Raw genomic sequence first — 54,625 nt, 5'->3', positions numbered from 1 at the left:
CATCACCTGCAGATCGGGCAGGCGGTCTACAACCGTGCTCAGCTGAACTCCTGGCGCCGGCTGCTCGCCGGCACCTCCGGCCATGCCGAGGGATGGGCACTGTACGCCGAGCGGCTCATGGAGCAGCTCGGGTACCTGGACGACCCGGCCGACCGCCTGGGCATGCTGGATGGCCAGCGGATGCGCGCTGCGCGCGTGGTGCTCGACATCGGCGTCCACCTGGGCAAGCCGCGACCGGACGGCAACGGGACGTGGGACGCCGACTACGCGCTCGAGTTCATGCGGGCGAACGTGAACATGTCCGACGAGTTCGTGCGGTTCGAGGTGAACCGCTACCTCGGGTGGCCCGGGCAGGCCCCTGCCTACAAGGTGGGCCAGCGCCTGTGGGAGCAGGCTCGGGATTCGTACCGCGCCGCACGCGGTGACGCGTTCTCGATGAAGGAGTTCCACAAGCGCGCGCTCGACCTCGGCGGCGTGGGACTCGACACGCTGCGCGCGGCGCTCCTGGGCTGAGGGGCGGCCGCGGCATCCCGGCGTCGACGCGACCGGGGAATACGCGCCCGCCCTCGTCGTTCTATGCAGATGCATAGAGAGGATGCGCATGGACATCGAACTCGGACTGGACACCTTCGGCGACGTGACGCGGGGCGTCGACGGGCATCCCGTGAGCGACGCCCAGACGATCCGCAACGTCGTGGCGCAGGCGAGACTGGCAGACGAGGTGGGGCTGTCGTTCTTCGGAGTCGGCGAGCATCACCGCCACGAGTTCGCGGTCTCGAGCCCCGAGATCGTGCTCGCCGCGATCGCGTCGGCGACCGAGCGCATCCGGCTGGGCACCGCGGTGACCGTGCTCTCGAGCGACGACCCCGTGCGGGTGTACGAGCGGTTCGCCACGCTCGATGCCGTGTCCAACGGCCGTGCCGAGGTCATCCTGGGGCGCGGCTCGTTCGTCGAGTCGTTCCCGTTGTTCGGCTACGACCTCCGCGACTATGAGGCGCTGTTCGAGGAGAAGCTGGAGCTGTTCGCGGCGCTCCTGACCGAGCGTCCCGTGACCTGGCAGGGCACGATGCGCCCGGCGCTCGACCATGCCGACGTGTTCCCCAAGACGGCGAGCGGCCTGACGGCGTGGGTGGGCGTCGGTGGCTCGCCCGAGTCCGTGGTCCGCACCGCGCGCCACGGGCTCGGCCTCATGCTGGCGATCATCGGCGGCGCGCCCGCCCGGTTCCGCCCATACGTCGACCTCTTCCACCGCTCGCTGGCCTCGTTCGAACGACCCTCGGCGCCCGTCGGCGTGCACTCGCCCGGGCACATCGCCGAGACCGACGAGCAGGCCTGGGACGAGCTGTACCCGGAGATGGCAGCGATGCGCGAGAAGATCGGTCGGGAGCGCGGCTGGTCGGGCGGCTACAACCGGCTGCAGTTCCAGAACGAGGTCGGCCCGGAGGGCGCGGGCTTCGCGGGATCGCCCGAACGCGTCGCCCGGAAGATCGCAGCCACCGTGCGGACCCTCGGCCTGACCAGGTTCGACCTCAAGTTCGCGAACGGCGGGCTCGAGCACGACAAGCTGCTGCGCAGCATCGAGCTGTACGGCACGCGGGTCGCGCCGATGGTGCGGCAGCTGCTCGCCGACGAGGAGCCGCCCCCGTCCGCCTAAAAGGTCTATTTGACCATTAGGCTGTGGGCATGACGTCACCGTCCGCTCGCCTCGACACGCTGCCCTTCACCCGCAAGCACCTCCGCCTGCTCACCGGCTCCGGCATCGGGTGGGCGCTCGATGCCATGGACGTGGGGTTGATCTCGTTCATCATCGCTGCGCTCAGCGTGCAGTGGCAGCTCACGACGACGGAGACCGGCTGGATCGCGTCGGTCGGCTTCATCGGCATGGCGATCGGGGCCAGCGTCGGCGGACTGCTCGCCGACCGGCTGGGACGACGATCGGTGTTCGCGCTCACTCTCCTGATCTACGGCATCGCCACCGGGGCGAGCGCGCTCGTCGGGGGAGTGGCGGCCCTGCTGGTGCTGCGCTTCCTCGTGGGCCTCGGGCTCGGCTCCGAGCTGCCGGTCGCGTCGACCTATGTCAGCGAGTTCGCCCCCGTCCGCATCCGCGGACGCCTCGTCGTGATCCTCGAGGCGTTCTGGGCGGTCGGCTGGACCGCATCGGCAGTGATCGGGTACTTCGTCGTCCCGCTCGAGGACGGCTGGCGGTGGGCCTTCGCGATCGGCGCGATCCCGGCGGCATACGCGCTCGTCGTCCGCTGGGCGCTCCCGGAGTCGCCGCGATTCCTCGAGAGCCGTGGACGGGTGGCGGAGGCCGAGCGCATCGTGCGGGACTTCGAGACCGCCGCCGGCCGCGCTCCCGTGGAGTCTCCCGCCGCCTCCGAGCCGATGTCTGCCGCTCAGCCGCAGCCTATGGCTCGGCCCGAGCCCGCCGCTCGCGCACCCCGCGGCCTCGCGGCGGTCGCGGCGCTGTGGGCTCCCGCTCTGCGCGCCCGCACCGGCGCGCTGTGGCTCGTCTGGTTCTGCGTGAACTTCTCCTACTACGGCGCGTTCATCTGGATCCCCTCGATCCTGTTCGCCCAGGGGTTCGACCTCGTCCGATCGTTCGGCTTCACGCTGATCATCACGCTCGCGCAGCTGCCGGGCTACGCGGCGGCGGCCTGGCTGATCGAGGTGTGGGGGCGACGTGCGACACTCGCGACGTTCCTCGTCGGGTCGGCCGTCGCCGCGCTGCTGTTCGGCGGATCGACCGAGGTCTGGCAGATCATCGCGTCGGGCATGGCGCTGTCGTTCTTCAACCTGGGCGCCTGGGGCGCGCTCTACGCCGTCAGCCCGGAACTGTACCCGACGTCGATGCGCGCGACCGGAGCCGGGTGGGCGGCCGCCGTCGGCCGCCTGGCCTCCATCGTCGCGCCGCTCTTCGTGCCCTGGGCCCTGGGCATCGGCGGGGCGGGGCTCCTGTTCGTGGTCTTCTCGATCTTCTTCGCGATCGCGGCGATCGGCGTGATCCCCCTGGCGGATCGCAAGGGCGTGCCGCTGGACGAGCGTCTGCCGACCGTGTGAGGGCCCCGACGCCCACATGCCCGTGGCGGCATAGACTGACGCCGTGACTGACGTGCGCTACGTCGCGATCGGCGACTCCTTCACCGAGGGCGTCGGCGATGAGCTGACCGATGACACCGGCGTGACCATCACGCGCGGGTGGGCCGACCTCCTGGCCCAGGGGTGGGCCGACGCGGCGGGAGCGCCCATCCGCTACGCGAACCTCGCGATCCGCGGCAAGCTCGCCTGGCCGATCGTCGACGAGCAGCTCGAGGCGGCCCTGGCCCTGCGCCCCACGCATCTGTCCTTCAACGGCGGAGGCAACGACATGCTGCGCCCGCGCACCGCCATCTCGCACATCGCCGACGCGTTCTCGCGGGTGCTGCGCCGGTGCGACGAGGAGGGTGTCCAGCTCATCCTGTTGTCGGGCGCGGATCCCTCTCGCGGCCTGCCGCTGGGAGGTCTCGTGCGCCGACGCGGCGACGCGCTGTCGGCCGCGGTCGTCGGACGCATCGCCGACCGCCCCGACGTCATCCGCGCCCTGAACTGGCCGGATCAGCAGCTGGCGGGACCGTCGTTCTGGTCCGAGGATCGCCTCCACATGAACGCACGCGGCCACCATCGTGTCGCCGCTCGGGTGCTCTCGGCCCTCGACCTCGAGCCCGAGCCGACCTGGTGGGATCTGCCGCACGAGTCCGGCACGCGCCTTCGTGGCGCCGCGTACTACCGGGCCCACGTCGGCCCGTGGGTGCGGCGCCGCCTCACGGGCACGTCGTCCGGCGATCACCGGTCGGCGAAGTACCCGACCTGGCTCGACGTAGCGCCCGGCACCGCCTGAGAAGAGCCGCGCCAGCCGCCACGACGTGCTGCGCATCCCGGGCCATGGCGCTCCCGTGCGTCCGCCTCCCGGTACCTAGGCTGGAGGCGTGCCGGGCTTCCTCACCATCGTCTTCCTCCTCCTCGGCGTCGCGCTCGCGCGGCACGACCCGCGACGGCTGCTGCCGGGCGTGCTGCTCACGCTCGGAGCCGCATCGTTGGTCGCATCGCTGGTGGGCCTGGTGCTGGAGCTCGGCGCCGCGCTCGCGCGACTCGACGATGACGCGCGGAACCTGGTGGGCGGGCTCATGCTGCTCCTCGTCCCGCTCGTCTCCGGGCTCGCGCTCGGCGGCGCCCTCGTGGCCAACGGCGTGACGATGCTGCGCCGCGAGCGCGTGTCGCCGGCTCACGCCCTGTCCCTGCTCGCAGGTATCGCTGTGCTGGGCGTCCTCGCGCTGGCGGTGGTGGCGTTCGTCGCGAGCTGGCTGCATCTCGCCGTGGCACTGCTGCTCCTGATCGCCCCGATCGGCTACGTCGGCACCGCCTTCGTCGCCTTCCTCGGCTGGTCGCGGGTGTACGCGCTCCTCGCCCGTCGCGCCCCGTCGCCGAGCGCGGTCATCGTGCTCGGCGCGGGCCTCGCGAACGGCAAGGTGACCCCGCTTCTCGCTCAGCGCGTGGCACTCGGCGTCGAGACGCAGCGCGCACACCCCGCGTCGGTCCTGGTGCTGTCCGGCGGACAGGGTGCCGACGAGCCCCGCAGCGAAGCCGACGCGATGGCGGAGTACGCGCGCGAGATCGGTGCCCCCGGCGACCGGATCCTGATCGAGCGCCAGTCCACCAACACCGAGGAGAACCTCACGCTGTCGCAGACGCTGCTGGCAGAGCGCGATGTCCGTGGCCCTGTGCTGGCTGTGACGAGCGACTATCATGCGTTCCGCGCGGCGAACCTGCTGCGACGGCTCGGGATCGCCGGTCAGGCGATCGGTGCCCGCACCGCCCGCTACTACGTTCCGAGTGCGCTGCTGCGGGAGTTCGCGGCGCTGCTGCGCGATCACCTCCTGCTCAACGCGGTCGCGCTCGGCGCCCTGATGCTGCCGGTGGTCGCGTTCGTCGTCGTCTCGCTGCTCGGCATGGTCTCCACGTCCTGAGGGAGAGCGGACACCGACCCTCTTCTGCATTCGCCGGAATGGATTCGGGCGGCGCCGGGTTGCAGCGAAGGTGAAGAAGATCGGTTTCCTCTCGTTCGGGCACTGGACCCCTCATCCCGAGTCGGGCACACGCAGCGGCGGCGACATGCTGCACCAGGCCATCGACCTCTCGCAGGCCGTCGAGGACGTCGGGGGTGACGGCGCGTACTTCCGCGTGCACCACTTCGCCCGACAGATGGGGTCGCCGTTCCCGCTTCTCGCCGCGATCGGCGCCAAGACGTCGCGCATCGAGATCGGCACCGGCGTGATCGACATGCGCTACGAGAATCCGATGTACATGGTCGAGGACGCCGGATCGGCCGACCTGATCTCCGACGGCCGGCTGCAGCTGGGCATCTCGCGCGGGTCACCCGAGCAGGTCGTCGACGGCTGGAAGTACTTCGGCTACTCGAGTGCGGACGACGACCCGACCGGCGCGGAGATGGCGCGCCGCAAGACGGAGCTGCTTCTGCAGCTGCTCGAGGGCCAGGGCTTCGCGGAGCCGAACCCGCGGCCGATGTTCCCGAACCCGCCCGGGCTCCTGCGGCTCGAACCGCACGCCGAGGGGCTCCGCGAGCGCATCTGGTGGGGAGCAGGATCGAACGCCACCGCGAAGTGGGCGGCCCAGCAGGGCATGAACCTCATGAGCTCGACGCTCAAGGACGACGAGGACGGTCAGGCGTTCCACGTGCAGCAGGCGGAGCAGATCCGGCTGTTCCGCGAGGAGTGGGCGCAGCACGAGTGGGACTTCGAGCCCCGCGTGTCGGTCTCGCGATCGATCGTGGCGATCACCGACGAGCGCGACCGCCGCTACTTCGTCGGCGGGGGAGAGCACGAGGACCAGATCGGGTACATCGACCAGCACACGCGGGCGATCTTCGGGCGCTCGTACGCGGACGTGCCGGAGCGCCTCGTGGAGGACCTGCGCCGGGACGAGGCGATCGCCGAGGCCGACACCCTCCTCATCACGATCCCGAGCCAGTTGGGCGTCGACTACAACACCCACCTCATCGAGTCCATCCTGACGGAGGTGGCGCCCGCCCTCGGCTGGCGTTGACCGGCGAGGTCGCCGGGTCGCGCACCGAGTCGAGCGCGTCGAGCCTGCCGGAAAGGCGCCCATCAGTGACCGAACGTCACGGTCTCCACACACCGATCTCGCTGAACAGTCTTCCCAGTCGCTGAACGCCCAGGACGTAGTCGGTCGCGGCATCTGTCCAGCTGAACGGACCGGAGAAGACGGACTCGTCACCCGCGGAGCGGTTCCTGATCCGTCCCGCATGACGACGGCCACGGGCCTCGACAAGCCGCCCCCGCGAGGAACGCCGCATGGTGATGTCGAGGGATCTCAGCAAGCGCTCGCTCGGTGCCGGGGAGAGCAGACCGCGAATCGGGCTCAGATAGCTGACGTGCCTTCCGTCGACGCAGACCTGGAAGACCCCGAAACGCCTCTTGACGGTCACCATCGCCAGCGGGGCACCGAAGACCGGGTCGAACTCGTTGTCTACGCACGTGATGGACCTGCCGTCATACGTCAACGCACCCGGACGGGCGATGGCGAGAACAGGCCTCTTGTACCAGTACACCAGGGCCCTCTGCGGGAAGTCCGGCCCATCGAGCGGTGCGTGCGTCACCGCATCAGCGTAACGATCGTGGGGCGGCGGCGTGTTCGACGGTCCGTGATGCCGCGGTACGCCAGCACCCAGCTCGGCTCTCTGCCGAACGTCAGCGGATCGCTCGCGGGACCAGCCTGACCAGCACCACCATCGCCACCAGCTCGACGAGGGTCTGCGTCACGACCACCAACGGCGCGGGGTCGAAGCGGTCGGGCAGCGCGAGCACCAGGGGCAGCACCACCAGCGAGTTGCGGGTGACGCCGCTGAACGCCACCGCGCGACGCGCCGGCACCTCGAGACGTGCCAGCCGTCCCGCGACCGCGCCCAGCGGCAGGGCGATCAGGACGAACATCACGAAGACGGGGACCGCGGCGAGCACGGTCATGGCGGCCGCTCCGATGCCCGCGATCTGCGAGGCGACCACGATGGCCAGCGTCGCCATCATGAGCGGCACCATGCTCGTGGAGACCGCGCCGGGGAGCGCCCTCGCGGCCGGGACGCGGGCGGCCAGCACCTGCGTCGCCGCCGCGGCGACGAGCGGCGTCACGATGAGCAGGACGAACGCCTCGACGAACGGCGCTAGGTCGACCGCGCCGACGAGCTCGGGCCCGGCCATCCACCACAGGTAGAGCGGCAGCAGCAGCATCTGGCCGAGCATGAGCAGCGGGGTCGCCGCGAGCAGGCGGTCCTTCGCGCCGCCGGCGAGACCGGCGAAGACGATCACGTAGTCGACGCAGGGCGTCAGCAGCACGAACAGCACGCCCACCAGCAGCGCCTCGTCGGCGGCGACCAACCTCGAGAGCAGGAACACCAGCACGGGGATCGCCACGAAGTCGACGAGCGCCAGCGTCGCCAGGAACCGCACGTCCCGCAATGCGCTCGACAGCCCCGTGAGCGGCACCCCGACGAATGTCGTGTACAGCAGGAGACCGAGCACCGGAGTGATCGCCGCTTCCAGGGGCGCGGCGACCGCCGGCACGAGCAGCCCGACCGCCGCGCCGAGCGCCAGCGCCACGACATACAGGGCGACCTGGTGTCGCTCCATCCGCTCCGCCACACCGCTCATCGGCATCAGTCTGACAGGACGCTCGGCGATCCCGGCCGGCCGGACCGCGGTGCCCTCGCGATGGCTCTCGTCACACCCCGTCGCCGTCGCGCAGAAGGGTGCCCTGGTGATGGACGAGGCGCCACCGGCCATCCTCATCCAGGCGCCAGAGCGAGCTGCGCAGTGCCCGACGTTCGCCGCGGACGGAGATCCAGGTCGCGAGCACGACCCCGTCGGCGACGACCCTGCCGGCCAGGTCGTGCACCTGGATCGGCCCGGAACCCGTCTCCTCCGCCAGCGAGGCGATGATCTCCCCGCGATCCCACGTCCGGCCGGAGGCGCCGATCTCATGGAAGTCGGCGGCCAAGAGCATGTCCACACGCGCCGGATCACGACGCGTCGACATCGTCTGCAGCTCGCGCTCGAGCGCCAGCACATCGTCCACCGGCCCGGGGCTCATCCGCCCACCATAGGTCCCGCCGTCGTGCAATAGCGTGAGTGTCGTGGAAGGACCGCGATGAGGGCGCGTGCGACGACGCGCACCGCCGTCGTCGGCCGGGGAGACGACACCTGGCGACAGGCGGCGGAGGACGTGCTCGCATGGCGGGTGAAGACCCGCAGCGGCTTCGCGGTAGAGGCCCCGGGGCCTCCCGTCCCCGGGCAACGGCTCGTCCTCGTCGCCGGAGCCCTCGGCATCCGGACCCGGGAGCCGATCGAGGTGACCGAGGTCGTGAGGCAGGCAGACCGAGTGGTGCTCGGGTATCGCACGCTGCCCGGACACCCGGTCCACGGCGCGGAGTCGTTCGTCCTGACGCGCGAAGGTCAGGCGGTCCGCCTCACGATCGACTCGCGGACCTCGCCGGCAGAGTCGGGCGCGTGGCGCGCCCTCTTCCCGTTGCTGCTCGTGGCGCAGCGGGTCGTCCAGTGGCGGTACCTCCGGGCGCTGCGGCAGCACTGACGCCGCGCGCCGCCCTCACCGCTGTGCGAGCACGGCCGCCGTGGTGGTGACCGTCGCGAATCCGCCGCCGTGCAGGTTCGCCGCGGTCACGGCCATCAGGTCTGCCGCGGAGACCACGTGGCCGTCCGGGCCCGTGAGGTCGAAGGTCCGCGTCGCGTCCAGCGGCACCACCAGCTCGTATCCGAGGTTCCCGCCCATGCGCGCGGTCGTCTCGACGCACATGTTCGTCTGGATCCCGCACAGCACCAGCCGGCCGATCCCCGCCTCCCTCAGCCACGCGTCGAGGCTCGGCTCGCCGTAGAACGCCGAGTTCACCGACTTGCTCACGAACAGCGCGGGGTGAACGGCCGCGACCTCGTCGATCAGCGCGTTTCCCGGAGAGTCCGGATGAAGCGGCGAGGCAGGGTCCCGGCTGTCGTGACGGACGACCACGATCGGCGCGCCTTCGGATCTCCACGCGCCGATCAGCTGGGCGACGTTCGCCTCGCACTCCGGTCGATTGGCGGTCGGGCCCCAGTGCGGATCGAGGAAGCCCTGCTGCATGTCGATCACGATGAGCGCGCTTGTCATGCCTCCATTCCACCCGAGGCGGCAGCCTCACCGCGATGGGCGTGGCGGTCATGTCGCGGTGGATTCCTGCCTCGGCGAGGAGAGGATGGAGTCATGGACGACATCGCGCTCGCGCGCATCCCCGCCGGCGTGCTCCGCCTGACGCACGAGCGCCGCCGCGAGCAGCGCGTCCTCGAGGTCTCGTCCTTCGAGATCGGCGTGTATCCGGTGACGCAGGAGCAGATGGCCGAGCTGCTCGGCGGCGCGTGGTCTGCCGAGCCGGGGGAGGAGCACCCCCACCCGCGGCGACCGGTCGTCGACGTCAGCTGGCAGCGCGCCATCCGCTTCTGCAACGCGGCCTCGGAGTGGGAGGGGCTCGACCCCATGTACACGTTCGACGGCGAGGACGTCACCTGGCATGTCGACGCCGACGGATACCGTCTGCCGCGCGAGGTCGAATGGGAGTACGCGTGCCGCGCGGGGTCGGTCGGGCCGCACTACGGACCGCTGCGCGAGGTCGCGTGGACGGCGGCCGACGGTGCGGGCAGCCCTCGCGAGGTCGGCGGGAAGCTGCCGAACCTGAACGGGCTGTTCGACACGCTCGGCAACGTCTGGGAATGGTGCTGGGACCTCTACGACGCGGATCGCGGGGATCATCGCGTCATCCGCGGCGGCGGCTTCGCCGATGACGCCTCCGCCGTGCGCGCCGACGCACGGCGGGGCGACCGTCCCCGCACCGGCCAGGCCGACCTGGGCTTTCGCGTGGCGAGAGGCGCGACCACGGCCTGAGCCCGCCGCCGGACCACGAGGCGTGCGACCCCGCCGATCGATGGTCTGCGCCCCTGGTCCGCCCCCGTCGGCGCCGCATATGGTGGCCGCATGCTCATCGTCGGCTCCATCGTGATCCGCGTCGCGGACATCGCCGCTCAGACCCGCTTCTGGACGGCGGCGCTCGGCTACCGCGTACGGGAGCCCGTCGAAGACGACTTCGTCGTCCTGACGCCGCGTGACGGCGTCGGACCGAACGTGTCGCTCGACGTCCGGCGCTCCGAGCGTGCGCTGCCGCCCCGCATCCACCTGGACCTGTACGCGCAGGACCAGCAGGCCGAGGTCCGGCGTCTTGTCGGCCTCGGCGCGACAGAGGTGCACTGGGACGCCCGACCAGACGACGCCGACTACGTCATCCTCGAGGACCCCGAGGGGAACCGCTTCTGCATCATCGACTCCGCGATCTGGGACGGGTGGTCGCGACGCCTGCCCGCCGATACCCTGACGACATGACGCAAGCACTGGTACGCCCGACCTCGGACCGCGCGATCGCGGGGGTCTGCTCCGCCATCGCGCGCCGCTTCGACCTGAGCACGAACCTCGTGCGCGTGCTCGCCGTGCTGGGGGTGCTGTTCTTCGGCTGGACCATCCCTGTGTACGTCGCGTTCTGGATCGTGATCCCCTCGGAGTGAGCGGGAACCGAGCGTCCGGCGCTGCCGCCCGCATCTCGCGGCGCGGCGACCCGCGCCTACGATGACCGGATGAGCTTCACGATCCACCGCCCGGTCGCGGACGACTGGGAGGCGTTCCGGGACCTCCGTCTGCGTATGCTCCGCGACACGCCGATCGCCTATGGAGAGACGCTGAAGCAGGCGCTCCGGCTCGACGACGACGAGTGGCGCTCTCGCGCTCTGCGCGCTGTGCAGTCGGGAAACACGGCCGCCGTCGCCGTCGCGCAGGACGGCGCCTGGGTCGGCATCATGCGCGGATACGTCTCACAGCGGCGTGGCCCCATGCTCGTCGGCGTCTTCGTCGACCCCGGAGCGCGCGGCGCGGGAGCGGGCGTCGCGGACGCTCTGCTCGACGTCGTCGTCGAGTGGGCCAGGGGAGAGGGGAACGCCCTGCGACTGGACGTCCACGCCGACAACCCACGCGCGATCGCGTTCTATCGTCGCCGCGGCTTCGAGGACACCGGGCGCAGGATCCCCTACGAGCTCCCGCCATTCGGAGAGGAGCTCGAGATGGAGCTGCGCCTGTGAGGACGTGGCGCCGGCGACTGCTCGCCCTCGGCCTGGCGATCGTCCTCGAGCTCGGCGTGCTGGCGGCGCTCGTCTTCTCGGGCGCCATCTGGCCGGGACGCGTCTTCGCGTCCGGCTACGACGTCCGTGGTGTAGACGTGTCGTCGTATCAGGGCGAGATCGACTGGCCGGAGCTGGAGGCGCAGGGGTTGGACTTCGCCTACATCAAGTCGACGGAGGGATCGTCCTTCGTCGACACGCGATTCGAGGCGAACTGGAGCGGCGCGCTCGACACCGAGCTTCTGGTCGGCGCGTATCACTTCATGAGCTTCGAGACTCCTGGCGAGCGGCAGGCGGAGCATGTCATCGAGACCGTCCCCGACGACAGCACGATGCCGGTCGCCGTGGACGTCGAGTTCTACGGCGACTACTTCGAGCATCCGCCCTCCCGTGCAGAGGTCGACGCGATCCTCGTCCCTCTGCTCGAACGTCTCGAGAGCCACTACGGCGTGCCCGCGGTGATCTACGCCACACCGGAGGCGTACGACCGATACATCGTCGGCGCTTACGCGGACAACCCCATCTGGATCCGTTCGGTGGTGCTGCCCCCGCGCCTCGCCGATGGCCGCGACTGGACGATCTGGCAGTACTCCCACCGTGATCGCCTTGAGGGATACGACGGCGACGAGGACTTCATCGACATGAACGTCGTCACGGGAGACGTCCGTCGGCTCGCAGCCCTCACCGCGGACGGCTGAACCCGCTACCTCCGCGCCCGTTCCTGGCAACAGCCTGGACGCGATTGTTACTTCATCGTGATCTTCACGTATGGTGGCACGTCGAACCGCGAAGGACCGCCGTCCATCCGCCCCGAGAGTCCTTCGCGCCTGGAATCGAGAAGACCCATTCCGGCCGGGCGGACGCGCAGAGGACCCAGGTCGCCTGCCGAGACGGGACCGTGGAGTTCCGAGTGATCCTGAAGACGAACACCCGACGTGAGACCACTTCGCCGCGCACCAGCCGTGCGGCTCGGACCGGCCTCGTCGCCGCAGGACTCGCCGCCGTCGCGGCGGGCGCATTCATCCCCACGGCCGCCAACGCGGCCGACGACGCCACCTGGGACGCGCTCGCGCAGTGCGAGTCGGGCGGCAACTGGGCCATCGACACCGGCAACGGCTACTACGGCGGCCTGCAGTTCTCTCAGCCCACCTGGGAGGCCAACGGCGGTACCGGCAACCCCGCGGCCGCGTCGCGGGAGGAGCAGATCCGCGTGGCCGAGAACGTGCTGGCCTCGCAGGGCTGGGGCGCGTGGCCGACATGCTCCGCCCAGATCGGCGCCAGCGGCTCCGCCGACACCAGCGCTCCCGCGCCGGCAGAGGCTCCGGCCGAAGAGGCTCCCGCAGCGGAGGCCCCCGCCCCTGCCGAGGCCGCTCCCGCTGAGCAGGCACCGGCAGAGCAGACGCCGGCGCCGGCCGAGGCGCCCGCGCCGGCCGCGGCGCCGGTCGAGGAGACGTACGAGCTGCCTGACGTCGAGGCATCGGACGAGACCTACAAGGTCGAGTCGGGCGACACCCTGTTCGACATCGCCGAGTCTGTCGATGTCGAGAGCGGCTGGCTCGGCATCTACGCCGTGAACCAGGACCTGCTGTCCAACCCGGACCTCATCGAGGTCGGGCAGGAGCTCGTGCTTCCCGCCGAGTAGAGCGAGGCACTCGAGTAGGCGCGTCCCCCCGGGGGCGCGCCTACTCGCATGTCACCATCCGCCTGATCCGTATCCGTCGCCCGGGGGAGGCGCCGCCCTCCCCGCGCCCGTAGCGTCTTACCCATGGACATGTCATCGATGATCATGGGCGCCTCGATCGCCTCGGTCGCATGGATCGCCTTCGTGCCGTGGTCCAGGCTCCGCCGCCTGCGCGAGCTCGACGAGTCGCAAGATCATCGCTGAGGCCGATGAAAACAGCCATGGCCGTATAATTCTTGCGACGCGACAGGACGGGGAACCATGACGGATCCGACATCGACGACGACGATCGGCGCGGCCTCTCACCCGCCTCGCGCTTCCATCGCCTGGAGGCCCGTCGTCGTGTTCGTCGCGGTGGCGGCAGGGCTGGCGTGGGCGGTCGCACTGCCTCTCTGGGCGGGGGACGGCCTGCAGTCGCCGCTCTTCCGCGTGTTCGCCGTCGCGATGATGTTCACACCGACCATCGCGGCGCTGGTCGTCGTCTTCTTCGTCGAGAAGCCGCGGCACAAGGCACGCGCGCTCGGGCTCGTTCCGCTCCGCCCCGTCGGGCGGCTGATCGGCTACCTCGCGCTCGGCTTCGTGATCCCCGTGGTGATCTGCTTCGCCGCACTGCCCCTGGGGGCGTTCATCGGGGTCTTCCCGGCTGACTTCGCCGGTCTCAGCGGCTTCCGACAGATCACGGAGTGGCAGCTGGCTCAGGCGGGGATCGATGAGCTCCCGATGCCGATCGAGGCCCTCGCGGCGCTGCAGATCGTCAACTTGGTCATCGGCGCGTTCTTCCTCAACCTCGTTCCGGCCCTGGGAGAGGAGATCGGCTGGCGCGGCTGGCTGCTCCCGAAGCTGCTTCCGCTGGGGCCGTGGGCGGCCATCGGCCTTTCGGGCGTGATCTGGGGTCTGTGGCACGCGCCCCTGATCCTGCTCGGCTACAACTATCCGGGCACCCCCGGCTGGCTTGCGATCCTCGCGATGATCGCGCTGTCGACGGTGATCGGCGGGGTCTTCGGCTGGCTGCGGCTGCGCGGCGGATCGGTCTGGCCCGCGGCGCTGGCGCACAGCACCTTCAACGCGGCCGCCACGCTCTACGTGCTGTTCGTCGCGGAGAACTCCGTGCTCGACCCCCTTCACGCCACGGTGACCGGCTGGACCGGCTGGATCGTCCCGGCGGTGCTCGTGGTCTTCCTCGTCCTCCTCGGGCGATTCCGCCCCGTGACGGCGCCGCCTTCGTCCGTCGGTCTCGACGGCAGTCCGACGCGGACCGTTGCCTAAGCAGGAACGCGGGATCGCGACACGTGAGGCGATCCTTCAGGCGGGAGCCCGCGTGTTCGGGCGCATGCACTACGAGCGCGCACGCGTCGCTGACATCCTCGCGGAGGCCGGGATCACGCAGGGGGGCTTCTATTTCCACTTTCCGGGCGGGAAGAAGCAGGTCGCGGAGGAGCTGATCCTCCGGCAGGACGCCGCCTTCGCAGAGCTGCGCGACGCCGCGGCGGCCGAGGGGGAGGGGATCTCGGCACTCGTCGCGATCGGGCGAGCACTCGGCCGGCATCTGCAGGCGGACGCGGTCGCCCGGGCCGGCGTCCGCCTCGTCACGCAGGCCCCGGAGGAGTTCCCCGGGGTCGCGCAGCTCGTGAACCCCTCGTGGCTCCAGGCCTTGGAGAGCACGCTCGAGCGCGCCCGGGCCGACGGCTCGCTCCACCGCGGGGTGGACATCCCTCGGGCCGCGCGATCACTCGTGTACCTCTTCAACGGCACGCACGCGAGCTCCTACGTCAGCGACGGCTGGGAGGCCCTGCCGGACGCCGTCGAGACGGCCATCGAGTTCGCGGTGCAGGCCCTCGCCGCCCCTGACGCTTCTCGGTGCGCGCAGGGGAGCGGCGACCCGGACGCCCGCCGCTAACATCGGGAACATGCTCCTCGCCTGTGATTGATCGGCCCGATGCGCCGCTGCGCGCGCCGACCCCGATCCTGATCCCTCTCGCGCCGTATCACGGCGCCCCGCCTGGAGCTCCGCCATGCCGTCCCCACGCACCCCGCGCTATCTCGACGTGCTCGCGATCCCGCACGTCCCGCTCACCTTCGGCACAGCGCTGCTCGGCCGCGCCGCCTACGCCCTCGTCATCCTCCCGCTGCTCTATGCGGTGCAGGAGACGAGCGGGTCCATCGCCCTCGCCGGCGTCGCCATCGCGCTCTACGGCGCCGGAGCCAGCCTGCTCGCGCCGGTCCGTGCCTGGCTGATCGACAGGCACGGGGCCACGCGAGTTCTGGTTCCCCTCGTCCTGGCCTTCGGCGGCACCTTGACCGCCGCAGGCGCCTGGTCGCTCGCAGGCGGGCACGAGTGGTTCCTCCTCATCGCCGCCGGGCTGGCGGGCGTCGTCGCGCCACCGCTCGGACCGACCATGCGTGTGGCCTGGGGGAGTCTCGCTCCGGGGCCCTCGGCCTTGCGGAAGGCGCTCAGCCTCGACGCGGTGATGGAAGAACTCCTCTACCTCGCCGGTCCGGCAGCCGCGGGCGTGGCGCTCGCGTTCCTCCCGCCGGGCGCCGTGCTGCTCGCTCCGGCGGCGCTCGTGCTCGTCGGAGGCCTGGGCTTCGTCTGCACCTCCGCCGTGCGGGCGATGGTCCCGGCGCCCGACGCGGGGGACGCCGCCTTCGCGGTTCCCTCACTGCTCGGCGACCGGGCGTTCGTCGCCGTCCTCGTGCCCGCGCTCGTGGCGGGCGGAGTATCCGGTGCGCTGAGCGTCGCGGTGCCCGTCGTGCTGCAGGGCGACGGGGGTCCGGCCGCCGCCGGCATCGCGCTCGGTCTGTTCGCGGGCGGCAGCGCCGTCGGCGGCCTGCTGTTCGGCGCGCTGCGGGTTCCCGGGGGAGCGGTGCGTCAGCTCGTGCTCCTCTCCGGAGCCCTGCTGGGGACGACGAGCCTGCTCTCGCTGGTCAGCGGCGCCGTCACCGTCAGCGTCGTCCTGGCGGGCGCCGGGCTGTTCTTCTCGCCCGTGATGATCGTCGCCTACGTCGCGGCGCAGCTCGCCGGTGGCGAGCACCGGCAGAACGCCGCCACGACGTGGGTGAACACGAGTCACAACCTCGGGTCCAGCGCGGGCAGCGCGCTTGCGGGGGTGTTGATCCAGGCGACGACCGTGCCGCTCACGATGGCCGCCTTCGCGCTCTGCGGCTGTGCACTGCTGGTGCTGAGCGGCGTCCTCGCCCGGGCGCAGCGCTGATCTGCGGCGTCGGTCGGGGGAGAGGGCGACGTCAGAGCGCTGGTTCGCCGGCCCGCTCGGCGATCTCGGCCTGACACGCCGACACCGCACGCCCGAGCTCACCCTGGTTCCTGCTGTCCATCCGCAGCTCGATCGCGCTGTGAGTGGATGGGCTCGCATCGGGCCAGCCGGCGAGGACCTCGGCGGCCGTGACGCCGGTGAGGATCACCGTCTCGACTCCAGCCTCTTCGTTGCACGCGACCAGTTCGTCGACGAACTCGGTCCGCATGACGCCCTGCATGTCGACGATCGTCGGATGGAATGCCGTCGCGACACCAGCACCGGCCACACCGGCGCCGGTGAACGCCAGGGCCGCGACGATCGCCGCGACGATGCGGATGCGATGCCGGGAGCGTCCCACTCGCGCCATGACGTCGATGCGGATGCGATCGGACCGACGCGCGATCTCGTCGGGCCCCGGCAGACGGTATCGAAGACTGAGTCGACCATGCGCGTCTTCGACGAGGAGAAGACGCGCATGCCCACACACCGGGGGACGGACGAACCGAGGCCTGGTCGGAGGGCGCGCCTCTTCGTCGACAGTCAATCTGACATAATGTGTATTATCGGCTATTTGCCGTGCGCCCACTCCCGCAACGAGGGACAGGCGATCACGGCACGCTGCACGGCGTGCACGCCGCACTCGCCGGCCATTGGTCCGCGCGTTCGCCCGCCGACCTGACACCCGTCCATACCGGTCGCGAGCTCGGAACTCGTTCGACACGACGACGCCCGGGACGACGCGCGGGCTCCACTACAGGCCAACCGGCTCTGACTCGGACCAGGACGGCGCCCGGCCCGCTGCGCTCCCCTCGACCGCACGCCGTAGGATCGATACTGACATAACGTGTTGCGCCTCAGCGCACCATCCGTGCTTCCTCGATCGAGGGCGTGCCCGGGTCGGCCCGCTCCTCGCCGTCGAAGGTGAAGCCGTTGCGCATGTAGAACGCGATCGCACGAGGGTTCTGCTTCGCCACCCACAGCAGCGCCGCGTCGTCGCCGAGCACAGCGTCGAGCAGTGCGCGGCCGATCCCCGCGCCGTGGCGCGAGACGTCGACATACAGCGAGAAGAGCTGACGCGCGCGCGGCGGATCGTCGCCATCCGAGCTGGCCGCAGGCCCCGACGTCGCGAATCCGACCAACGAGTCGTCGGCCTCCACCACACGCACCGTCCACTCGTCGTGGGGATCACGAAGCACCCGCGTCCACATGTCCTGCCGCATCCGCGCGTGGGCAGGGCCGAAGAAGTCCGTCGGCAGCAGATGCGCATACGTCTGTCGCCACGTCTCCACGTGCAGGCGAGCGATCTGCTCCGCATCGGCGAACACCGCCGGCCGTACGACGAGGCTCACGTCGCGTCCCTCTGGTCGTGCGCCGGCTGAGCGTCGATCCAGCGCTCGAGGTCACGTGGTCGGCGGAAGAGCAGCACCGGGGGCCCGGTGGCATCGGCGGCCCACGCGCGCATGGCTCGGCGCTTGCGCCTCCACGAACGGAAGTGCCAGACCACGATGGAGTCACGCGAGAGCAGCTGTCGCCACGTCTCACGGTTGCCGGCGAACAGCTCCTCGCGCGTGATCACCCGGCGCACCGCCCGGCGGGTGACTCGCAGCAGCGAGAGCCATCGCGGGAAGTCGAGGCCGATGATCAGGTCGGCCCGCGGCCGGACGCGCTCGCGCCACGACGAATAGGCGCTGTCGAAGACCCAGGCGTCCCGGGCCACGGCATCGTCGACGAGCGCGATCTGCTCGTCGACCGGCCGCGACACCCACTGCGGCAACCAGCCGATCTCATCGGCGAGGACCACCGGCAGGCCCAGCTTCTCCCCCAGTCGCACCGCGGCCGTGGTCTTCCCCGCACCCGTCGCGCCGTACAGGAGAATGCGGGACGGCACGACATCGGCGGCGTGCGTGGCCTTCGTCGTGCTCATGCGCCCTCCCCCGACCGCCCTCTCGAGATGTCTACCAGGCGCCGACCGATTCGCGCGGTGCCGTGCTCACGCTCCCACATAGGTCGCGAGGTGCTCGCCCGTGAGCGTCGACCGGGCCGCGACGAGCTCGGCGGGCGTGCCCTCGAAGACCACGCGTCCGCCGTCGTGGCCGGCGCCCGGACCGAGGTCGATGATCCAGTCGGCGTGCGCCATGACGGCCTGGTGGTGCTCGATGACGATGACCGACTTGCCGGCGTCCACGAGGCGGTCGAGCAGTCCGAGCAGGTTCGCCACGTCAGCGAGATGAAGGCCCGTCGTCGGCTCGTCCAGCACGTAGACGTCGCCCTTCTCGCCCATCTGGTTCGCGAGCTTGATGCGCTGGCGCTCACCGCCCGAAAGGGTCGACAGAGGCTGCCCGAGGGTCAGATACCCCAGGCCGACGTCCTCCAGGCGACCGAGGATCGTCGCTGCGGCCGGCAGCCGCGCATCACCGTCCGAGAAGAACGCCCGTGCCTCCGCGACCGGCAGATCGAGCACCTCGGTGATGTCCTTCCCACCCAGGCGGTACTCCAGCACGGTCGCCTGGAACCGCTTGCCGCCGCAGTCCTCGCAGGGCGTCTCGACGGTGTCCATGAAGCCCAGCTCCGTGACGATCAACCCCGCGCCCTTGCACGTGGGGCACGCTCCCTCGGAGTTCGCGCTGAACAACGCGGGCTTCACGCCGTTCGCCTTCGCGAAGGCCTTGCGGATCGGCTCCAGCAGACCCGTGTAGGTCGCCGGGTTGCTGCGTCGAGAGCCCTTGATCGCCCCCTGGTCGATCGACACGACGCCGTCCCGCTTCGCGACCGAACCGTGGATCAGCGAGCTCTTGCCGGAGCCCGCCACGCCGGTCACGACCGTCAGCACGCCGGTCGGGATGTCGACGGAGACGTCCTGCAGGTTGTGCGACGTGGCACCGCGGACCTCGATGACGCCCGTCGGCGCACGCAGGTCGGGCTTCACCTGCACCCGGAAGTCGAGATGCTCGCCCGTCAGCGTGCCGCTCCCCCTCAGCCCCTGGACCGAGCCCTCGAAGCAGATCTCCCCGCCCTGGCCGCCCGCTCGGGGGCCGAGGTCGATCGCGTGGTCCGCGATCGCGATCGTCTCCGGCTTGTGCTCCACGACCAGCACCGTGTTGCCCTTGTCGCGCAGCTGCAGCAGAAGACCGTTCATCCGCTCGATGTCGTGCGGGTGGAGACCGATCGTCGGCTCGTCGAACACATACGTGACGTCCGTCAGGGACGACCCGAGATGGCGCAGCATCTTGATGCGCTGTGCCTCACCCCCGCTGAGGGTGACCGACGGACGCTCCAGGCTCAGATATCCCAGCCCGAGCGTGACGAACGCCGCCAGGTTCGCCCGCAGCGCGTCGAGCAGCGGACCGGCACCGGGCTTGTCGAGGCCGCCCACCCAATCCGCCAGGTCGGTCACCTGCATGCGACACGCGTCCGCGATGCTGACGCCGTCGATCTTCGACGATCGCGCGCCCTCGGTGAGCCGCGTGCCATCGCACTCGGGGCAGCGCGCGAACGTCGCCACGCGCTCCACGAACGCGCGGATGTGCGGCTGCAGCGCGTCGAGGTCCTTCGACAGCATCGACTTGGTGATCTTCGGGATCAGGCCCTCGTAGGTCATGTTGATGCCCGAGATCTTCACCTTCGTGACCTCGCCGTAGAGGAACAGGTTCCGCTGCTTCTCGCTGAAAGACGACACCGGCTTGTCAGCGGGATAGAAGCCCGACTCCGAGAACCCCTTCACCATCCAGCCGTCGGCGGTGTACCCCGGCACCATGATCGCGCCCTCGTTCAGCGACTTCGACTCGTCGACCACCTGCGCGAGGTCGAGGTCCGACACCGCTCCCCTGCCCTCGCAGCGCGGACACATGCCGCCCAGGTAGATGGCGTCCTTGACGATCTTCTTCTCGCCTTTCGGCCCCGTCATCACCCCGCTGGCCTTCTGCGTCGGGATGTTGAACGAGAACGCGGTCGGCCCACCGATGTACGGCTCGCCCAGTTTGCTGAACAGGATCCGCAGCATCGCGCTCGCGTCCGTCACCGTGCCGACCGTCGACCGCGGGTTCGCGCCGAGCCGATCCTGGTCGACGATGATCGCGGTGGTCAGCCCCTCCAGCACGTCCACGTCCGGGCGGGGCACCGACGGCATGAAGCCCTGGACGAACGCGCTGTACGTCTCGTCGATCATGCGTCGCGACTCGGCCGCGATCGTGTCGAAGACGAGCGAGCTCTTGCCCGAGCCCGAGACTCCCGTGAAGACCGTCAGCCGACGCTTGGGGATGTCGACGCTGACGTCCTTCAGATTGTTCTCGCGAGCGCCCTGAACGCGGATGCGATCGTGGTTGTCAGCGGCGTGCACCGGGGCTCCTTCGGTCGGCGACATCGGACGGATCATCCCATGGTGACGCAGCCCGCCGACACCGCGCGCCGCAGCCGGCGGGTCTCAGCGCGCGTCGTCGAGGAACGGGCGGATGCCCGACGCCGCTGCGCCCTCCGCGGGGGCGCCCGAGCCGCCCCACTTCCCTTCCGCGGGGGCGCCCGAGCCGCCCCACTTCCCTTCCGCGGGGGCGCCCGAGCCGCCCCACTTCGGCGCCGGTGCCGTCCACTCCTCGAGCTTCCGGATCAGCTCGCGCGGCGTCGTCGCGACCAGCAGCGAGTCGCGGAACGCCTCGGCCACGAAGCCCTCCTCGACCATGCGGTCGACCATCGTCAGCATCGGTCGCCAGAATCCCCGCACGTCGTAGACGGCGACCGGCTTGCGGTGGATGCCGAGCTGCAGCCAGGTCCACACCTCGAAGAACTCCTCGAGCGTGCCGATGCCGCCCGGCAGCGCCACGAACGCGTCGCCGAGCTCGGCCATCCGCATCTTCCGGGCGTGCATGTCCGGAACCACCTCGAAGGTCGTCAGGTTCGGGTGGGCGATCTCCTTGTCCACGAGCGCCTGGGGCATCACGCCGTGCACCTCTGCCCCCGCCTCACGCGCAGCGGTCGACACCGTGCCTATGAGACCGACGTTGCCGCCGCCGTAGACGATGCCGATGCCGCGCGCCGCCAGCGCCTGCCCCACGTCCACGGCCGCCCTCGTGTATGCGTCGTCGCGGCCGGAGGCGGATCCGGTGAAGACCGTGATGCGGTGAAGGGTGGCGCTCATGCTCCCACCCTACGGAGGTCGATAGGTTGGACAGGTGACCCCGCCGCCTGACTCGCCTGACCACTCGGAGCGACGATGACGGGTGCGCTCTCGTGATCGGGGTCCTCACCGGCTTCGCCGTCGTCGGCCTCGCCATCGTCACCGGGTATGTCGTGGCGCGGATCGATCTCCTCGGCGAGCACGCGCGTTACGTGCTGAGCCGCCTGACGTTCTTCGTGCTCAACCCGTTCCTGCTCTTCTCCGTGCTGGCGGACGCCGACCTCAACCTGCTCTTCTCGGCGCTCCTGCCGGTGTCCGTGCTCGCCGCCGCGTCGATGTTCCTCGTCTACGGCCTCATCGCCCGGCTCGTCTGGAAGCGCTCCGCCGGAGCGACCGTGCTCGGCGCGCTCGGCGCCGGATACGTCAACGCCAACAACATCGGCATCCCGATCTCCACGTACCTCCTCGGCAACGGCGCGTACTCGGCGCCCGTCATCCTCGTGCAGCTGCTCGTCATCACGCCCGTCGTGCTGGCCGTCCTGGACGCGGTCTCGAGCGGCGGCGCGGCCGGATGGCGCGAGCTCGGACGCGCGCTCCGCCGCACGCTGCGCAACCCGATGATCATCGGCGCGGCGCTCGGAGTGCTGGTCGCCGTGCTCGACATCGACCTGCCGCCCCTCGTCTCCGAGCCGATCGACCTGCTCGCCGGCGCGGCGGTGCCCGTGCTGCTGCTGAGCTTCGGCATGTCGCTCTACGGCCAGCGGGTGCTCACGACCCGCGCCTCCCGTCCCGACGTCCTGCTCGCCACGGGCCTGAAGCTGCTGGCGATGCCGGTGGCCGCCTGGGCGATCGGCCTGCTGTTCCAGCTCGACGCGCACGCCATGCTCGTGGTCGTGGTGCTGGCGAGCCTCCCGAGCGCGCAGAACGTGTTCAACTACGCCCAGCGCTACGGCGTCGGCGAGGTGCTCGCGCGGGACGTCGTGTTCCTCACGACGTTCGGCTGCGTGCCCGTGGTCTTCGGAGCCGCCCTGCTGTTCGGCGCCTGATCAGGGCCGGACGCGCAGGGCGCCGGCGCGGTCAATCGCGCAGCGCGCGCAGCAGCCGCTCGGCCTTCCAGCGCGACTCGGCGTACTCGTCGTCCGCCTGCGACTGCACGGTGATGCCGCCGCCGGTCCCCAGCAGGTACTCCCCGTCGCCGGCCGTCATCAGGCTCCGGATGACCACGCCCAGATCGGCCCGCCCGTCCGCGCCGATCCACCCCAGGGCGCCCGCGTAGACCCCGCGCGGCGTCTCCTCGACGTCCTCGATGATCTGCATCGTCCGCAGCTTCGGCGCGCCCGTCATCGACCCGGCGGGGAACAGCGCCCGCAGGGCCGCCACCGTCCCGACGTCGTCGCGCAGCGCACCCCGCACCGTGGACACCAGCTGATGCACCGACGCGTACGACTCCACGGCCATCAGCGTCGGCACCTCGACGGTGCCGACCTCGCACACCTGCGACAGATCGTGGCGCAGCAGGTCGACGATCATGAGGTTCTCGGAGCGGAACCGCGGGTCCGTCGCGAGCAGCTCCGACGCCGCGGCGTCCGCCTCCGCCGTCGCACCCCGGGGCGTCGTGCCCTTGATGGGCTTCGCCTCCAGCGTCCGCACGCCGCCGGCCGCCTCGACGCGTGCGTACCGCTCGGGAGACGAGCTCGCGACGAACGCGCGGGCGCCCGGCACGTCGTGATGCACGTACGCGGCGTACGGCGCCGGGTTCAGGGCGCTCAGCCGGAGGAACGCGTCGAGCGGGTCGCGACCGCTGCGCACGGCAGCGCGGTACGTCAGGTTCACCTCGTACGAGTTGCCGGCGTGCAGCTGCTCCTGGACCTCGGAGAACGCGACCGCGTACCAGTCGGGAGTCGCCGCATGCTCGGGCGCCGAGATCTCACCGGGGGCAGGCGCGGGCGCGGGCTGCCGGCGGAGGTGCGACGGCCGCATCCACACCGCGTCCGGCAGGCGACCGTCCGGGCGAGCCGGCAGGTCCGGTCGCGCAGCGTAGCCGAGATAGCCGTACCAGCGGTCCTCCGGACGTCCTGCGGCGAGCTCCTCCCCCAGCGCCGCGAAGACGTCGTCGCCGACGACCTCCGATCGTCCATCGGCATGCCGGGTCACCCGGCGCGACGCGGCGTCGTAGCTCAGCGAGACGTCCATCGGGTCGAGCCGTACCAGCTCGGGCCCGCCGTCGCCGGCCTGCAGCCACGCCCACCTCTCCCCCGTCGGGGCGCCGGGCCAGCCCTCGCCGTCCCCGTCGCTCATGCCGCGCCCAGGAAGTTGCGCACCAGCAGCTCGCCGTGCTCCGTCAGCACCGACTCGGGATGGAACTGCACTCCGACGACCGGCAGCGTCCGGTGCGCGACGCCCATCACGAGTCCCGTGCGCTCGTCGGTCGCCGTGACCCGCACCTCGTCGGACAGCCGCAGGGCGGCGAGCGAGTGGTAGCGGATCGCCCGGAACCCGTCCGGGACACCGGCGAACAGTGCCTCGCCGTCGTGCCGGACCGTGGCGTCGACGCCGTGCCCGGGATCGACCCGTTCGACGACGCCGCCGAAGGCCGTGACGATGCCCTGCATCCCGAGGCACACGCCCAGCACCGGTCGCTCGCCGGCGCGCAGCACCTCACGCCCGACCGCGAAGTCGTGCGGATCACCCGGGTGTCCCGGTCCGGGCGACAGCACCACGTAGTCGTGTCGGAGCACGTCGGACGCCGTGCACTCGTCGTGCTCCACGACGCGCGGCAGCCCTCCGGTCACCCTCGCGATCAGGTGCACGAGGTTGCCCGTGTAGCTGTCGTGGTGGTCGACGACGACCACATCGTGCGAGGGCATGGCTCTATTGTGCGGGCGTCACTCCGCGGCGAAGGCGCTGACGTCGCCGACGAGGCGCGTGTTGTCGGCCGGCACCGGGTCGACGGCGGCCTGGGCGACCTCCGCGGCGAACTCGGACACGTTGTAGAGCTTTCCGGCCGACTCGCGGCGCTCCGCGATCGCGCCGGGGTTGGCGCGCTCGAGCAGCGTGGCGGTGATGGTGCCCTCGATCATGTCGCCGGAGACCACCGTGAAGCCGATGCCCTTGGCCTCCAGCGAGGGGATGAGCTCACGCAGGGCGTCCTCGCCGGCGCGCTTCGACAGCGCCACGGGCTCGTACTCGGGCATCGTCGGAGTGGTGCGGATGAAGTGCGCCTGGTGGCTCGTCACGAACACCACCCGGGCGCCTCCCTCGGCGGTGGAGGCCTCGAGCAGCGGCAGGGCCGCCTGCAGGGCGCCGACCTGCGCGTCGCGGTTCAGCCGCAGCGCGTAGTCCTCGGCCATGCCCGACTCCATACCGCCCGACGCGTTCAGCACGAGCACGTCGAGACGGCCGAACTCCTCCTTCACAGCCTCGAACATGGCGTCGATGGTCGGCTGCTCGGTGAGGTCCGCGCCGACGACGAGCGCACGGACGCCGAGCTCTCGTACCTCGGCCGCGAGCTTCTCCGCCCGCGGCGCCTTGTTGCGGAAGTTGATCACGACGTCCGCGCCGGCCTGCGCGAGGTAGCGCACGGTGTCGGCGCCGATGCCTCGCGACGAGCCGGTCACGAGCGCGACCGTGCCGCTCAGCGTTCCGGGGGCGATGGGCTGCGAGGGGGCGTCGGTCACGTGGGGCTCCTGACGGCGGGACGGTTTCGGCACGGACCCGCCATGGACTGCCGACGGGATCCGTTCGACACTAGCAATCCGCGGCGCCGTGCCCCTGTCGTGAGCCTCCAATGTCGCGCCCGTGCCCTTGTGCGGGACGGGTGCCTGCCGCCCCGCGGCGTCATTGCCCGCTGATAGGGTGCGGGGCAAGGAGGCCGCATGGACGTCATCGTGGAGTTCGCCTGGGTCGGCTGGCTCGTGCTCATCGCCCTTTTCCTCGCGATCGAGATCGTTTCGGGAGAGCTCACCTTCCTGATGCTCGCCTTCGGCTCGGTCGCGGGCATCGTGTCGGCGTTCGCGGATGCGCCGATCTGGTTGCAGATCATCATCGCCGCCGTCGCGGCCGTGGCCTTCCTCGCCCTGCTTCGCCCGCCTCTGCTGCGGCGTCTGCGACGCGGCGCCGATCCTCAGAAGTTCAACGTCGAGGCGTTGGTGGGGCTCCGAGGCGTCGTGACCGAGACCGTCACCGCTCTTGCCGGCCGCGTGAAGCTCGTCAACGGCGACTCCTGGTCGGCCCGTGTGCAGCACGGCTCGGACCTGCCGCCGCAGACCCCGGTCGTGGTCGAGTCCATCCAGGGCGCCACCGCCATCGTGTCCCCGGCTCCCGCCGGGTTCCCCACCCCCACCGGCCCTCAGGAGGCCTGAGTCATGGACATCGTCGGAACGGTCTTGCTGTGGATCCTGGCGGCCGCGATCGTGATCGTGGTCATCACGGTGCTGGTCCAGGCGATCCGCATCGTCCCCCAGAGCGAGGCCTTCATCATCGAGCGCCTCGGCCGTTACCACCGGACGCTCTACGGCGGCCCGCACCTGCTGTTCCCGATCATCGACCGTCCGCGCTCGCGGGTCGACCTGCGCGAGCAGGTGGTGTCGTTTCCCCCGCAGCAGGTCATCACGGAGGACAACCTCTCCGTGGCCGTCGACGTCGTCGTGTACTTCCGGGTCACCGACCCGCGCGCCGCGACGTACGAGATCGCGAACTACCTCGGCGCCGTCGAGCAGCTGTCGATCACGACGCTGCGCAACGTGGTGGGTGGTCTCAACCTCGAGGAGGCCCTGGTCAGCCGCGACGTGATCAACGGCAAGCTCAATGCCACCCTCGACGAGGCCACCGGCCACTGGGGCATCAAGGTCAGCCGCGTCGAGCTGAAGGCGATCGACCCGCCCGTGACGCTGCAGGACGCGATGGAGAAGCAGATGCGCGCCGAGCGAGACCGTCGTGCGGCGATCCTCACCGCCGAGGGGCACAAGCAGTCGCAGATCCTCGTCGCGGAGGGCGCTCGGCAGGCCGAGATCCTGAAGGCCGAGGGCGACAAGCAGGCGCAGGTGCTGCGCGCGCAGGGCGAGTCGGAGGCCATCCAGAACGTCTTCAACGCGATCCACGCCGGCCAGCCCGACGACAAGCTCCTCGCCTACCAGTACCTGCAGACGCTGCCGAAGATCGCCGAGGGCGAGAGCAGCAAGATGTGGATCATCCCCAGCGAGCTGACGGAGGCGCTCAAGGGCATCACGGGCGGCTTCGCGCGGGGCGGGGCACCCGCGGACCGGGCGTGACCCACCCGTACCTGCGCGGCACGGCCCATCCGCGCGTCCTCGCCCATCGCGGCCTGGCCGTGCCTGAGGACGACGTCGCCGAGAACTCGTTCGGCGCCATCGCCGCGGCCCACGCCGCCGGCGCGGCATACGTGGAGTCCGACTGCCATCTCACGTCGGACGGCCATGTGGTCCTCTTCCACGACGACACCCTGGATCGCGTCACCGGCGACCCCCGCCCTATCGCGGAGGTCACGCTGCGTGAGCTCGAACGGCTGATGGAAGAGCGCGGCGGTCTCGCGACGCTCGACCAGGCGCTGGAGGCCTTCCCGAGGACACGCTTCAACCTGGACGTGAAGGTGCCGACGGCAGCCGGCCGGGTGGGCCGCGCAGTCGCCGCCCACGCCGACCGCGTGCTCATCACGAGCTTTTCGGACGAGCGGCGTCTGGCCGCGCTCCATGCGGCGGGCCCGTCGCGGCCGGCGACCTCGCCCGGATCGCGTACGATCGCTCGCCTCGTCGCCGCCGTGGCGATGCGGCTGAGGCCCGCCGGCATGAGGCTGCTGCGCGGTCTCGACGCCCTCCAGATCCCCGAACGGCACGGTGCCATCCGCGTGCTGACGCCACGCCTCATCGACTGGGCGCACGCGTCCGACGTGGAGGTGCACGTCTGGACGGTCAACGACCCGAAGCGGATGCTGGAGCTCGTCGAGCTCGGCGTCGACGGAGTGGTGACCGACCGTGCCGACGTCGCCATCGAGACGCTCACGCGCTGACTCGTCCTCGACCGTCGCTCACAACTGGGATTCCGCTGGGAAAGGCGCTCCGCGGCCACCCCTTCGGATGATGCGCACAGCCGGGAACGTTATACCTGACACCTGACGAGAGGACCACACAATGGCAGATCGCAGCCTTCGCGGAATCCGACTCGGCGCCCAGAGCCTCCAGAGCGAAGAGGGCGTCGTGTTCATGGAGCGAACCCAGCACACGTATCACTGTGCCGCCTGCGACCGCGACACGACGCTGACGTTCGCAGCTGACGCTGAGGCCCCCGAGACCTGGGAGTGCCGCGGCTGCGGTGGCGAGGCGCTGCTGAAGGTCGAGGGCGGCACCGTCGAGGTCGACCACAGCGGCGACAAGGCCCCGCGCACCCACTGGGACATGCTGCTCGAGCGGCGCACGCTTCCGGAGCTCGAGGAGATCCTCGCGGAGCGCCTGGAGTTCGTCCGTGCCCGACGCGGCGCCGGCGAGGACCCGACCCGCGCCAAGACCGCGTAACGCGCACACCACGACGCCGGCTCTTCGGGGCCGGCGTCTTCGTGTTCGCGTGGCCGCCTCGCGTCATCGACGGGGCTCCCGCTCGCTTAGGCTGAGAGCATGGCGAACAGCGTGGATCGGGCCGTCGGCATCGACATCGGCGGCACCGGCATGAAGGCCGGGATCGTGGACCTCGCGAATGGCGAACTGGTCAGCGACCGGGTCCGTATTCCCACCCCCGCGGGCGCGAAGCCCAAGGACGTCCTGTCGACGGTGAGAGAGCTCCTCGGACTGCTCGGCCACGACGCGGACGAGCTGCAGGTCGGCATCTGCTTCCCGACCATCGTGAAGAACGGCCGGACGCTGTCGGCGGCGAACGTGTCGCACAAGTGGCAGGACTTCGAGGCCGAGAAGTTCTTCGAAGAGGGCCTGGGACACGCGATCCACTTCGTCAACGACGCCGACGCGGCAGGCCTGGCCGAGCTCCGCTACGGCGGGGCGACGGACCAGCCGGGGCTCACGGTCCTCACCACCCTGGGCACCGGGATCGGCTCGGCGTTCCTGTTCGACGGGGCGCTCGTCCCGAACACCGAGCTCGGCCACCTGCAGTGGAACGGCGACTCCATCGAGAAGTACGCCGCTCCGACAGCGCGCGAGCGCGACGACCTCTCGTGGAAGGACTGGGCGGCGCGCCTGCAGGAGTTCTACGATCACCTCGAGTTCCTCTTCTCCCCCGACCTGATCCTCGTCGGCGGCGGCGTCTCGAAGAACCCCGAGAAGTTCATGCCCCTCATCAGCACTCGCGCTGAGATGCGCATCGCCACCCACGCGAACAACGCGGGCATCATCGGCGCGGCCTCCCTCGCTCTCTGACGCCGACGTCGCTTCGCGGGTGCCATGATGGCCTGGTGGCGGCAGGCGGACCCGGTGATCATTGGCTCACCGACATCCTGAACTGGGATCTCGATCCCGTCACCCACCGCGTGTCCGTGCTGGTCCGCGAGATCGTCGCGTACGGCGGGCGGAGGGAGCTCGACGACGGGACGCCGCTCGCACGTTCGTTCGCGCGGCTGGGCCTCACCTGGCGCAGCCGGCCTGACGGAGAGGCACAAGCCGCCGAGCTGGAGCGGGCGCTGCAGGCTCGCCGGGACGCGCTTCGCGCCGAGGCCGTCGCGAACGGCTGGGACGTCTGACCGCCGCCGATGCGCGGCGAGACGGCGGCGCCGACGGCACTGCCCCGCCCCCCCCTTCGCGCCTCGGCGAGAAGCGGTCGACACGAAAACGCCCCTCCGCCGAGCATGCTCGGCAGAGGGGCACTCCCCAGCCCGCGGCGCTGTGGGGCGATGCGGGATGTGCGCCGCGCACTGGGGCGAGACGTTACCAAAACGCTACACACCCGGCGCCCGTGGCGCATCCGCGCCCACGTCTGTCCCCGGGGCGATGACGAGCGACCCGGCACGATCCCCACGCGAAGCCGAGGCCGGGAGCACGCCGTCCGCGCCCCCTTCGACTCTCGGCAAGAGGCCGATGAAGGGCTGAATCCGCTCGACGAGGGGCCTGGAGCAGCGTTGGAGGTCAGGCCGGCGGCCTGGCGAACGGAGTCAGCCCAACGCCGACTCGACGACCGACACGGTCGCGTAAGTGATCGACGGCGCCCCGCCCGAACTGTCCGGGTGGACGTCCACGTCGCTGATCGAGCCGTTGCCGGCGCTACCGCGGACGTCGGACAGGTCGGCTGCCGCGGCTCGATGGTTGACGGCGTTGATCAGCCCGCCATGGGTGACGACGATGATGTTGCGTCCGGCGTAGGCGCGCGCGATACGGTCCATGGCTCGTTCTGCGCGCTCGACCAACTGCCCGGTTCGTTCGCGACCTTTGATCTGACCGTCCGGGAACGCATCGTCGAGGTCGCTCCACTCGACCCCCTCGGCCGCGCCCCACGCCTGCTCCATGAGATCCTCATCGAGCTCGACCGCGTCGATGAGCAGTTCGTCCGCAATGATTCGAGCGGTCTCCGAGGCTCGCACGAGAGGGCTGGCAACCACCGCGGCGTACTCCAGCCCGGCGAGCTTCGCGGCGGCGTCCGCGGCCTGCACACGACCCTGGTCGTTGAGGGGGATGTCACGCCGCCCCTGAATGAGGCCCATGGTGTTCCATTCCGTCTCGCCATGACGGACCAAGCGCAGCAGCGTCAAGCGTTCCCACCTCTCAAGCCAGAGTCTCGACGGCCGCGACCCGTGCGGACGCCGGGGTCCATGCTCCCACGAGGCGGGACGGACGATCACCAGCGCACGCGGCTCAGCGCGTCGCCGGTGGCGTTCCATGCAGAAGGAGACGCCTGATCAGAAGTCATGAAGCGAATGGGCCGGCCTGTACGCCGGGTTCTGTTCGGGGGCTCGCGCCCCGTCGACGGCCATCTCTCTCGGCGACACGTTGCCGTGCCGCTCTAGCGACCTACCCGAGGACTCGGCGGGCCGCGTCAACATCCTCTGTCTGGTCTTGCTCCGGGCGAGGTTTACCGAGCGGATCGCGTCGCCGCGACCCCTGGTGGTCTCTTACACCACCGTTTCACCCTTACCGGGGGCGAGCCCCCGGCGGTCTGCTTTCTGTGGCACTGTCTCGCGGATCACTCCGGGTGGGTGTTACCCACCGCCCTGCCCTGCGGAGCCCGGACGTTCCTCGGCGCGCGACGGCAAGCCGTCCGCGACGCGGCCGTCCGGCCGACCCATTCGCGCCGTCCAGTCTACGCGGCGCCGCGTCAGTCCTTCGCCGCGCTGTCGGAGATGCGCAGGTCCAGGGGGAAGTCGATCGGGAAGGCCCCGAACAGCAGTCGGCCGGCAGCCTCCGCGGCCTCCCGCAACGCCTCCGCGGCCGCGTCGGCATGCTCGGCGGGCGCGTGCACGATGACCTCGTCGTGCAGGAAGAAGGCGAGATGCGCGCGACGGGCGAACGCAGGACCGGAGCGTGGCGCGCCCTCTCCCGAGTCCACGGGGGCCAGCCTCGTCAGTCGCAGTCGGACGTCCGCCAGCCAGGCGAGCGCCCATTCCGCGGCCGTGCCCTGGACCACGTAGTTGCGGGTGAACCGTCCACGGTCGCGCCCGATGCGCAGAGCCCGCGTCTCGTCGGCCGGGGACGCCCCCGAACGGGAGGCCCGCGCCTGCGCGGCGCGCCAGGCGTCATCGGGCGGCGGCGACGTGCGTCCGAGCCAGGTGGTGACCACCCCGCCCTCCTCACCCGTGCGCGCCGCCGCATCGACCAGCGCCATCGCATCGGGGAACACCCTCCGCAACCGCGGCACGAGGCGGCCGGAGTCGCCCGTCGTCGCCCCGTACATGGCTCCGAGGACCGCGATCTTGGCCTCGGCACGTGTGCGCACCGCGCCGGCCGCGACGATGCCCTCGTACAGGTCACGCCCGCGCGCCGCCTCCGCCATCCGCTCGTCGCGCGCCATCGCGGCGAGCACGCGCGGTTCGAGCTGCGCCACGTCGGCGGCGACGATGCGCCAGCCCGGATCGGCCCTCAGCGCGCCGCGCAGCTGTCGGGGCAGCTGCAGCGCTCCACCGCCGGACGAGGCCCATCGGCCGGTGACGACCCCGCCCGGGATGTAGACGGGGCGGAAGCGGCCGTCGCGAACCCACTCGTCGAGCCAGGCCCAGCCGTTCGCGGTCAGCAGCCGAGCGAGCCGCTTGTACTCCAGCAACGGCGCGATCGCCGGGTGCTCGATCTCGCCCAGCTCCCATTTGCTGGTCGACTCGACACGGATGCCCGCACGCTGCAGCGCGCGCAGCAGGCGCGGCGGCGAGTCGATGCTCAGTGCGGGGTCGCCGAGCGCCTCGCGCACCTCGGCGGCCAGCCGCGTCATGCGAGCGGGGGCGCCGCCGGCACGGCGATCGCCGAGGGCGTCGCGAAGGATGCGATCGTGGTGCTCCGCGTCCCAGGGCACGCCCGCGGCGCGCATCTCGGCCGCCGCCAGAGCACCCGCCGACTCTGCGGCGAGCAGCAGCCGCATCCGCCCCGGGTGGGCGGCCTGCGCGACGGCGGCGTCCTGGCGCAGGAGCTCTGCGACGGTCTCCGCCACGCCGTCCCGGCCGGGTCGACGCGATCCCGCGGCTCCGTTCCCGGAGAGGTCGTCGAGCTCGAAGAGCGCGCCGGCCGACGGCCCCGCCTCCGCCGGTGCGCCGTCCCACGCCGTAGCCTCGCGCAATGCCGAGGCCGAGGGGACGGCGTCGCGCAGCACGGCGTGACACAGCCGCAGGTCATGCGCCCTCGACACGCGGACGCCGGCACCGAGCAGGGCCGAGTACCACGCGGCGGTGCTCGACCACACCCAGCGGATGCCCCGGCCCGTGGCGGCGCCCTCCGCCTCGCGCGCTGACACCCAGACCGGCAGCTCGGTGCTGCTCAGCGGCCGGCGGCCGTGCTCGCCCCCGCGGTCGAGGGCGACGGCGACGGCACCGCCGCGGGCGTCACGACCGAGCACGATCCTCTCGGCGTCGGCCCACGGCGATGGCGCCGAGGCGTCAGAAGAGGGCGTCTCCACCGACCGCTTCCGGTGTCGGCTCCGTCGTCGCCGAGCTCAGATCCCTCCGGAAGCTCGCACGGGAGTCCATCGACTCGTTGGCCGCGGCGTCAGCCAGCGCGTTCTCGGCGCGCGGCACCCATCCGAAGGTGACGGCGCGCTCGCCGATGAGCTCGTGGGCGCGCCGTGCGAGGGTCTGCATGTCGGGGTGCTTGATCTTCCATCGCCCCGTCATCTGCTCCACGACGAGCTTCGAGTCCATGCGCACGTGGACGACTGCCGGATCGCGTTCGAGCGCGACCTGCAGGCCGGCGATCATGCCGCGGTACTCCGCGACGTTGTTCGTCGCGACGCCGATGTAGACGCCCACCTCGACGATCACGGTGCCGGTCGTCTGGTCGATCACCACCGCTCCCCCGGCCGCCACGCCCGGATTGCCGCGAGAGCCGCCGTCGGCCTCGACGATCAGCGAGGGGCCGGTCACAGCCCCGACTCGGCGGTGCGCACCATGATGCCGCCACACTCCGGGCACAGGGCGACCTCGTCGTCGGGCGTGCCGCGGAGCACCTGCAGGTCGCTCGGCGACAGCGTCATGTTGCAGGCGCCGCACATCCCGCGGGTGAACGCGGCGGTTCCGGTGCCTCGTGCGGCGAGCCGCTCATAGAGCCCCAGCAGATCCGCCGGAAGACGGTCGGCGATCGCGGAACGGTCGCGCGTCAGCGCCTCGGCATCGGACGCTGCCCGGGAGACCAGCTCCTTGGCCTCGCCGCTGAGGCGCTGCCCCTCGGCCGTCGTGGCGTCGAGCAGCGCCTGCTGCTCGGTCACCGCCGAATCGGCGGCCTCGAGCCTCTCCATGATCTCGAGCTCCGCGTCCTCGAGGTCGCTGCGCCGCTTGTCGAGGGTCGCGATCTCCCGCTCGAGCCCCTGTGCGTCCTTCGGACTCGCCGTCGTCGCGAGCCGTTCGGCGTCGCGAGCCCGCCGAGCCGCGACCACCTCGACGTCGGACTCGATGCGCTTGAGCTCGGTCCGCAGATCGTCGCGCGCTCCGGCCCGCTCCGCGAGCTCACGGCCGAGCGCCGTGCGCTGGGCGATCAGCTCCTGCACCCTCGCCGCCTGCGGGGGGTTGCGTCGCGTCGACTCCGCCGAGGCGAGACGTCGGTCGATGTCGGCGACGTCGAGCAGGAGCAGCTGGTCGGCAGGGCTTGCTTTCACCCTTCCAACCTACCGTCCGGCCTCCGCCCGCGGTGCGGGCGTCCGCACTGCCTCACCGACGCCGTCGCCGCAAGCCCCGTGCGCCGCCGGCCGCGCCGACGTAGCGTCACGGTGCCAGTGACAATGACGAAGGGACCCTCGATGACCCGATTCGGCTACACCCTGATGACCGAGCAGAGCGGACCGCGCGAGCTCGTGCGCTACGCCCAGCAGGCCGAGGAGGTCGGCTTCGACTTCGAGGTCTCCAGCGACCACTACTCCCCCTGGCTCGTGAGCCAGGGACACGCGCCGTACGCCTGGACCGTGCTCGGGGCCGTCGCGCAGGCGACGTCACGCGTGGAGCTGATGACCTACGTCACGTGCCCCACGATCCGCTACCACCCCGCGGTCGTCGCTCAGAAGGCCGCGACCCTGCAGCTCCTCTCGGACGGACGCTTCACGCTCGGGCTCGGGAGCGGCGAGAGCCTGAACGAGCACGTGGTCGGCGAGGGCTGGCCGGGCATCGTCTCGAGGCAGGAGATGCTCGTCGAAGCGATCGAGATCATCCGCGAGCTGCACTCCGGGGAGCTCGCGACCTATGACGGCGAGTACTTCCGCGTCGACTCCGCCCGAATCTGGGACGCGCCGGACGACGGCGTGCCGATCGGCGTGGCGGTCTCGGGGGACGCATCGATCTCGCGGTTCGCGCCGCTGGCCGACCACCTGATCGCTGTGCAGCCGGAGGCGGACCTCGTGCAGGGCTGGGACGAGCACCACCCGTCGCCGTCGAGGAAGATCGGCCAGGTGCCGATCTCCTGGGATCCGGATAAGGACGCGGCCATCGCGCGGGCGCATGATCAGTTCCGCTGGTTCGGCGGCGGCTGGGCCGTGAACGCCGACCTTCCGACACCCGCGGGCTTCGAGGCCGCGTCGCAGTTCGTCCGTCCCGAGGATGTCGCCTCCGCGATCCCGTGCGGGCCGGACCTCGACGAGCTCGCCGAGGGCGTGCGACCGTTCCTCGAGGCGGGCTTCACCGACGTGGCGATCGTGCAGATCGGCGACGAGCAGCAGCAGCGCTTCCTCGACGAGGTGGCGGGCCCCCTTCTCGAGCGGCTGCGCGCACTCTGATCCGACGAGGCCGTCTCTGACGTTCTGGCTTTGGCCGGCACCGCACGGTGCCGGCCAAAGGCCGTCGATGCGCCCGAGCCCGCCGATCCGGGCGGGACAGCGCGGTCAGACCAGCGCGATGCGGACCCCCGGCACCCGCCGCAGATCGTCGAGCGAGAGGACGTCTGCCGCGGTGACCACGCCTGTCCGGCCGCCCGCCGCGGCGGCCGCGGCCATGCGCGAGGTGAGGATCCCGGTGCTCAGGGACTGCCCGTCGCCGTGAGCGATCAGTCCTCTTCCGGTCCGCCGGTCGACGGCGGAGATCGACCACCCGCTGCCCCCGACGTGCGGGGCGTACGCGACCGCTCGGCGCAGGGCGGGCAGGAAGCCGACGGCCGCGAGGGCCGCCGTGGTGAGACGGCTGTCCGTGCCGAGGTAGCTGCGCACAGCGAACCCGCCGCCTCGACCCAGCAGCAGATGATCCGGGAAGTCGGCACGAAGGAGGCGACGCCGGCCTGCCGTCGTCGGGAGCTCCCGGCTCTCGCGGAAGTTGAGCACGCGGCGCCCTTCCGGCGGGTCGTGGAGCGCGCGACCGGCGAGCCCGGCGGTCCACGCGACCGCGGCCGCGCCGTGATCCTCGCCGCCGCCGAGGACGACTCCGAGGTCGAGCTCGTCGCCCGCCCCGGCGTCGAGCGCGGCGAGGATGATCGTGCTCAGCCCCGGCACGAGACCCGCCCCGAGCACCATGCGGCTGCCCGCCGGTGCCGCGCGGGCCAGCGCATCGAGATAGCCCGCAGTGGCCGAGATCTCGACCAGCGTCGCTCCGCCGAGCGCCGCCGCGATCCTTGGGTCCTCGACACCGCTGGCGTTCACGACGACGTCGTGACCGACCGCTGCGGCTCTCAGCGCGTCGCCGCCGTCACTTGCGGTCAGGTCGATCCGCACCGAGCCTGTGGACGGCGTGCGCCCCGCCGGGGTGACGGAGTGGCCGCCGGCACGCAGGTCGGAGACGACGACCCGACCGACCGCGCCGCGCGCGCCGAGCACCAGTGCCCTCACTTCGCCCCTCCCTTCCCCACCGAGGCGCGGGTGAGCCGAACGTATCCGCGGGTGAGCAGCGGCACCGCCCAGAGCACGGCGACGGGCACGACCACCGCCATCACGATCGCCGTCTGGGCGAGGTCCGGCCACCCCGGCAGGAGCGGCGTCACGAGCAGACGGCACACGACGACGAGCGGGAAGATCGCCAGCCAGGTGATGACGATGCGAGGAAGAACCGGGACCATGACCACTTCAATCTCCAAACGTTTGTTTGGCACACCACAAGCAGGTTTCGCACGGATCTCCAACCTGATGGTTGGAGATCCGCTAGGCTCGCCCCATGGCGTGGGACACGGAGGGCACACGACGGAAGCTGCTCGCAGCGGGGGCCCAGCAGTTCGCGGCCCACGGCTTCGCGGGTGCGCGGATGGACGTGATCGGGCGTGAGGCGGGAGTCAACAAGGAGCGCGTCTACCAGTACTTCGGCAACAAGCACGCGTTCTACCTCGCGGTGCTCACCGATCAGCTCGACTCCCTCCTCGAGGGAGCCGACGTCCGCGGCGGCGGAGCGGAGGCCATGGGGGACTTCGCCGGCGCCCTGTTCGACCGCTTCCAGGCCGACGCCACCCCCGCGCGCCTGCTGGCCTGGGAGAGCCTGGAGCTCGAGCACCCCGCCTCGACGGCCGAGCGGGCGAATCTGTGCGCGCGCCGCGCCTCCTCGATCCGGGACGCGCTGCCCGGCGTCGACCAGCACGGCGCGGAGCATCTGCTGCTGTCGATCGTCACGCTCGCCGCCGGCTGGTGGACCCTCTCCCACCTCGCCGGTGTGGTGCTGACCACGCCCGCCGACGACTCCCAGCGACGTCGACAGCTCGTCCGCCAGGCCACCGCCCTCGCCCGAGCGGCGCACGACGCCGTCTAAAGCGAGTCGGAAGACGGTCTCAAGGGCCCCGCCTCTGCTGCGGGGCCGTGCTTCTCCGGTACCGGAACCACGGCGACCACGACACTGCACCCACGACCGTGAGAACGACCCCGATCGTCATCACGAAGAGCACGGCCCCGCCGCCCCGTCCGTACCCGCCCCAGGCGCCGGCGAGAAGGGCGACGACGCCGAACGCGATAAGTGCGGCCCCGAACGCCAGCGGCAGAAAGGGAGCGATCGGCAGCCGCTTCGGGGTCATGCGACCGCTCCGAAAAAGTCGGAACACGCCGACTCGTGGACTCCCTTTGCAACCCACCGCGTCTCGAGAACGATGCGTGGATGAATATCCGACGTTCTCGTCGTGCGCGTGGTGAATGGGAGCGAGCCTGAATCACTCGCGCGGTGTGTCCGCCACCTCGACGGAGACCCGGTACTCGGATCCGTCGACGCCGCTGATGGTCACAGGGGCGTCGAAGGTGGAGCCCGTGCTCGGATCCGTCAGAACGCAATCGACGACCGTGCCATCGACCAAGTCGACCTGGTCATCACCGCAGTCCATTTCGGGTCGAATGCCGATCTGCTCCTCGAGCGCGCCGGCAGCGGAGTCGGAGATATCGGAACCGGGAACGGTCAGGTTCGAGCTGGCACTTACGGTACAACCTGCCAGCGCGCCAGCGGAGAGCACGCTGACGAGCACAGCAAGAGCAATTCTCTTACGCATGCCGTCAGACTAGGTTTTGGTCAGTGCGCTCATATTCACACGCGCGCAGACTCCACCCATGCAGCGAGTATTTGGAACGACAACCGATAGCTGCTCGCCAGAAACGGTCGTCTTCGGCGGGGCTGAAGCGTCGCTGCTCCGGCGCGGGCGCCGGAAGGTGCCTCGACATCACCCGAGCGAGATGGCATCGTGAACGGATGTCCAGCAGCGAACCGCGTCTCACCTTCCCGTGGATTGCTCTCATCATCACCGCAGGGACATGCACGGCGATCGTGGTGCTCATCCTTCTGAACGTCGTTGGCCCCGGCCTCTGGTTCAGCGCCCTCGCAATGGCGCTGATCGCCGTATCCAACGGCATCATGATCTTCAACAAGAGGAAGCGCCGCGAGGAGAAGAGCTGACTCTCCCCCCGACCACGTCAGGCGAGACGGAAGACGGTCCTGTGGGCCCTGCCGGGATCGAACCGACGACATCCACGGTGTAAACGTGGCGCTCTACCAGCTGAGCTAAAGGCCCCTGCGACGAGTCTAGGCGGCGATCTCGTAGCCGCCCCTCAACCGGCAGCCCGGACGCAGGTCGCGACGGCCGACGACGCCGACGGCGCCCCGTCGCCCTCTCCGCGGGGTGGGGTGAGCACCGGCCCCGAGCTGCGGGTCTGCCACCAGACCCACACGGTGAGAGCGATGTGCAAGGCGATGGGGAGGAGCATGATGACCGATCCGGCCCCGTCGGAACGATCGTGGGCTGCGGTGAAGTCCGCGTGCAGGACGAGCAGGACGAGGAAGCCGATCGTGTTGTTCACCGCGTGGACGACGATGCCGATCTCGAGTCCGCCGCTCCTCCAGGTGATGATCGCGAGGGTGGACGCGAAGACCACGTAGTAGAGGTTCACCCAGGGGTCGGTGGAGAAGTGCACCACGGCGAAGAGGACGCTGGACACCGCGATGCCGAGCAGCAATGCGGTGCGCGGGCCTCGCGCCCAGCTCGCGGCGACGCGGAAAACCAGGCCGCGGAACCCGTACTCCTCTCCCGCGGCCTGCAACGGCGTCAGGAGAAGGGTGACCAGGAAGACCGAGGCGAGGCCGACGGTCGACCACGTGGTCGCCGTGGTTCCCAGCACCAGGGTGGAGACGACGAGATTGACCGCCCAGAGCGGGACGACGACCAGCATCGCCCTCCCGACGACGGCGGTGCGCAACACGTTCGAGACGGAGGTCAGCGAGGCGGCCCGCACGCCGTACAGCCATCGTTGGATCAGCATGCTCCAGGGGATCAGCATCGCGATCGGCAGCATCGCCGCGACGTGGATGCTCGCGGTGTAGCCGCTGAGATCCAGCGCGCCATCGATGCGGAACGCGATCTGCACCGCTCCGAACGTGAGACCGAACATTCCTCCGATGAGCAGAGCGATCGCGAGGATCCCCCCGACCGATGCGGCGCCTGTCGCTCGCGAGGACCTGCTGATACTCCGCTCCGGGTGGGGTCGGACGCGCGGCGAACGAGCTCTTCGTCGAGGAGCTCGTGGACGGTCCCGCACCGAGCGTGTTGTGCGTCATGTCTCCTCTTCCCTCGTGGGGGTCGATGTGGTCGGGTCGATGTGGTCGGGTCGATCGACAGGGATCGCTAGCGCTCTTGTCGCTCCCGGATGATGATCTGGTGGGCTTTCGCCAGGGCCCTGAGCTGCGCCTCGTTGTACAGCTCCCCCACGGCGGCGACGATCACGTCGGCGGTTCTCCGCGCGCCGAGCGCAGACGATTCGGTGATGTCGACCATCCGAGGGAAGCGGGCCTGCTGCTGCCGGATCGTGACGGCGAGGTGCTCCGCCACCGCGTCGATCGCCTCGCCGTCGGCGTCCTCGGGGAGCAGATCGAACGCGTCTGCCTCTTCTCCCTGCTCGGCCATGAGCTGCCTCAGGTCGTCCAGAGCGTCGCTCTGCAGGACGTGCGAATAGACGGTGAGAAGGGATCGGTCGCGCTCCGAGAGCGCTCCGGCGACCGGTTCGAAGGGCGACGGGGTGGTGAGAGGAGCACGGTTGGCCCCGAGCACGGCGAGCTCCGCACGCACGCGCTGGAGACGGCTGATGGTCTGTGAGAGCTCCTCGTCGATGACGCGTATGGCGTCTTGGAGGTCGTGACCGGTGTCGTCGATCGCGGCGATCTCGCTCAGAGGAATGCCGAGATCCTTCAATCGGGCGATGTGGAGCAGGCGGACGAGGTGCGAGGTCGTGTACTGCTTGTACCCGTTGGCTGCCCGCTCGGGCATCTCGAGGAGCCCGATCTCGTGGTAGTGGCGGACGGCCTTGACAGTCGTCCCCGCCAGTTCCGCCAGCTGTCTGGTGCTCCAGGCCACTGTGCCGCTCCTCTCAGCTCGCGATCCCGTGATAGACCAACCCCGCCGAGTTGTACACGATGTGCACGATCATCGCGGGCCAGATGGATCCTGACGCGCGCAAGAGGACGCCGGTCGCGACGCCGACCACGAACGCGACGGGCATCACTGCGTTGACGCCGTGGGCGACGGCGAAGATCGCCGCGCTCGAGAGGACTCCCACCCAGGGGCCCCACCGGAAGAGGAAGTTGGCGATGAGACCCCGGAACAGCAGCTCCTCACCGATCGGAGTCAGGACTCCCCCGAGGAAGACCGTGACGGCGAGCGACAGCAGACTCAGCTGGGTCGCGTCCCGGTAGGCCTGCTGGACGGAGTCCGAGCCGGGGAACAGCGGATCGAGAAGCCACGACACGGGCCAGCTGAGGAAGAAGCACGCGACACCGGCCCCCACGCCCGCGAGCACCCAGACGGCGCGGACCCGGTGGAATCCGAACGGCCCGAGACGGCGGATCCGTACGGCCATCGCGGCGAAGAAGCCCCCGGCAGGAGCGACCGCCGACTCGATGAACGCGACGTGTCCGGCCGAGAGGGGGCCGTCTTCGGGGACGAGGTAGCCGACGATCCCGCCCAGCAGGTACAGGGTGATGGCCACCACGACGCCGACGATCACCTCCGGCCACCCGGGGCGAGCGGCGGGCGACGCGGCGCGCGGTGCGCTGTCTGCGATGTCCATGCGACGAGCCTCACCCGTGCCCCAGGGGCAGGGTCAAGACCGGTTCGCCGCGACCATAGGCACCTGCTCCGTGACCGCGACCCCCACAGGCGTCACGGCGCGGGTCGGACCTCGTCTCCCACCCGGATCTCGCCGCCTCCGCCCACCGGCAGCAGCAGGATCCCCAGGGTGGGCTGATCCTGCCCGACCTCCTTCGTGAGCGTCTTCAGGAGGGGCGCGTCCCGCTCCCCCGTGTCGGGGTTCGCGTGCACCGCCAGGCAGCGCCCGATCGGCTGCTGCACCTCGAACAGCACGTCCCCGACGGCGACGCGTCCCGTCCATCCGAGCTCGGCCCACGGCGCCAGGCCCTCGACGACGATGTTCGACCGGAACCGACGGTCGTCGACCGGGGCGTCGCTGATCCCGTCGAGCACGGCGACCGATGCCTTTCCGTGCAGGGAGACGAAGCCGCGCGGCCGGTCCTGGAAGCGCGACGTCCCGCCGTCTCCGACGAGGGCGAGCGGCAGGCGTCCCTCGGCGCGCAGCCGCCGTGCGTCCGCCGTGCCCTGCACGTACTCCGTGACGGCCTCGACCAGGCGCCGGCGACCGTCCGGGTCGAGCCCCTCGTCTGCGATCGGCGCCGGAGCGTCGACGGGGCCGGTCAGCGCGATCCGAACACGTCGCGCGCCGTCGTCGTACGTCAGCCGCAGACGAGCGAGCGAGGGGAAGTCCATCAGCGCGAGCCCCCGGCTCTTCGGCCAGTAGTCGAGGCCGTCGCGGTCCTCCGGCTCGGCGGCGTCCGCGAAGCGGAAGGCGAGCACCCGGTCCCCCGCGACGCGGCCGTCGTCCTGCACGGTGAGCACATCGCGGCTCTCAGGCGTGAAGCCCTTCACGGGATAGCGGAACAGGGAGCTCACGAACGGCACTCGTCCATCCTGCCCTGCCTCAGGGGGTTAGGCTGATGGGCGATCACGCGTGTGCACGTCCATTCGACGTGCCCGCGCGCAGGCACGTTCGCGCGGCATGATCTGCCGAGCTCGACGAAAGGTCTTCCGGTGGCTGTTCACGACCAGGATCCGTACTCCCAGGGGCCGCTCGACAGCGACCCCGAAGAGACCAGCGAGTGGCAGCAGTCGCTGGACGAGCTCGTCGGCGCGAAGGGGCACCAGCGCGGTCGCGAGATCATGCTGAGCCTGCTCAAGCGCTCGAAGGATCTGCACCTGGGCGTGCCGATGGTCCCCACGACCGACTACGTCAACACCATCGCGCCCGAGGACGAGCCGGACTTCCCGGGCGACGAGGAGCTGGAGCGCCGCTACCGCTCCTGGATCCGCTGGAACGCCGCCCTGACCGTGCACCGCGCGCAGCGCCCCGGCATCGGCGTCGGCGGCCACATCTCCACGTATGCCTCGTCGGCCTCCCTGTACGAGGTCGGCTTCAACCACTTCTTCCGCGGTCAGGACCACCCCTCCGGCGGCGACCAGGTCTTCATCCAGGGGCACGCCTCCCCCGGCCCGTACGCGCGCGCCTTCCTCGAGGGGCGTCTCTCCGAGGCCCAGCTCGACGGCTTCCGCCAGGAGAAGTCGGCCGGCGAGAACGGCATCCCGTCGTACCCGCACCCCCGCCTCATGCCGGAGTTCTGGCAGTTCCCGACCGTGTCGATGGGCCTCGGCCCGATCAACGCCGTCTACCAGGCGATGGCGAACAAGTACCTCGCCAACCGCGGCATCAAGGACACCTCCGACAGCCACGTCTGGGCCTTCCTCGGCGACGGCGAGATGGACGAGGTCGAGAGCCGCGGACAGCTGCAGGTCGCCGCCAACGAGGGCCTCGACAACCTCACCTTCGTCATCAACGCGAACCTGCAGCGCCTCGACGGCCCCGTGCGCGGCAACGGCAAGATCGTGCAGGAGCTCGAGAGCTTCTTCCGCGGCGCCGGCTGGAACGTCATCAAGGTCGTCTGGGGCCGCGAGTGGGACGACCTGCTCGCCCGCGACGTCGACGGCGCGCTGCTCAACCTCATGAACACCACCCCCGACGGCGACTTCCAGACCTACAAGGCCGAGTCGGGCGCGTACGTGCGGGAGAACTTCTTCGGTCGCGACCCGCGCGCCCTCGAGCTCGTCAAGGACTACTCGGACGACCAGATCTGGGGCCTGCGCCGCGGCGGCCACGACTACCGCAAGGTGTTCGCCGCCTTCAAGGCCGCGCAGGAGCACAAGGGCCAGCCGACCGTCATCATCGCGAAGACGGTCAAGGGCTACGGCCTCGGGCCCCACTTCGAGGGCCGCAACGCGACCCACCAGATGAAGAAGATGACGCTGGACGACCTCAAGCTGTTCCGCGACACGATGCACATCCCCGTCACCGACAAGCAGCTCGAGGACGACCCGTACCGCCCGCCCTACTACCACCCGGGCGAGAACGACGAGACGATCCAGTACATGCTCGAGCGCCGCCGCGCGCTCGGCGGCTTCCTGCCGGAGCGACGCTCGAAGTACACCCAGATCCCTCTGCCGGAGAAGAAGGACTACGCGCTTCTGAAGAAGGGATCCGGCACCCAGGAGGTCGCGACCACGATGACGTTCGTGCGTCTCGTGAAGGACCTGCTGCGCGTGAAGGGCTTCGGCGAGCGGATCGTCCCGGTGATCCCGGACGAGGCGCGCACCTTCGGCATGGACTCGTACTTCCCGACGGCGAAGATCTACAACCCCAACGGCCAGAACTACACGTCGGTCGACCGCGAGCTGCTCCTGGCCTACAAGGAGAGCCCGCAGGGCCAGATCATCCACGTCGGCATCAACGAGGCCGGCGCCCTCGCGGCGTTCACCGCGACCGGCACGGCGTACTCCACGCACGGCGAGCCGCTCATCCCGATCTACATCTTCTACTCGATGTTCGGCTTCCAGCGCACGGGCGACGCGCAGTGGGCTGCGGGCGACCAGATGGCGCGCGGCTTCATCATCGGTGCGACCGCCGGCCGCACCACGCTGACCGGTGAGGGTCTGCAGCACGCCGACGGCCACTCGCACCTGCTGGCCTCGACCAACCCGGCGACCGTGTCCTACGACCCGGCCTACGGGTACGAGATCGCGCACATCGTCGAGTCGGGCATCGACCGGATGTACGGCGGGAAGCACGACGACCCCAACGTGATGTACTACGTCACCGTCTACAACGAGCCGATGGTCATGCCCGCCGAGCCCGAGGACGTGGACGTCGACGGGATCGTCCGCGGCATCCACCGCGTCTCGCAGGGCACGGGCGACGGGCCGCGTGCCCAGCTGCTCGCCTCCGGCGTCGGCGTGCCGTGGGCGCTCGAGGCGCAGCAGCTGCTCAAGGACGACTGGGGCGTCGCCGCCGACGTGTGGTCGGTCACCAGCTGGACGGAGCTTCGTCGCGACGGTCTCGCCGCCGACGAGCACAACTTCCTCCACCCGGAGGCCGAGCCGCGCACGGCGTACCTGACCGAGAAGCTCAAGGGCGCCGAGGGACCCGTCATCGCCGTCAGCGACTTCATGCACGCGGTGCAGGACCAGATCCGCCCGTGGGTCCCGAACCGCTACCTGACGCTGGGCGCGGACGGCTTCGGCTTCTCGGACACGCGCGCCGCTGCCCGCCGCTTCTTCAAGATCGACGGACCCTCGATGGCGGTGCGTGCGCTGCAGGGCCTCGCGGACGAGGGCAAGGTGGACCGCTCGGTCATCGCGCAGGCGATCGAGAAGTACCGCCTCCACGACGTCAATGCCGGCTCGTCCGGCAACGCCGGCGGGGAGAGCTGAGCTCCCGCGTGACGCAGGAGAGCTCGGCGTCGGGGGGCACGACGCCGGCAGCCTCGGATCAGGACGACTCGAGGCTGCTCAGCAACGCCGGCACGGTGGACCGTGCCGCGACGCTGGCGTGGCTCCGACGCATCTCCGGCGACCTGGCCACGGCCACCACGACGCGCCTCGAGCAGTCGCTGTCGTGGTACTCGGACATGCCGCCTGCGCGACGATCGGCCGTCGGCCTCGTCGCGCAGGCGGGCATCACGTCGTTCATCCAGTGGTACGACGACCCCACGTCCACCCCCTGGATCGCGGCCGACATCTTCGCCGCGGCTCCGCGCGAGCTGCTGCGCAGCGTGAGCCTTCAGCAGACGCTCCAGCTCATCCGGATCACGGTGGAGGTCGTCGAGGAGCGCGTCGCCTCGAAGAGCGAGGACCTGCGCGAGGCGATCCTGCTCTATTCGCGTGAGGTGGCCTTCACCGCGGCGGACGTCTACGCGCGCGCGGCGGAGTCCCGCGGCCTGTGGGACGCACGCCTCGAGGCGCTCGTCGTCGACTCGATCCTCACGGGCGAGGCCGACGAGGAGCTGCCGAGCCGCATCGCCGCCCTCGGCTGGCACGGACACGGCGAGGTGTGCGTGCTGGTGGGCACCGCGCCCGCGCAGTTCGACGTCGATCAGGTGCGTCGCACCTCCCGCAAGCTCGGGGTGGACGTGCTCGTCGGCGTGCAGGGCTCACGCCTCGTGGTCGTCATCGGCCGCGCGCAGCCCGCCGACGCCGACGAGCCGGACCCGGACTGCCTGCCCTTCGTCGAGATCGCGCGTCAGCTCGAGCCGGCCTTCGGAGACGGCTACCTCGTGCTCGGCCCGACGGTTCCGGCGCTGGTCGACGCCAGCCAGAGCGCCCGGGCGGCGCTCGCAGGCTTCGCCGTCGCGCGCGGCTGGCGTCACGCCCCGCGGCCCGTGGAGGCCGACGATCTGCTGCCCGAGCGTGCGCTCGCCGGCGACCCGGTCGCGAAGCAGACGCTCGTCGAGCGCATCTATCGCCCCCTGGCGGCCCACTCCACCGACCTCGTGACCACGCTGTGGAGCTATCTGGACAACGGGCGGTCCCTCGAGGCGACCGCACGCGAGCTCTTCGTGCATCCGAACACCGTGCGCTACCGGCTCAAGCGCGTCAGCGATGTGATCGGCTGGGACGCGACCGGGCCACGCGAGGCGCTCATCCTGCAGACCGCGCTGATCCTCGGCTCGATCGGGTCGACGGACGTCGCGCGACGCCGTGCCGCGGTGCGGCGTCCCCGCGACGGCGGCGCCCGCTGAGTGCCGTCATCGCCCTGACGACTGTCCGCCACGCACAATCGTTCGGCGTTTTCTTGTGATGGCATCGCCAGCGCGGGGGCGCGAACGTTGGCAGACTGGTCGGGTGATCGTCGTCGTCTGCCCTGGACAGGGCTCGCAGACCCCCGGCTTCCTCTCCCCCTGGCTCGAGCTGGACGGGGCACGGGAGCGTCTCTCGGCCTTCTCCGACGCCGCCGGCGTGGACCTCGTCGCCCATGGCACGGAGTCGGACGCCGACACCATCCGCGACACGCGTGTGGCCCAGCCGCTCATCGTCGCGGCGAGCCTGCTCGCGTGGGAGCAGCTGACCTCTGCCGGTGCGCGGCCCGAGGGCGTCGCCGGGCACTCCGTCGGTGAGATCGCCGCACTCGTCGCGGCCGGCGTGATCGACGCCGAAGCGGGGCTTCGCCTCGTCGGCGTGCGCGGCCGTGCCATGGCGGACGCCGCGGCGCTGGTGGAGACGGGGATGAGCGCGGTGGTCGGAGGCGACGAAGGCCAGGTGCTGCAGGCGATCGCCGACAACGGCCTCACCCCGGCCAACTACAACGGCGGCGGCCAGATCGTCGCCGCCGGCGAGCTGCCGGGGCTCGCGGCCCTCGCCGAGCAGGCGCCGCGCGGCACGCGCGTCGTGCCCCTGCAGGTGGCCGGAGCGTTCCACACGCGATTCATGGCACCGGCCCAGGACGCGCTGCGCACCGCCGTCGAGGGAATCGACTCGGTCGACGATCCGTCGCTCACGCTGTGGAGCAACAGCGACGGCTCCGCCGTCGACGACGGTCGGCGCGCGCTCGACCTGATCGTGCACCAGGTCGCGTCGCCCGTGCGCTGGGACCTCTGCATGGCGTCGTTCGCCGACCGGGACATCACCGGTCTCATCGAGCTCGCCCCGGCCGGCGCTCTCACCGGTCTCGCCAAGCGCGGCCTGCGCGGCGTGCCGAGCGTCGCCGTGAAGACCCCGGACGACCTCGCCGCGGCTCGCGAGCTGCTGGCCTCCTGACACCCGAGCTCGAGAAGAACGGAACGACAACGATGACCGTCACGCTCAAGGAGGCCGTCGGGGCCCCGCACTCCCGGATCTACGCGTACGGCGCCGCCCGCGGCGAGATCGCCGTGCCGAACGACGACCTCGTCGGCCCGATCGACTCCAGCGACGAGTGGATCCGCCAGCGCACCGGCATCGTCACGCGCACGCGCGCGGTGAAGGACACCAGCGCCATCGACCTCGCGACCGCGGCGGGCCTGGAGGCCATCCAGAGCGCCGGCATCGACGCCTCTGAGGTCGACCTGGTCGTCGTCGCGACCATCAGCAATCCCAAGCAGACGCCCTCGGTGTCGGCGATCGTCGCCGACCGGGTGGGCGCCAACCCCGCCGCCGCGTACGACGTCAACGCCGCGTGCGCCGGCTACTGCTACAGCATCGCGCAGGCCGACGCGCTCATCCGGGCGGGTGCTGCCCGCTACGCGCTCGTGATCGGCACCGAGAAGCTCAGCGACATCGTCGACCCCACCGATCGCAGCATCTCCTTCCTGCTCGGCGACGGTGCCGGCGCGGCGCTGCTGGGCCCGAGCGAGACGCCCGGCGTCTCGGCGTCCATCTGGGGCTCCGACGGCTCGAAGGCGGACGCCGTGGGCATGAACCACACGCTCACCGACTTCCGGGACGGCGTCGCCGAGTGGCCCACGCTGCGCCAGGAGGGTCCGACGGTCTTCCGATGGGCCGTCTGGGAGATGGCGAAGGTCGCGAAGCAGGCGCTCGAGGCCGCCGGTGTGACCGCGGACGACCTGGCCGCGTTCATCCCGCACCAGGCCAACATGCGCATCGTGGACGAGTTCGCCAAGCAGCTCGGTCTTCCGGAGACCGTCAAGGTGGCGCGCGACATCGAGACGACCGGCAACACGTCGGCGGCGTCCATCCCCCTCGCCACCCACCGGCTGCTGCAGGAGAACCCCGAGCTCAGCGGCGGGCTGGCGCTGCAGATCGGCTTCGGCGCCGGTCTCGTCTTCGCCGCGCAGGTCGTCGTCCTCCCGTGACGGCGCACGTCGCGACCCTAGACTGAACCACGGTTCCGTCGTCCTCGACATCCTTCCGACCCGAAACACATCCTGAGAAAGAGGAGAGCCCCATGGCATTCACCACTGACGAGGTCCTGGCCGGTCTGGCCGAGCTGATCACCGACGAGACCGGCATCGCCGCGGAGGAGGTCGCGCTGGAGAAGTCGTTCACCGACGACCTCGACATCGACTCGATCTCGATGATGACGATCGTCGTCAACGCCGAGGAGAAGTTCGGCGTCACGATCCCCGACGACGAGGTCAAGAACCTCAAGACGGTGAAGGACGCCGTCGACTTCATCACGTCGAACCAGTGACATCGGCGGTGCCGCACCCGCCTTGGACAGGGTGCGGCACCGTTTTCCATCAGGGAGCACGAGGAACCGAAAATGAGCAAGTCCATCGTCGTGACCGGGATCGGCGCCACCTCGGCGCTCGGCGGCACCGCCCCCGAGACCTGGCAGAACCTGCTGGCCGGCGTCTCCGGCACGCGTCGTCTCGAGCACGACTGGGTGGCCAAGTACGAGCTGCCCGTGACGTTCGCCGCGGAGGCCGTCGTGCGCCCGGAGGAGGTGCTGCCCCGGCCCCAGGCGAAGCGTCTGGACCCTGCCTCGCAGTTCGGGCTGATCGCGGCGATGGAGGCGTGGGCCGACGCGGGTGAGCCCGAGGTCGAGCCCGAGCGGCTCGGCATCGACTTCGCCACCGGCATCGGCGGCGTGTGGACGCTGCTGGACGCATGGGACACCCTGCGCGAGAAGGGACCGCGGCGGGTCATGCCGATGACGGTCCCGATGCTGATGCCCAACGCCGCCGCCGGCAACCTCTCGCTGCACTTCGGCGCCCGCGCGTTCGCCCGCACGGTCGCGTCCGCATGCGCCTCGAGCGTCGAGTCGATCGCGAGCGCGTACGAGCACCTGCAGCTCGGTCTCGCGGACGTCGTGATCGCCGGCGGTACCGAGTCGGCGATCCACCCGATCACCGTCGCGTCGTTCGCCTCCATGCAGGCGCTCTCGCGTCGCAACGACTCGCCCGAGACGGCGTCGCGACCGTTCTCGGTCGACCGCGACGGATTCGTCATGGGCGAGGGCGCCGCAGCGCTCGTGCTGGAGACGGAGGAGCACGCGCTGGCGCGCGGCGCCCGGATCTACGCACGTCTCGTGGGCACCGCGGTGACCGCTGACGCGCACCACATCACCGCGAACGACCCGACGGGCGCCGGCGCGTCGCGCGCCGTCCGCCAGGCACTCGAGCAGGCCGGCCGCACCCCGGACGAGGTCACCCACATCAACGCGCACGCCACGTCGACCCCGGTGGGCGACCCCGCCGAGTACGCGGCCCTGCTGTCGGTGTTCGGCGACCGCGTGCACGACATCCCGGTGTCCGCCACGAAGGCGTCGACGGGTCACCTGCTCGGCGGCACCGGCGCGATCGAGTCGGTGTTCACGATCCTCGCTCTGCGTGACCGCGTCGCCCCGCCGACCATCAACCTCGTGGACCAGGACCCGGCGATCCCGCTCAAGGCCTCCACCGAGCCCCAGAAGCTCGACGCCGAGCCGCAGCTGGCGATCTGCAACTCGTTCGGCTTTGGCGGTCACAACGCCGTCGCCGCTTTCGCGTCCTACGACGCGTGAGCCGTCGCTGACGCGTCGCGCCGCACACGCCAGAAGGGCCCCTGGTTCTCCAGGGGCCCTTCTGTCTTTCTCGTGACCGGAGTGACGTCTTCCCACCCGCCGGGATCCTTCACCGAAGGTCGGTACCGACGCCGCTCCGTGGTCTGTGTGCCGGCCGTCAGCCGACGCCCAGCCGGAGGCGGCTCATCCGACCTTGTGGAGCCAGACGACGGGCGCGTCGTCGCTCGCGTGACGGAACGGCTCGAGCTCGTCGTCCCAGGCCGAGCCGAGCGCGATGTCGAGCTCGCGCTGCAGCTCGATCGGGTCGCCCGCCGCGACCTCCATCGCGTAGCGGATGCGATCCTCGGGCACGACGACGTTTCCGGCGGTGTCCATCTGGGCGTAGTGGATGCCGAGATCGGGCGTGTGCATCCAGCGTCCGCCGTCACTGCGCGGGGTCGGGTCCTCCGTCACCTCGAACCGCAGGTGCTCCCACCCGCGGATCCCGGTCGCCAGAGCAGCGCCCGTACCGGCCGGGCCCTCCCAGTAGAACTCGGCGCGTCGCGACCCGGCCAGCACAGGCTGATCGGCCCACTCGAAGTTCACGGCACGGCCGAGCGAGCGGCCGACCGCCCACTCGAGGTGGGGGCACAACGCGCGTGGCGCTGAGTGGATGTAGACCACTCCGCGCGCGATAGGTGTCGCCATGATCTCTCCGTTTCGTCAGGTGCGTCTTCCCCTACGACCTGACCGGCGGACCCGGCTGACGTGTATTCGGTTCTCCCAGCATTATGACCGCAGAGCCGCGGAATCACAAGCGTGTCATTCGGACGCCGAGTCGCCGGACGGCGCCGCTTCGGGCACGCCGACCGCCTACGCCGCGCCCGCCGTGCGGCGTCGGGTAGCGTGACGAGAGTGCTGGATGCCGACACGCTGATCGGGTTCCTTCTGATCGGAGCCGTGCTCGTGCTCGTGGCGTTCGTCGTCATCGGGATCACAACCCCGTTCGCCCGTCGTCTGCCTCGGTCGCCGATCGTGCAGTACGTGCCGCCGGAGGGCGACCTGTTCGCCCACGGGCTGCTGGTGCGCGCCGACCGTCGCCTGCTGGCCGCGGCGGTGACGTCTCTGGCCATCCGTGGCGCGATCCGCGTGCTCGCGCCTCGCGGCTCGCGCGGACCCGTGGCGGTCGAGATCCTCGCCGGCGCGCCGCTTTCCGCCGACGAGCACGCGCTCCTCAGGGCACTGCGCCCGGAGAGGATGCGTCCGCGCCAGGAGCGCCGCTACGCCCGGGCGCTCGCCGAGCTCGGCGTCCACGCGGCGCCGGACGATGCGCCCGACGTCTTCTTCATCCGTGGTCGCGGCGCGTTCCGGGCTCACCGTCGCCGCGAGCTGCGCACGTTCTTCGACGCGTTGCGGGAACGCGTGAAGGCGGAAGGACTCGCCCACAAGCGCACGGTCTCCGTCCACCTCGTGCTGCTCTCGCTGCTCTTCCTCGCCGCCGCGGTCGCCGGGGTGCTGCTCGGCCTCGGCGCGATCCTCAACGGCGAGTGGATGGGCGCCGTGGTCGTGCTCTTCGACGTGGCCGTGCTGTTCTGGGTGCTCACGCTGGCTCCTCCTCCCCTGCTGTGGTTCACCGCGCTCGGTCAGGAGCACCGCCGCCACCTGTCGGGCCTGCGCGACTACATCCGTCTCGCGGAGCAGGACCGACTGAGGCTGCTGCAGTCGCCCGAGGGCGCGCTCCGCACCCCGGCCGGCGCCCTGACACCGGGCGGCCAGGCGCTCGGCCTCTCCGCGATGCCGACCGCGGGCGACCCGGTGGCGCAGTCGGGGCTCGACCGGTACGTCCTGAACGAGAGGCTGCTGCCGTACGCGATCCTGTTCCGTCAGGAGCGCAGGTGGGAGCGGGAGCTGGAGAGCCTCGGCGGCCCGGACGTCTCGCAGAACGTGCGCGTGCTCGGCTCGACCCTCGAGGGGGTGATGGCGGTCGTGCAGGTGATCGTCATCATCGTCCAGGTGCTGCGCATCGTCGGCGTGGTGCTGTCCCTCTTCGGCCGGTCGAGCGACTAGCGATCCGGTCGCCGCGCCGGCGTCGCGCTACGGCACGTTGACCCGCGGCGCCGGAGCGGCGGCGAGCGTCACGCCGCGGGAGCGGTCGTACGCCTGCTCCACGAGGCCGGCATGCCGTGCCGGCGCGAAGACATGCGCCGCACGACGCGCGCGCTCGGACGCCCGCACCACCTGCTCCGGATCCCGCGCCAGGCGCACCAGGGTCTCCGCCATGCCCGCCACGTCGGGAGACGTCGCTCGGATGCCGCCCTCGGCGAGGCCCTCCTGAAGCGCGGGATCGACGTAGAGGACGCTGCGCGAGGCGTTGAAGGCCTCCACGACGACGACCGGCTGATTGTCGAAGCCGAAGGACGTCAGCGCGACGAGGTGGGCGCGACGCATCCGGTCCCTCACCTCGTCGCGCGTGAGGCGCCCGCGCACGTGGATCGCGGCCTCGAGACCCGCCGCGGCGATCTCCGCCTCGATCGCGCCCCGTTCGGGACCGTCGCCGATCACCTCCACGTCCAGAGCGCCCGAGCCCAGCTCGCGCACCGCGGCGATGGCGGCCGAGACGAACTCCCGCACGCGCTTCTCGGGCATCAGACGCCCGACCCAGACCACCCGCAGCGGGCCGTCGACGCCGCTCAGAGGAGCCTCGGGCGCGGTGGCACGCGGGATCGCGTTCTCGATCACCACGACGTCCTCGAGACCGGCGTCGCGCAGCCGCTGCGCCTGGTGCGCGGACGGCGAGATCACCACGTCGGCGCGCTCGGCGGTCGACAGCGTCATCCCCCGCAGCACGGAGTCGGTCCGCGACTCCGCGAGCCGCCGGCGCGACGCGGAGTGCCCGCGCAGCCACCGGGCCGACGCGCGCAGGGCCGGAGCGGCGAGCCCGGCTGCCACGGGCCCCATCTGCGTCTGCCAGAAGAACGTGTGGATCGTGTGGACGACGGGGATGCCCAGCTCGCGCGCGACGTCCGTGGCCGCAGCGGTCACGCCGAACTCGGAATGGAGATGCACGACCTCGATGTCGCGGGCCTCCAGCACCGCCCGCAGCCTGCGGCGCGTGGAACGGGCATTCCGCACCACAGGAAGGTCGACGACGGGCAGCGTCACCGAAGCGGGCATCTCGAATCGATCGAGCCGGGGAGCTTTGGCGGCCGTGGCCGGCCGTGTCGCACGCCGACGGCGTCGCCGGCCCGGCGCGATGACCGTGACCTCGTGGCCGCGGTCGGCCAGGATCGCCGCCTGATCGAGGAAGGCCGACTGCGCGCCGCCGAGGTAGTCGAGCGAGTAGTCGCACACGAGCGCGATGCGGGTCATCGCGTGCCTCCCCCGGGCTCGGCGCGCAGCGGTCCGACCGGGCCGCCCGCGCACGGAGGGGTCGCGCTCATCCGGCGGCTCTCCTCCCTGGTGGGGCGGGTGGGACTCGAACCCACGCATCGTCGGGTTATGAGCCCGCTGCCTTGACCATCTTGGCCACCGCCCCGTGTCATCTTCGAGCCTATCGGGTGGCGTTCGGCGGCTCGTCCGGCGGCGGCAGCCGGCGCGTCAGCAGGTCGTCGGGGTCGCGCATGGCACGCAGCCGATCGAGGGCGCTCGCGTCGCCGCGCGGCTGCTCTCCCGTGTCCCGGGCGGCACGGTCGACGCCCTCGTCCCGGCCGCGCGCGATCCCGAGCTCCTGGCTCTCGCTCAGCACCTGTGGGTGGTTCCGCGCGAGCATGACGACGCCCCATGTCGCCAGCGCGCCGGCGATGACGAACAAGACGAGTGCCCAGAGCGGCGCGTTCGCGGCCTCGCCCAGCACGATCGCCCCGATGAGGACGGCGACGATCGGGTCGATCACCGTCAGGCCGGCGATGACGAGGTCGGGCGGACCTGACGAGTAGGCCGTCTGCACGAAGTACCCGCCGGCCGCCGCGGCCGCCACGAGGGCGATCAGGCAGACGATCGTGATCCACTCGAAGTTCTGCGCCTGGATGCGCTTGATCACGACCTTCGCGAGCGTCGCGACGAAGCCGTAGAGCACTCCGGCGGCGGTGATGTAGAACAGGGCGCTCATCCGGTGACGCAGCAGCAGCCAGGCCGTGCCGAGCAGGATGATGACGACCAGCAGGATCGCCAGCACGGTCAGCAGCTCGACGTCGCCGAGGGGGCGCTCCGTCGCGTGGAGGGCCGCCACCAGGACGAACAGGAAGATGCCGCCCACGCACAGCCCGATCGAGGTCAGCGACTTCCGAGTCGGCGGATGCCCCGACACCTGCGCGTTGAGCAGCGTCGTGATCACGAGGGAGACGGCACCGAGGGGCTGCACGACGATCAGCGGCGCGACCGCCAGCGCGCTCAGCTGGCACACGATGGCCACGCCGAGGAGCACCGTGCCGATCACCCACGACGGTCGCGTCAGCAGCCGCAGCAGGTGCGAGACGCCGAGTCCGGTCTCCCCCGTCTCGCCGGAGATCCGCTCGACCTTCCGCACGCCCTGGCTCTGGTACTGGGCCCCGAGCGACATGAACACCGCGCCCGCGATCGCGAGCGGGATGCCGAGCAGCAGACCGGGGTTCTGGAAGATGCCGACGAGTTGTTCGCCGACGTCGTCGACGCCGGTGCCGAACCCGACGAACGCAGCAGCACCCCAGTACACCCTCCGAGGGTAACCGGCCGGCCCGCGACTACGCTGGAGGCATGGCCGTTCTCCCGATCAGAATCATGGGCGACCCCGTCCTGCACGCACCTGCCGGCATGGTCGAGGAGGTGACCGACGAGGTCCGCTCGCTGGTCGCGGACATGTTCGAGACGATGGACGCCGCACCGGGCGTCGGCCTCGCCGCCCCACAGGTGGGCGTTCCGCTGCGGATCTACACCTACTCGTACGAGGACGACGACGGGGAGCCGTGGCGCGGCGTGATCCTGAACCCCGAGCTGTGGATGACCCCTCTGGTGCCCGGCGAGCCCGACGAGGACGAGGAGTCGGAGGGCTGCCTCTCCTTCCCGGGCGAGAGGTTCGCGCTTCGCCGTTCGGAGCGGGTGGTGGTGACCGGCACCGACCTCAGCGGCTCCTCGGTGCGCATCGAGGTCGACGGCTGGCGCGCGCGGATCATGCAGCACGAGTTCGACCACCTGGACGGCGTCCTCTACGTCGACCGACTGATCGGGTCCGACGCCAAGTTCGTGCAGAAGATCGCCCGGAAGCGCGGGTGGGGCCGCCCCGGCGCGAGCTGGATGCCCGGCGTCGACGACCTCGAGGGCTGAACCAGCGGCGTACCGGGTCGCACCCGGGGGCGCGCGACCACTACTGTGATTCGCGGTGGGCGCCGCGGCGGCGTCCGCGTGTGAAAGGAACCCCATGGTGCGCACCAGCCCCGCCCGTCTCGTGACCCTGACGGCCCTCCTCGCTCTGACTGTGACGCTCGGCGGCTGCAGCACGATCAGCCAGTTCGTCTCGGGC

62 protein-coding genes, 2 tRNA genes and 1 other RNA gene (2 of these 65 cut by a window edge) are annotated in these 54,625 nt (G+C 70.9%); 35 read left to right on the top strand and 30 right to left on the bottom strand.

Features of this window, described 5'->3' with window-relative positions; translation table 11 throughout:
- From K5S26_RS09145 to K5S26_RS09120, 6 genes are all read left to right on the top strand, one after another.
- Positions 1-513: the final stretch of a DUF885 domain-containing protein gene (locus K5S26_RS09145; RefSeq protein ID WP_221857662.1), read on the top strand. It extends 1,161 nt beyond the left edge of the window; the window shows 513 of its 1,674 coding nt (coding positions 1,162-1,674); its start codon lies beyond the left edge, outside the window; it ends in the stop codon at positions 511-513.
- An 88-nt stretch (positions 514-601) separates the two neighbouring features.
- A complete protein-coding gene (locus tag K5S26_RS09140; RefSeq protein ID WP_221857661.1) occupies positions 602-1,654 on the top strand; it encodes an LLM class flavin-dependent oxidoreductase in 1,053 nt (350 codons plus the stop codon).
- A gap of 29 nt (positions 1,655-1,683) precedes the next feature.
- Entirely contained in the window at positions 1,684-3,060 is a 1,377-nt protein-coding gene (locus K5S26_RS09135; RefSeq protein WP_221857660.1) for an MFS transporter, read from the top strand.
- A gap of 43 nt (positions 3,061-3,103) precedes the next feature.
- Positions 3,104-3,877, top strand: coding sequence for an SGNH/GDSL hydrolase family protein (locus K5S26_RS09130; RefSeq protein WP_221857659.1), 774 nt, complete (start codon positions 3,104-3,106; stop codon positions 3,875-3,877).
- Between the two features lie 88 nt (positions 3,878-3,965).
- Positions 3,966-5,003: a YdcF family protein gene (locus tag K5S26_RS09125; protein ID WP_221857658.1), complete on the top strand. Its 1,038-nt coding sequence runs from the start codon at positions 3,966-3,968 to the stop codon at positions 5,001-5,003.
- Between the two features lie 70 nt (positions 5,004-5,073).
- Entirely contained in the window at positions 5,074-6,099 is a 1,026-nt protein-coding gene (locus K5S26_RS09120) for an LLM class flavin-dependent oxidoreductase (protein ID WP_221857657.1), read from the top strand.
- 76 nt (positions 6,100-6,175) lie between these two features.
- Here K5S26_RS09120 and K5S26_RS09115 read toward each other — a convergent pair whose 3' ends face one another.
- The 3 genes from K5S26_RS09115 to K5S26_RS09105 all read right to left on the bottom strand — a co-directional run bounded on the left by K5S26_RS09115 (position 6,176) and on the right by K5S26_RS09105 (position 8,160).
- Positions 6,176-6,673 carry a hypothetical protein gene (locus K5S26_RS09115; protein WP_221857656.1) on the bottom strand — a complete coding sequence of 166 codons (498 nt, stop codon included), beginning with the start codon at positions 6,671-6,673 and terminating at the stop codon, positions 6,176-6,178.
- A 91-nt stretch (positions 6,674-6,764) separates the two neighbouring features.
- Positions 6,765-7,721 carry an arsenic resistance protein gene (locus tag K5S26_RS09110; protein WP_372454395.1) on the bottom strand — a complete coding sequence of 319 codons (957 nt, stop codon included), beginning with the start codon at positions 7,719-7,721 and terminating at the stop codon, positions 6,765-6,767.
- 70 nt (positions 7,722-7,791) lie between these two features.
- Positions 7,792-8,160: a nuclear transport factor 2 family protein gene (locus K5S26_RS09105; protein WP_221857655.1), complete on the bottom strand. Its 369-nt coding sequence runs from the start codon at positions 8,158-8,160 to the stop codon at positions 7,792-7,794.
- A gap of 57 nt (positions 8,161-8,217) precedes the next feature.
- On the opposite strand from K5S26_RS09105, the gene K5S26_RS09100 reads away from it, so the two are divergent.
- Entirely contained in the window at positions 8,218-8,658 is a 441-nt protein-coding gene (locus tag K5S26_RS09100; protein ID WP_221857654.1) for a DUF1990 family protein, read from the top strand.
- A 15-nt stretch (positions 8,659-8,673) separates the two neighbouring features.
- Here K5S26_RS09100 and K5S26_RS09095 read toward each other — a convergent pair whose 3' ends face one another.
- Entirely contained in the window at positions 8,674-9,228 is a 555-nt protein-coding gene (locus K5S26_RS09095; protein ID WP_221857653.1) for a cysteine hydrolase family protein, read from the bottom strand.
- Between the two features lie 93 nt (positions 9,229-9,321).
- Between K5S26_RS09095 and K5S26_RS09090 the strand changes: the two genes are divergently transcribed.
- The 9 genes from K5S26_RS09090 (at position 9,322) to K5S26_RS09050 (ending at position 16,166) form a co-directional block, all read left to right on the top strand.
- A complete protein-coding gene (locus K5S26_RS09090) occupies positions 9,322-9,996 on the top strand; it encodes a formylglycine-generating enzyme family protein (RefSeq protein ID WP_221857652.1) in 675 nt (224 codons plus the stop codon).
- 90 nt (positions 9,997-10,086) lie between these two features.
- Positions 10,087-10,488: a VOC family protein gene (locus K5S26_RS09085; protein WP_221857651.1), complete on the top strand. Its 402-nt coding sequence runs from the start codon at positions 10,087-10,089 to the stop codon at positions 10,486-10,488.
- Entirely contained in the window at positions 10,485-10,667 is a 183-nt protein-coding gene (locus K5S26_RS09080; protein WP_221857650.1) for a PspC domain-containing protein, read from the top strand. The genes K5S26_RS09085 and K5S26_RS09080 overlap by 4 nt, the downstream gene beginning before the upstream one ends.
- A 69-nt stretch (positions 10,668-10,736) precedes the next feature.
- Positions 10,737-11,234 carry a GNAT family N-acetyltransferase gene (locus K5S26_RS09075; RefSeq protein WP_221857649.1) on the top strand — a complete coding sequence of 166 codons (498 nt, stop codon included), beginning with the start codon at positions 10,737-10,739 and terminating at the stop codon, positions 11,232-11,234.
- On the top strand, positions 11,231-11,971 hold the full coding sequence (locus K5S26_RS09070; RefSeq protein ID WP_308122857.1) for a GH25 family lysozyme: 741 nt from the start codon (positions 11,231-11,233) through the stop codon (positions 11,969-11,971). Before K5S26_RS09075 ends, K5S26_RS09070 begins: the two co-directional genes overlap by 4 nt.
- A gap of 200 nt (positions 11,972-12,171) precedes the next feature.
- The gene (locus K5S26_RS18970) at positions 12,172-12,915 is read left to right on the top strand and encodes a transglycosylase family protein (protein ID WP_308122856.1); all 744 of its coding nucleotides are present in this window, start codon (positions 12,172-12,174) and stop codon (positions 12,913-12,915) included.
- A gap of 300 nt (positions 12,916-13,215) precedes the next feature.
- On the top strand, positions 13,216-14,220 hold the full coding sequence (locus K5S26_RS09060; RefSeq protein WP_221857648.1) for a CPBP family intramembrane glutamic endopeptidase: 1,005 nt from the start codon (positions 13,216-13,218) through the stop codon (positions 14,218-14,220).
- Positions 14,213-14,851: a TetR family transcriptional regulator gene (locus tag K5S26_RS09055; protein ID WP_221857647.1), complete on the top strand. Its 639-nt coding sequence runs from the start codon at positions 14,213-14,215 to the stop codon at positions 14,849-14,851. Before K5S26_RS09060 ends, K5S26_RS09055 begins: the two co-directional genes overlap by 8 nt.
- A gap of 115 nt (positions 14,852-14,966) precedes the next feature.
- A complete protein-coding gene (locus tag K5S26_RS09050; RefSeq protein ID WP_221857646.1) occupies positions 14,967-16,166 on the top strand; it encodes an MFS transporter in 1,200 nt (399 codons plus the stop codon).
- Between the two features lie 31 nt (positions 16,167-16,197).
- Here the strand turns inward: K5S26_RS09050 and K5S26_RS09045 are convergent, their stop codons facing one another.
- The 5 genes from K5S26_RS09045 to K5S26_RS09025 form a co-directional block, all read right to left on the bottom strand.
- Positions 16,198-16,575 carry a hypothetical protein gene (locus K5S26_RS09045; protein ID WP_221857645.1) on the bottom strand — a complete coding sequence of 126 codons (378 nt, stop codon included), beginning with the start codon at positions 16,573-16,575 and terminating at the stop codon, positions 16,198-16,200.
- Positions 16,576-17,062: 487 nt separating this feature from the next.
- Positions 17,063-17,557 (bottom strand): GNAT family N-acetyltransferase, encoded by a 495-nt coding sequence (locus K5S26_RS09040; RefSeq protein ID WP_221857644.1) that lies wholly within the window; start codon positions 17,555-17,557, stop codon positions 17,063-17,065.
- Complete coding sequence (locus tag K5S26_RS09035; protein ID WP_221857643.1) at positions 17,554-18,132, bottom strand: isopentenyl transferase family protein; 579 nt, start codon at positions 18,130-18,132, stop codon at positions 17,554-17,556. Before K5S26_RS09035 ends, K5S26_RS09040 begins: the two co-directional genes overlap by 4 nt.
- Positions 18,133-18,198: 66 nt before the next feature.
- Positions 18,199-20,568 (bottom strand): ATP-binding cassette domain-containing protein, encoded by a 2,370-nt coding sequence (locus tag K5S26_RS09030; protein ID WP_221857642.1) that lies wholly within the window; start codon positions 20,566-20,568, stop codon positions 18,199-18,201.
- A 60-nt stretch (positions 20,569-20,628) separates the two neighbouring features.
- Positions 20,629-21,336 carry an LOG family protein gene (locus K5S26_RS09025; protein ID WP_221857641.1) on the bottom strand — a complete coding sequence of 236 codons (708 nt, stop codon included), beginning with the start codon at positions 21,334-21,336 and terminating at the stop codon, positions 20,629-20,631.
- Between the two features lie 92 nt (positions 21,337-21,428).
- Between K5S26_RS09025 and K5S26_RS09020 the strand changes: the two genes are divergently transcribed.
- On the top strand, positions 21,429-22,361 hold the full coding sequence (locus K5S26_RS09020; RefSeq protein WP_221857640.1) for an AEC family transporter: 933 nt from the start codon (positions 21,429-21,431) through the stop codon (positions 22,359-22,361).
- 31 nt (positions 22,362-22,392) lie between these two features.
- Here the strand turns inward: K5S26_RS09020 and K5S26_RS09015 are convergent, their stop codons facing one another.
- Genes K5S26_RS09015 through K5S26_RS09005 form a run of 3 tightly spaced genes read right to left on the bottom strand, consistent with a single transcriptional unit; the run spans position 22,393 to position 24,992 of the window.
- Positions 22,393-23,613, bottom strand: coding sequence for an anthranilate synthase component I family protein (locus K5S26_RS09015; RefSeq protein ID WP_221857639.1), 1,221 nt, complete (start codon positions 23,611-23,613; stop codon positions 22,393-22,395).
- A complete protein-coding gene (locus tag K5S26_RS09010; RefSeq protein ID WP_221857638.1) occupies positions 23,610-24,182 on the bottom strand; it encodes an anthranilate synthase component II in 573 nt (190 codons plus the stop codon). Before K5S26_RS09010 ends, K5S26_RS09015 begins: the two co-directional genes overlap by 4 nt.
- Positions 24,183-24,200: 18 nt before the next feature.
- Positions 24,201-24,992, bottom strand: a complete 792-nt coding sequence (locus tag K5S26_RS09005; RefSeq protein WP_221857637.1) for an SDR family oxidoreductase — start codon at positions 24,990-24,992, stop codon at positions 24,201-24,203.
- Between the two features lie 198 nt (positions 24,993-25,190).
- Here K5S26_RS09005 and K5S26_RS09000 point away from each other — a divergent pair, with 198 nt between their 5' ends.
- From K5S26_RS09000 to K5S26_RS08975, 6 genes are all read left to right on the top strand, one after another.
- Positions 25,191-25,676: an NfeD family protein gene (locus K5S26_RS09000; RefSeq protein ID WP_221857636.1), complete on the top strand. Its 486-nt coding sequence runs from the start codon at positions 25,191-25,193 to the stop codon at positions 25,674-25,676.
- A gap of 3 nt (positions 25,677-25,679) precedes the next feature.
- Positions 25,680-26,585 (top strand): SPFH domain-containing protein, encoded by a 906-nt coding sequence (locus K5S26_RS08995; protein WP_221857635.1) that lies wholly within the window; start codon positions 25,680-25,682, stop codon positions 26,583-26,585.
- Entirely contained in the window at positions 26,582-27,340 is a 759-nt protein-coding gene (locus K5S26_RS08990) for a glycerophosphodiester phosphodiesterase family protein (protein WP_221857634.1), read from the top strand. The genes K5S26_RS08995 and K5S26_RS08990 overlap by 4 nt, the downstream gene beginning before the upstream one ends.
- Before the next feature lie 121 nt (positions 27,341-27,461).
- The gene (locus tag K5S26_RS08985) at positions 27,462-27,842 is read left to right on the top strand and encodes an RNA polymerase-binding protein RbpA (protein WP_221857633.1); all 381 of its coding nucleotides are present in this window, start codon (positions 27,462-27,464) and stop codon (positions 27,840-27,842) included.
- 99 nt (positions 27,843-27,941) lie between these two features.
- The gene (ppgK, locus tag K5S26_RS08980; RefSeq protein WP_221857632.1) at positions 27,942-28,694 is read left to right on the top strand and encodes a polyphosphate--glucose phosphotransferase; all 753 of its coding nucleotides are present in this window, start codon (positions 27,942-27,944) and stop codon (positions 28,692-28,694) included.
- A 35-nt stretch (positions 28,695-28,729) separates the two neighbouring features.
- Positions 28,730-29,014, top strand: a complete 285-nt coding sequence (locus K5S26_RS08975) for a hypothetical protein (protein ID WP_221857631.1) — start codon at positions 28,730-28,732, stop codon at positions 29,012-29,014.
- 408 nt (positions 29,015-29,422) lie between these two features.
- Here K5S26_RS08975 and K5S26_RS08970 read toward each other — a convergent pair whose 3' ends face one another.
- From K5S26_RS08970 to K5S26_RS08950, 5 genes are all read right to left on the bottom strand, one after another.
- Positions 29,423-30,016, bottom strand: coding sequence for a histidine phosphatase family protein (locus tag K5S26_RS08970; protein WP_221857630.1), 594 nt, complete (start codon positions 30,014-30,016; stop codon positions 29,423-29,425).
- A 162-nt stretch (positions 30,017-30,178) separates the two neighbouring features.
- An RNA gene (gene rnpB, locus K5S26_RS08965) (RNase P RNA component class A) lies at positions 30,179-30,549 on the bottom strand.
- Between the two features lie 30 nt (positions 30,550-30,579).
- On the bottom strand, positions 30,580-32,301 hold the full coding sequence (locus K5S26_RS08960; RefSeq protein ID WP_308122855.1) for a bifunctional 3'-5' exonuclease/DNA polymerase: 1,722 nt from the start codon (positions 32,299-32,301) through the stop codon (positions 30,580-30,582).
- Between the two features lie 40 nt (positions 32,302-32,341).
- On the bottom strand, positions 32,342-32,824 hold the full coding sequence (locus tag K5S26_RS08955; RefSeq protein ID WP_221857629.1) for a reverse transcriptase-like protein: 483 nt from the start codon (positions 32,822-32,824) through the stop codon (positions 32,342-32,344).
- Positions 32,821-33,552, bottom strand: coding sequence for a zinc ribbon domain-containing protein (locus K5S26_RS08950; protein WP_221857628.1), 732 nt, complete (start codon positions 33,550-33,552; stop codon positions 32,821-32,823). Before K5S26_RS08950 ends, K5S26_RS08955 begins: the two co-directional genes overlap by 4 nt.
- A 141-nt stretch (positions 33,553-33,693) precedes the next feature.
- Between K5S26_RS08950 and K5S26_RS08945 the strand changes: the two genes are divergently transcribed.
- The gene (locus K5S26_RS08945; protein WP_221857627.1) at positions 33,694-34,659 is read left to right on the top strand and encodes an LLM class F420-dependent oxidoreductase; all 966 of its coding nucleotides are present in this window, start codon (positions 33,694-33,696) and stop codon (positions 34,657-34,659) included.
- A gap of 105 nt (positions 34,660-34,764) precedes the next feature.
- Here K5S26_RS08945 and K5S26_RS08940 read toward each other — a convergent pair whose 3' ends face one another.
- Both K5S26_RS08940 and K5S26_RS08935 read right to left on the bottom strand, forming a co-directional pair.
- Positions 34,765-35,697, bottom strand: coding sequence for an SDR family oxidoreductase (locus K5S26_RS08940; RefSeq protein ID WP_221857626.1), 933 nt, complete (start codon positions 35,695-35,697; stop codon positions 34,765-34,767).
- Positions 35,694-35,924, bottom strand: a complete 231-nt coding sequence (locus K5S26_RS08935) for a putative antibiotic biosynthesis monooxygenase (RefSeq protein ID WP_221857625.1) — start codon at positions 35,922-35,924, stop codon at positions 35,694-35,696. Before K5S26_RS08935 ends, K5S26_RS08940 begins: the two co-directional genes overlap by 4 nt.
- Positions 35,925-36,019: 95 nt before the next feature.
- Here K5S26_RS08935 and K5S26_RS08930 point away from each other — a divergent pair, with 95 nt between their 5' ends.
- A complete protein-coding gene (locus K5S26_RS08930; RefSeq protein ID WP_221857624.1) occupies positions 36,020-36,601 on the top strand; it encodes a TetR/AcrR family transcriptional regulator in 582 nt (193 codons plus the stop codon).
- 19 nt (positions 36,602-36,620) lie between these two features.
- On the opposite strand, the gene K5S26_RS08925 is transcribed toward K5S26_RS08930, so the two are convergent.
- Complete coding sequence (locus K5S26_RS08925) at positions 36,621-36,860, bottom strand: hypothetical protein (protein ID WP_221857623.1); 240 nt, start codon at positions 36,858-36,860, stop codon at positions 36,621-36,623.
- A 132-nt stretch (positions 36,861-36,992) separates the two neighbouring features.
- Positions 36,993-37,322 carry a hypothetical protein gene (locus tag K5S26_RS08920; protein ID WP_221857622.1) on the bottom strand — a complete coding sequence of 110 codons (330 nt, stop codon included), beginning with the start codon at positions 37,320-37,322 and terminating at the stop codon, positions 36,993-36,995.
- A gap of 197 nt (positions 37,323-37,519) precedes the next feature.
- Here K5S26_RS08920 and K5S26_RS08915 point away from each other — a divergent pair, with 197 nt between their 5' ends.
- Positions 37,520-37,723: a hypothetical protein gene (locus K5S26_RS08915; RefSeq protein WP_221857621.1), complete on the top strand. Its 204-nt coding sequence runs from the start codon at positions 37,520-37,522 to the stop codon at positions 37,721-37,723.
- A 42-nt stretch (positions 37,724-37,765) separates the two neighbouring features.
- On the opposite strand, the gene K5S26_RS08910 is transcribed toward K5S26_RS08915, so the two are convergent.
- The 5 genes from K5S26_RS08910 to K5S26_RS08890 form a co-directional block, all read right to left on the bottom strand.
- Positions 37,766-37,838 (bottom strand) — tRNA-Val (locus K5S26_RS08910).
- Between the two features lie 37 nt (positions 37,839-37,875).
- Positions 37,876-38,712, bottom strand: a complete 837-nt coding sequence (locus K5S26_RS08905) for a CPBP family intramembrane glutamic endopeptidase (protein ID WP_221857620.1) — start codon at positions 38,710-38,712, stop codon at positions 37,876-37,878.
- A 233-nt stretch (positions 38,713-38,945) separates the two neighbouring features.
- Positions 38,946-39,671, bottom strand: a complete 726-nt coding sequence (locus K5S26_RS08900; RefSeq protein WP_221857619.1) for a MerR family transcriptional regulator — start codon at positions 39,669-39,671, stop codon at positions 38,946-38,948.
- Between the two features lie 13 nt (positions 39,672-39,684).
- Positions 39,685-40,383: a CPBP family intramembrane glutamic endopeptidase gene (locus tag K5S26_RS08895; RefSeq protein WP_221857618.1), complete on the bottom strand. Its 699-nt coding sequence runs from the start codon at positions 40,381-40,383 to the stop codon at positions 39,685-39,687.
- Between the two features lie 92 nt (positions 40,384-40,475).
- A complete protein-coding gene (locus K5S26_RS08890) occupies positions 40,476-41,288 on the bottom strand; it encodes an MOSC domain-containing protein (RefSeq protein ID WP_221857617.1) in 813 nt (270 codons plus the stop codon).
- A 129-nt stretch (positions 41,289-41,417) separates the two neighbouring features.
- Here K5S26_RS08890 and aceE point away from each other — a divergent pair, with 129 nt between their 5' ends.
- The 6 genes from aceE (at position 41,418) to K5S26_RS08860 (ending at position 49,152) form a co-directional block, all read left to right on the top strand.
- Positions 41,418-44,144 (top strand): pyruvate dehydrogenase (acetyl-transferring), homodimeric type, encoded by a 2,727-nt coding sequence (gene aceE / locus K5S26_RS08885; protein WP_221857616.1) that lies wholly within the window; start codon positions 41,418-41,420, stop codon positions 44,142-44,144.
- Between the two features lie 95 nt (positions 44,145-44,239).
- A complete protein-coding gene (locus K5S26_RS08880; protein WP_221857759.1) occupies positions 44,240-45,451 on the top strand; it encodes a PucR family transcriptional regulator in 1,212 nt (403 codons plus the stop codon).
- 103 nt (positions 45,452-45,554) lie between these two features.
- Positions 45,555-46,466 (top strand): ACP S-malonyltransferase, encoded by a 912-nt coding sequence (locus K5S26_RS08875; RefSeq protein WP_221857615.1) that lies wholly within the window; start codon positions 45,555-45,557, stop codon positions 46,464-46,466.
- Between the two features lie 32 nt (positions 46,467-46,498).
- Complete coding sequence (locus K5S26_RS08870) at positions 46,499-47,500, top strand: beta-ketoacyl-ACP synthase III (RefSeq protein ID WP_221857614.1); 1,002 nt, start codon at positions 46,499-46,501, stop codon at positions 47,498-47,500.
- A 92-nt stretch (positions 47,501-47,592) separates the two neighbouring features.
- The gene (locus tag K5S26_RS08865) at positions 47,593-47,838 is read left to right on the top strand and encodes an acyl carrier protein (RefSeq protein WP_188754660.1); all 246 of its coding nucleotides are present in this window, start codon (positions 47,593-47,595) and stop codon (positions 47,836-47,838) included.
- Between the two features lie 72 nt (positions 47,839-47,910).
- Positions 47,911-49,152, top strand: a complete 1,242-nt coding sequence (locus tag K5S26_RS08860; RefSeq protein WP_221857613.1) for a beta-ketoacyl-[acyl-carrier-protein] synthase family protein — start codon at positions 47,911-47,913, stop codon at positions 49,150-49,152.
- A 183-nt stretch (positions 49,153-49,335) separates the two neighbouring features.
- On the opposite strand, the gene K5S26_RS08855 is transcribed toward K5S26_RS08860, so the two are convergent.
- A complete protein-coding gene (locus K5S26_RS08855; protein WP_221857612.1) occupies positions 49,336-49,839 on the bottom strand; it encodes a DUF3145 domain-containing protein in 504 nt (167 codons plus the stop codon).
- Positions 49,840-50,046: 207 nt separating this feature from the next.
- On the opposite strand from K5S26_RS08855, the gene K5S26_RS08850 reads away from it, so the two are divergent.
- Positions 50,047-51,198 carry a DUF2207 family protein gene (locus K5S26_RS08850; RefSeq protein WP_221857611.1) on the top strand — a complete coding sequence of 384 codons (1,152 nt, stop codon included), beginning with the start codon at positions 50,047-50,049 and terminating at the stop codon, positions 51,196-51,198.
- Positions 51,199-51,225: 27 nt separating this feature from the next.
- Here K5S26_RS08850 and K5S26_RS08845 read toward each other — a convergent pair whose 3' ends face one another.
- From K5S26_RS08845 to K5S26_RS08835, 3 genes are all read right to left on the bottom strand, one after another.
- Entirely contained in the window at positions 51,226-52,500 is a 1,275-nt protein-coding gene (locus K5S26_RS08845) for a glycosyltransferase family 4 protein (RefSeq protein WP_221857610.1), read from the bottom strand.
- Positions 52,501-52,588: 88 nt separating this feature from the next.
- Positions 52,589-52,666: transfer RNA gene (locus K5S26_RS08840), tRNA-Ile, on the bottom strand.
- A gap of 15 nt (positions 52,667-52,681) precedes the next feature.
- Positions 52,682-53,821, bottom strand: a complete 1,140-nt coding sequence (locus K5S26_RS08835; RefSeq protein WP_221857609.1) for a DMT family transporter — start codon at positions 53,819-53,821, stop codon at positions 52,682-52,684.
- A 41-nt stretch (positions 53,822-53,862) separates the two neighbouring features.
- On the opposite strand from K5S26_RS08835, the gene def reads away from it, so the two are divergent.
- Positions 53,863-54,429, top strand: a complete 567-nt coding sequence (def, locus tag K5S26_RS08830) for a peptide deformylase (RefSeq protein ID WP_221857608.1) — start codon at positions 53,863-53,865, stop codon at positions 54,427-54,429.
- A gap of 94 nt (positions 54,430-54,523) precedes the next feature.
- Positions 54,524-54,625, top strand: partial view of a septum formation family protein gene (locus K5S26_RS08825; RefSeq protein ID WP_221857607.1) — the 5' end (the start) only. The gene runs 429 nt beyond the window's last position; only the first 102 of its 531 coding nucleotides appear in the window; the start codon lies at positions 54,524-54,526; its stop codon lies beyond the right edge, outside the window.

Origin of the sequence: Microbacterium marinilacus (assembly GCF_019753765.1) — a bacterium.
Classification (GTDB): domain Bacteria; phylum Actinomycetota; class Actinomycetes; order Actinomycetales; family Microbacteriaceae; genus Microbacterium; species Microbacterium marinilacus.
The sequence above is the reverse complement of the archived record's forward strand: the minus strand, read 5'-3'. Positions and strand labels throughout refer to the sequence as shown.

What these genes read in the sequence shown, in the direction of transcription:
- K5S26_RS08925 (WP_221857623.1), bottom strand. Translation starts at nt 36,860, where the DNA reads ATGACCCCGAAGCGGCTGCCGATCGCTCCCTTTCTGCCGCTGGCGTTC.
- K5S26_RS08915 (WP_221857621.1), top strand. Translation starts at nt 37,520, where the DNA reads ATGTCCAGCAGCGAACCGCGTCTCACCTTCCCGTGGATTGCTCTCATC.
- K5S26_RS08855 (WP_221857612.1), bottom strand. Translation starts at nt 49,839, where the DNA reads ATGGCGACACCTATCGCGCGCGGAGTGGTCTACATCCACTCAGCGCCA.
- K5S26_RS09085 (WP_221857651.1), top strand. Translation starts at nt 10,087, where the DNA reads ATGCTCATCGTCGGCTCCATCGTGATCCGCGTCGCGGACATCGCCGCT.
- K5S26_RS09000 (WP_221857636.1), top strand. Translation starts at nt 25,191, where the DNA reads ATGGACGTCATCGTGGAGTTCGCCTGGGTCGGCTGGCTCGTGCTCATC.
- K5S26_RS09090 (WP_221857652.1), top strand. Translation starts at nt 9,322, where the DNA reads ATGGACGACATCGCGCTCGCGCGCATCCCCGCCGGCGTGCTCCGCCTG.
- K5S26_RS08860 (WP_221857613.1), top strand. Translation starts at nt 47,911, where the DNA reads ATGAGCAAGTCCATCGTCGTGACCGGGATCGGCGCCACCTCGGCGCTC.
- K5S26_RS09080 (WP_221857650.1), top strand. Translation starts at nt 10,485, where the DNA reads ATGACGCAAGCACTGGTACGCCCGACCTCGGACCGCGCGATCGCGGGG.
- def (WP_221857608.1), top strand. Translation starts at nt 53,863, where the DNA reads ATGGCCGTTCTCCCGATCAGAATCATGGGCGACCCCGTCCTGCACGCA.
- K5S26_RS08985 (WP_221857633.1), top strand. Translation starts at nt 27,462, where the DNA reads ATGGCAGATCGCAGCCTTCGCGGAATCCGACTCGGCGCCCAGAGCCTC.
- K5S26_RS09110 (WP_372454395.1), bottom strand. Translation starts at nt 7,721, where the DNA reads ATGAGCGGTGTGGCGGAGCGGATGGAGCGACACCAGGTCGCCCTGTAT.
- K5S26_RS09030 (WP_221857642.1), bottom strand. Translation starts at nt 20,568, where the DNA reads ATGTCGCCGACCGAAGGAGCCCCGGTGCACGCCGCTGACAACCACGAT.
- K5S26_RS08920 (WP_221857622.1), bottom strand. Translation starts at nt 37,322, where the DNA reads ATGCGTAAGAGAATTGCTCTTGCTGTGCTCGTCAGCGTGCTCTCCGCT.
- K5S26_RS09035 (WP_221857643.1), bottom strand. Translation starts at nt 18,132, where the DNA reads ATGAGCACGACGAAGGCCACGCACGCCGCCGATGTCGTGCCGTCCCGC.
- K5S26_RS09015 (WP_221857639.1), bottom strand. Translation starts at nt 23,613, where the DNA reads ATGAGCGACGGGGACGGCGAGGGCTGGCCCGGCGCCCCGACGGGGGAG.
- K5S26_RS08930 (WP_221857624.1), top strand. Translation starts at nt 36,020, where the DNA reads ATGGCGTGGGACACGGAGGGCACACGACGGAAGCTGCTCGCAGCGGGG.
- K5S26_RS08895 (WP_221857618.1), bottom strand. Translation starts at nt 40,383, where the DNA reads ATGGACATCGCAGACAGCGCACCGCGCGCCGCGTCGCCCGCCGCTCGC.
- K5S26_RS09140 (WP_221857661.1), top strand. Translation starts at nt 602, where the DNA reads ATGGACATCGAACTCGGACTGGACACCTTCGGCGACGTGACGCGGGGC.
- K5S26_RS08995 (WP_221857635.1), top strand. Translation starts at nt 25,680, where the DNA reads ATGGACATCGTCGGAACGGTCTTGCTGTGGATCCTGGCGGCCGCGATC.
- K5S26_RS09095 (WP_221857653.1), bottom strand. Translation starts at nt 9,228, where the DNA reads ATGACAAGCGCGCTCATCGTGATCGACATGCAGCAGGGCTTCCTCGAT.
- K5S26_RS09075 (WP_221857649.1), top strand. Translation starts at nt 10,737, where the DNA reads ATGAGCTTCACGATCCACCGCCCGGTCGCGGACGACTGGGAGGCGTTC.
- K5S26_RS09010 (WP_221857638.1), bottom strand. Translation starts at nt 24,182, where the DNA reads ATGCCCTCGCACGATGTGGTCGTCGTCGACCACCACGACAGCTACACG.
- K5S26_RS08935 (WP_221857625.1), bottom strand. Translation starts at nt 35,924, where the DNA reads ATGGTCCCGGTTCTTCCTCGCATCGTCATCACCTGGCTGGCGATCTTC.
- K5S26_RS08945 (WP_221857627.1), top strand. Translation starts at nt 33,694, where the DNA reads ATGACCCGATTCGGCTACACCCTGATGACCGAGCAGAGCGGACCGCGC.
- K5S26_RS09045 (WP_221857645.1), bottom strand. Translation starts at nt 16,575, where the DNA reads ATGGCGCGAGTGGGACGCTCCCGGCATCGCATCCGCATCGTCGCGGCG.
- K5S26_RS09060 (WP_221857648.1), top strand. Translation starts at nt 13,216, where the DNA reads ATGACGGATCCGACATCGACGACGACGATCGGCGCGGCCTCTCACCCG.
- K5S26_RS08870 (WP_221857614.1), top strand. Translation starts at nt 46,499, where the DNA reads ATGACCGTCACGCTCAAGGAGGCCGTCGGGGCCCCGCACTCCCGGATC.
- K5S26_RS09025 (WP_221857641.1), bottom strand. Translation starts at nt 21,336, where the DNA reads ATGAGCGCCACCCTTCACCGCATCACGGTCTTCACCGGATCCGCCTCC.
- K5S26_RS08905 (WP_221857620.1), bottom strand. Translation starts at nt 38,712, where the DNA reads ATGTTCGGTCTCACGTTCGGAGCGGTGCAGATCGCGTTCCGCATCGAT.
- K5S26_RS09050 (WP_221857646.1), top strand. Translation starts at nt 14,967, where the DNA reads ATGCCGTCCCCACGCACCCCGCGCTATCTCGACGTGCTCGCGATCCCG.
- ppgK (WP_221857632.1), top strand. Translation starts at nt 27,942, where the DNA reads ATGGCGAACAGCGTGGATCGGGCCGTCGGCATCGACATCGGCGGCACC.
- K5S26_RS09135 (WP_221857660.1), top strand. Translation starts at nt 1,684, where the DNA reads ATGACGTCACCGTCCGCTCGCCTCGACACGCTGCCCTTCACCCGCAAG.
- K5S26_RS08845 (WP_221857610.1), bottom strand. Translation starts at nt 52,500, where the DNA reads ATGACCCGCATCGCGCTCGTGTGCGACTACTCGCTCGACTACCTCGGC.
- K5S26_RS09100 (WP_221857654.1), top strand. Translation starts at nt 8,218, where the DNA reads ATGAGGGCGCGTGCGACGACGCGCACCGCCGTCGTCGGCCGGGGAGAC.
- K5S26_RS08865 (WP_188754660.1), top strand. Translation starts at nt 47,593, where the DNA reads ATGGCATTCACCACTGACGAGGTCCTGGCCGGTCTGGCCGAGCTGATC.
- K5S26_RS09105 (WP_221857655.1), bottom strand. Translation starts at nt 8,160, where the DNA reads ATGAGCCCCGGGCCGGTGGACGATGTGCTGGCGCTCGAGCGCGAGCTG.